We start from the raw sequence: 57,075 nt of genomic DNA on the forward strand, positions 1-57,075 counted from the left end.
CAGGTTGAGCAGGGCGTTCTCGATCACCTCGGGCATGGCCGGGTGGATCCAGTACTGGCCGCGGGCCATGGTCTTCGCGTCCAGGCCGAAGCTCATCGCCTGGATCACCGGCTGGATCACGGTCGAGGCTTGCGGGCCGATCACGTGCGCACCCAGGATCAGGCCCGTCTCCGGGTCGGCCAGCACCTTCGCGAAACCGGTGGTGTCCTCCATCGCCCAGCCGTACGCGATCGACGCGTAGGACTGCGACGCCGCCACGTACCGCACACCGCGCTCGACGGCCTGCTCCTCGGTCAACCCGACCGATGCCACCTGCGGCGACGAGAAGACCGCCGCGGGCACGAAGCGGTGGTCCGACGAGATCGGCGCGTCCGGGTGCAGCAGGTTGTGCTGCACGACCCGCGACTCGTGGTTGGCCACGTGCTTGAGCTGGTACTCCGAGCTGAGGTCGCCCATCGCGTAGATGCCCTCGACGGACGTGCGCTGCTGCTCGTCCACGACCACCCGGCCGTCCGGGTGCACGTCCACGCCGGTGGCGGCGAGGTCCAGCAGGTCGGAGTTCGGCGTCCGGCCGACCGCGACCAGCAGTTCCTCGGACTCCACGACCTCCGCGCCGTCCGGGCCCTCCAGGTGCAGCCGCACCACGCCGTCCACCCGCTCGGCCCGCACCGCCTTGCGGCGCAGCCGCACGTCCCACTTCTCCGACGCGACCTGGGTGAACCGGGTGGCGACCTCAAGGTCCTCGTGGCGCAGGAGCAGGTCCGACCGGCCGATCACGGTCACCGCCACCCCGAACGACGAGAACACGTGCGCGAACTCCGACGCCACGAACCCGCTGCCCAGGATGGTGATCCGGGCGGGCAGGGCGTCGAGCCGCATCACCGTGTCGCTGGTGTGGTAGCCGACCGAGTCCAGGTCCGCCACGTCCGGGATGACCGGGCGGCTGCCCGCGGCCAGCACGAACCGGTCCGCGGTGATCACCTCGCCGGTCCCGGTGTCGAGGGTCTTCGGGCCGGTGAACCGCGCCGTCCCCGCGTAGACGGTGACGTTCGCGTTCTCCTCCGCCCGCCAACGCCGGCCGCCCTCGGAGATGGGGTCGATGCGCCCGAAGATCCGGTCGCGCACGTCCGTCCACCGCACGCCGTCCAAGTGCGCGTCCACGCCCAGCCGCGCGCCCGAACCGGGTGCGGCGGCGACGTCCGCGGTGTGCACGAACATCTTCGTGGGGATGCACCCGACGTTCAGGCACGTGCCGCCGAAGACGCCCTTCTCGACGATCGCGATGTCCCAGTCGGCGAACCGCTCGTCCGCGATGGAGTTGCCGGAACCGGTACCGATGATGACCAGGTCGAAGTGCCTCACGTCGTGCTGCAACCCACGACGTGAGGCGATCATTCCCGATCAGTGCGTGTCAGTGCGCGTAGGTCGGTACGAGGATCGCGCGCGCCAGCGTGTGGAACGCCAGGTTGAAGCTGACGACCGCGGGTGACGCGTCGCCGTCGACGTCCAGTTCCTCCACGTCCACCGCGTGCACCACGAAGTAGTACCGGTGCACCTGGTCACCCGGCGGCGGCGCGGCACCGCCGAACGCGCGCGTGCCGAAGTCGCTGCGCACGTGGAACGCGCCGTCGGGCAGGGTGTCGTCCGAGGCGCCCGCGCCGGTGTCCAGCGACGTCACCGACGCCGGGAGGTTCACCACGACCCAGTGCCAGAAGCCGGACGGCGTCGGCGCGTCCGGGTCGAAGCAGGTCACCACGAAGCTCTTGGTCTCGTCCGGGAACCCGGTCCAGCTCAGCTGCGGCGAGGTGTTGCCGCACTCGAAGAGGTGCGCCTCCGAGAGCGGTTGGCCGTCGGACACGTCGGTCGAGCTGACGGTGAACGACGCCACCTTCGGCAGCAGCGAGTACGGGTCGGGCGCGACAGGGCGCTCGATGCTCATCAGGTCCTCCACACGTGATCTTGCCGGACGCGGCCGACCCTATCGCCGGGGCAAGGGCGGCGCTGAGCAGTGTCCGTGGGGGTCCTCGCCGGTCGTCACGCAACCGTGTGATGCGAGACACGTCTATATGGGTGTACTGGCATTCAGCCGGATGAGCCCTGGAGAGTCCGCCATGAACAGCCGCCTCAAAAAACTCGCACTCCTCGCCCTGACCCTGGTCGCGGTCGGTTCCGTGATCCCGGCCGCCTCGGCGGCGTCGTCGATGACGCAGACGCCGGTGCTGACGAACATCCGCACCGGGAGACACGCCGACTTCGACCGTGTCGTGCTCGACCTGAACGGGCACCGGCCGCAGTTCTTCATCCGGTGCGTCGACCAGTTGATCTACGACGGCTCCGGCTACCCGTCCTCGTTGCCGGGCAACTACTTCCTGGAGGTGCGCTCGACGCCGGCCCAGGCGCACGACGACAACGGCAACCCCACCTACACCGGTCCCCGCAGTTTCGAGACGCCCGCGTTGACCAACGTCCAGGCGGTCGAGATCACGGGTGACTACGAGGCCAACCTCACCGTCGGGATCGGCATGCGCCGCGATTCGTGGCACCGGGTGTTCCTGCTCGACGCGCCGACCCGCGTGGTGATCGACGTCGGCCACTACTGAGTCGGCCACTGCTGGGTTCGGCCACTACTGACAGGTGTCGATTGATGGGTGTCGCTTGCCACGGCGTGAAGTCGTGGTGAACGTCCGGTGATGATCCGATTCTCGGTCGGTCCGCCGACCGAGAATTCGGTGTGCAGGTGCTGCGGTCCGCGTTGGACTTCCTCGGTGGTCCCGGTCCGGTGCTGCTCGCGATCGGCTTGCTGTTCGCGACGCCGGTCATCGACCGGCTCTTCGTGCGCCGCAAGCGGGTCGGGTTCCGCGTGCTCTACAACTCCAAGATCGGGCTCGGGCCGGAGCAGTTGCACGACGGCACCGACCCGAACTCGCCGCAGCTGCGCGAGTTGGTGCGGGTGCTGGACCGGATGAGCATCGTGGTGATCCGGATCCGCAACACCGGCAACTACGACATCGACGGCGAGGACTTCGACAAGCCGCTGACGTTCACCTTCGGCGACCGGGTGGTGTGGAACGCCAGGGTGTCCGAGGCCGGGTCGGAGCAGATGAAGGCCGAGATCCGGCGCAGCCTCCAGTTCTTCGGCACGGAGACCGGCCCGACGGAGGCGGCCCCCGTGCGGGCGTCGTTGCCGACGGTGCGGGAGCGGATGGCGCAGCGCGTGGCCCGGTGGGGCGGGCTGGCGGTGGCCGCGGACCCGCCGGGTGAGCCGGTGTGGCACGGGGTGCGGCTGGAGAAGCTGGCGTTGCGGCGCAAGCAGAAGTTCAAACTGCTGGTGGTGCTGCGTGAGCCCGACAGCAATCCGGCCGGGGAGCTGGGCAAGGACGTCAAGGTCGTCGGCGATCTTGGTGGCGCGGGGATCGTGCACGACGAGCGCCCGGAGCGGCTGATCACGTTGCCGCGGCTCACCGGTGGTCTCGCCGCGCTGCTCGCGGCGGTGTTGGTGCTGGTGTTGGCGTGGCCGCCGAGTTCGAACGACGAGACGGTGGCGTGCGCATCGGGGACGTTGAAGGTCGTGGGGTCGAGCGTGTTCATGCCGACCATGGCCACCATCGCCGGGCAGTACGAGAAGGCGTGCCCCGACGCCACGATCACCACTTCCGCGACCGGCAGCATCCAGGGTGTGCGCGAGGTCGTCGACGGCGGGGAGGACTTGCTGGCGTTGTCCGACGGCAAGCAGGACGTGCAGGGCGTGTTCGCGCAGCAGTTGGCGATCGTGGTGTACCACGTCGTGGTGCACAGCTCGGTCGGGCTGGACAGCATCACGGTGGAGCAGTTGCGCGGTATCTACGCGGGTGTTTACACGGACTGGAGCCAGCTGCGCGGTGGTTCGTCGTTGCCGATCAGAGTTGTCGGGCGGGGTGGCGAGTCGGGGACGCGGGAGCTCTTCGAGCAGCGGGTTCTGGGCGGTAGCGAGAGCGCGTTGTCCTCCAACGACTGCCGGGTGAAGGACCGCGCGCCGGACGCGCCCGTGATCCGGTGTGAGCGGGACAAGAACGCCGACGTGGTGCGGGAGATCGGCGCGGTCGAGGGCGCCATCGGGTACGCGGACGCGCCATCGGTGGCCGAGGCGCGCAAGACGAACGCGTTGGTCGCGTTGTCGTTGGGCGGCAAGGTGTTCGACGCGGCGGCGGGCGTGGAGGCGGGTTACCCGTTCTGGACGGTGGAGTACCTGTACACGCGGTCGCAGCCCGCAGGGGATTCGTTGGCCGGTCGGTTTCTCGCGTACGTGCGTGAGCACGATGCCGCGCGGGTGCGGATGAAGGACGCCGGGTACTTGCCGTGTTTGACGGCTGATGGGGTGCCGTTGGATCTGTGCAACCTGCGTTGAGGTGGTTCGGCCCCGGCCGACACGAGGTCGACCGGGGCCCATCGAACCGCGAGGATCAGGCTGCGACGGTTGTGGTTACTTCCGGGCCGGCTGCCTCGGCGGGCTCCAATGCCAACTCCAGTGCCTCTTGCACGTCGGCGACCAGGTGGACGGTCAGTTCCGCCAGGACCGACTCGGGCACGTCGTCGAGGTCGGGCTCGTTGCGTTGTGGCAGCAGTACCGTCGTGATGCCTGCGCGGTGTGCGGCCAGCAGCTTTTGCTTGACGCCGCCGATCGGCAGCACCCGTCCGGTCAGTGACACCTCGCCGGTCATCGCCACGTCCGCCCGCACGGGACGGCCGGACAGGAGTGATGCCAATGCCGTCGTCATCGTCACGCCGGCCGATGGGCCGTCCTTCGGCACCGCGCCTGCCGGCACGTGGATGTGCACGCCGCGGTCCGCCAGCTTTTCGGCACGGGTGTCGTTTGAGCGCAGGTAGGACAAGGCGATCTGCGCCGACTCCTTCATCACGTCGCCGAGTTGGCCGGTCAGCGTGACGCCGTTGGACCCGGTGCCTGAGGATGCCAGCGACGCCTCGACGAACAGCACGTCGCCGCCTGCGCCGGTGACTGCCAGGCCCGTCGCCACGCCCGGTACTGCCGTGCGTTCCGCGGATTCCGGTGTGTGCTTGGGCGAGCCGAGGTAGCTGCGCAGGTCGGGCACGTCGACCGTGACCGGCAGTTCGGTTTCGCCCAGTGCCACCTTGGCCGTCACCTTGCGCAGGACTCGCGCCAGGGAACGTTCGAGCTGCCGCACGCCCGCCTCTCGGGTGTACTCGCCGGCCAGTTTGCGCAGCGACGCCTCGGTGATCGTGACGTCCTCTGGCGTGAGCCCGGCCCGTTCGACCTGGCGTGGCAGCAGGTGGTCGCGGCCGATGACGACCTTCTCGTCCTCGGTGTAGCCGTCCAGTTGGACCAGTTCCATCCGGTCCAGCAGTGGGCCGGGGATGGAGTCGAGGACGTTCGCCGTGGCCAGGAACACCACGTCGGACAGGTCCAGTTCGACCTCCAGGTAGTGGTCGCGGAACGTGTGGTTCTGCGCCGGGTCCAGGACCTCCAGCAGGGCGGCGGTCGGGTCGCCGCGGTAGTCCGCGCCTACCTTGTCGATCTCGTCCAGTAGGACGACCGGGTTCATCGAGCCGGCTTCGGAGATGGCGCGGACGATCCGACCGGGGAGCGCGCCGACGTAGGTGCGCCGGTGACCGCGGATCTCCGCCTCGTCGCGCACGCCGCCCAAGGCGACTCGGACGAACTTGCGGCCCATGGCTCGGGCGACCGATTCGCCCAGCGAGGTCTTGCCGACGCCGGGCGGGCCGACGAGGGCGAGCACCGCGCCGGAACGCCGTCCGCCGACGACTCCCAGACCGCGATCGGCCCGGCGGCGGCGTACTGCCAGGTACTCGGTGATGCGCTCCTTCACGTCGTCCAGACCGGCGTGGTCCGCGTCCAGGACGGCCCGCGCGCCGGTGATGTCGTACGACTCCTCGGTGCGCTCGTTCCACGGCATCTCCAGCACCGTGTCCAGCCAGGTCCTGATCCAGCCGACTTCGGGCGACTGCTCCGACGTCCGCTCCAGCTTGTCGACCTCGGCCAACGCCGCCTTGCGCACGTTCTCCGGCAGCTCCGCGCCCTCGACCCGGGCCCGGTAGTCCTGCTCCTCGGTGGCCGGCTTGCCGTCCAGCTCGGCCAGTTCCTTGCGGATCGCGGCCAGCTGTTGGCGCAGCAGGAACTCCCGCTGCTGCTTCTCCACGCCCTCCTTGACGTCCTTGCGGATCGTCTCGGCCACGTCCAGCTCGGTCAGGTACTCGCGGCCCCACTCCAGCAGCTTCTCCAGCCGCTGCGTCACGTCGCTGGTCTCCAGCAGCCAGACCTTCTGCTCCTCGCTCAGGTACGACGCGTACCCGGCGAGGTCGGCCAGCGCGGACGGCTCGTCCACCTGCTGCACCGAGTCGACCACCTGCCACGCGCCGCGCTGCTGGAGGATCGTGGTGACCAGCGCGCGGTACTCGCGGGCCAGCTCACGGGTGTGGTCGTCCACCGGCGACTCGTCCGCCACCGTGGCCTCGACCCACAACGCCGCACCGGGCCCGGTCGTGCCGGTGCCGATGCGGACCCGCTCCGTGCCGCGCACCACGGCCGCGCGCTCGCCGCCGGAGAGCCTGCCGACCTGCTCGATCAGCGCCAGCGTGCCGACCTTCGCGTACTTGCCGTCCAGCCGGGGCACCAGCAACACCTTCGACGGTCCACCGGACACCTCGCCCGCGGCCGTCGCGGCCTCGATCGCGGCGCGGGCCTCGGCGGTGGCGTCCGAGCCGGAGAGCCGGATCGGGACGACCATGCCCGGCAGCACGACCACGTCGTCCAGCGGCAGCACCGGCAGCGCCAACGTCTCGCCCATGATCCCTCCAAAGTTGAGTCTGACTGGCTCAACCAAGATGAGTGCGTGATTGTTTCCGGTGTGTGTTCGCCCTGAGCGAGCGGTGTTCTGTGGCTGTTGGGGCTGCGCGGCGGACGTGGAGAAAGACCACAGTGGTGATCATGAGCGACTTGAGTGACCTCATCGTCCGGCTGTCCGCGTCAACGCCTCGGACCGCAGGTCAGCCGTTCGCGCGTGCGCCAGGGCCGGCACGAGCGCCCATTCGGGGGGTTGTGTCCGGTTTGTGACACCGGAACGATCACGCCGTCTACTGACGAGGAGATGTGCGCATGGAGCAGGCGAGCTGGGTCCCGTCCTCGGTGGACCTGGACCGGCCGAGCGCGGCCCGGATGTACGACTACTACCTGGGTGGGTCGCACAACTTCGCGGTCGACCGCGAGGCGGCCAAGTCGGTGGAGCAGATCTTCCCCGGCATGTCCGGCGCGGCGCGGGCGAACCGGTCGTTCCTCCGCCGGGCGGTGCGGTACCTGCTGTCGCAGGGCATCGACCAGTTCCTCGACCTGGGGTCGGGTATCCCGACCGTCGGCAACGTGCACGAGATCGCCCAGCAGACCAACCCGCAGGCGCGCGTCGTGTACGCCGACGTCGAGCCGGTCGCGGTCGCCCACAGCACCGCGCTGCTGGCGGACAACCCGGCCGCCATCGCGATCCAGGCCGACCTGCGCGACCCGGAGTCCGTGCTGGCCGACGCCGAGGTCCGCGCGATGCTCGACTTCGACCGGCCCATCGGCCTGCTGATGGTCGCCGTGCTGCACTTCGTGCCCGACGCCGACGAGCCGCACAAGGCGATCGCCCGGTACCGCGAGGAGATGGCACCCGGCAGTTTCCTGGCCATCTCGCACGGCAGCTGGGACGGCGTGTCGCAGGAAGGGCTGCAGAGCGGCGAGCAGGTCAACGCCATCTACCGCCGCACCGACAGCCCGCTGGTGCTCCGGACGGGCGAGGAGATCGCCGCCTTCTTCACCGGGATGGAGGTCGTGGAACCCGGCGTCGTGCCGCTGGCCGAATGGCGGCCGGACTCCGACGACGCCTTCATCAGCGCCTACGCCGGAGTGGGCCGCAAGGTCTGAATCCGGTACGCGGCACGCCTTTCCCGCTCGACGGTGACCACTATCTCAGTGCGGCGGGTGGTCGATCACGATGACGGGTGGTGTGCCGGCGTTCGTTCCGCCGCGTCATGTCGATCCGGCGCAGCGGCCGAGGCGGAATCTTCTGCACCGACCACCGGTCGGCACAGCGGCCTGAAAGTCGGTACCCGGTCGGTCATTCCGGTGGGATCAGGCGCAGGTCGGGGTCTACGGGTGGCTCGCCGTCGAACGGACCGTCGGGCACGGTGCCCAGCGCGTCCAGGGTGAGACCGATCTCCCTCGCGTGCGGGTCGGTGCTGGTCGGCGATGTGGTGAACCAGTCGTGCAGGTCCGCCGGTATCCGGTAGTGGGCGGTGAGGTCGCGGTACAGGTCGGCGCGTTCGTCGGCTTGGGCGGCGAGTTGTTGGTACTCGCGCATGGCCAGTCGCATCCGGATCCAGCGGTAGCGGTCGGTTTTGGTGGCGTTGTCCTCGGTGAAGCGGGTGCGCAGCAGGCGTCCTGCTTCCGCGCCGCGTTCGGCCAGGGCGAGGATCGTCTCCGGGCGCATGAACAGGTTCGTGCCGCCCTCCAGTGCGCCGACGCGGACGTGCGCGATGCGGCCGCGGTAGCCGGGCAGGGCGGACTGCATGGTGTCGCGCCAGCCGAGCATGGTGTCGAGGATCGCCGACGCGAAGTGCTGCACCAGGCCGATGCCGCGCCACGGTGTGCCGGCGGTGGACGCGTCCTGCTCGGGCAGCCAGACGTCCCGGTCGTCGCCCGGTGGGTAGGACTGGAGGCTCAGGCCGAACGTCGGCCAGCGCGGCAGCAGGTTGTCGAAGAAGTGGATCGGGAAGTTGCTGGTGATGCCGCCGTCGGAGAACCAGTGCACGCGCGGCTCCGGTTCGGCGCGCACCAGCGGCACCGCGGCGATCAGGCCCGGCAACGGCATGCTCATCCGCACAGCCAGCGCGACCGGCAGGTTCTCCGGCAACGCGTGGACGTTCTGATCGGGGTGGAGCGGGCAGCGGTGCTCCGTGGCGTTGTTGCCGAGCTTGTCGACGGTGCGTCGTGGCAGCACGTTCCTCAGGCACGTCGGGCAGAACAGCCACGCGTCGAGCGGTTCGGTGAACGGCAGCCGGTAGGGGCGGCCCTCGGACAGGTCCGTGGTCATCAGGACAAGGTTCGTGGTCAGGTCGGCGAACGTGAGGTCCGCGGTCCCGGACAGGTCGTCCAACCGGTCCGCGATCCAGTCGCTCAACGGCGGCACACCGGTCGACGCGGGCACCCCGCAGCGGCGGTCCCAGAAGCTCGGCTCGAACCCGCCCGTGCCCGGTATGAGTCCGAAGTGGACGGTGGTGGCCATCCGGTCCAGGAAGCGCTTGGCGCCCAGGCCGTACGTGACCGCGACCGCGCTGACGAACGCGAACCCGAGCACCAGCCACCACACCGCCGCGGTGGCCGCGCTCGCCAGGCTCTGCGCCGTCCACCGCGTGCTCGCCGCGACCGGGATGAGCGGGACGACGAGCAGCAGCGCGGTGCCGATCCGCCGCAGCCACGCGTCCCGGCCGTTCGGCAGCACTCTCAGCACGATCCCCGGCACGCCGATCAGCACCACGACCGTGAGCCCGATCAACACCCACGCAGGCGTGGCGCCCCACTCGATCGTGTGAAACCAGAGCGTCGGCCCGACGAGCCACAACGCCGACGCCAGCGCGAGGAACACCCGCGCCCGCCACCCGATCGCACCCAACAAGGCCAGCAACATGCAGGTCAACGCGCTGCGGCCGGTCGAGTCGCGGCGTTGCATCGAGGCCGCCACGATCCGGTACAGCTTGCGGGTGTGCTCGCTGGGTTGGAACAGCTGCGCCATCCGCCAGCCCGGCGCGGCGAACCAGTCGATGATCTCCTTGAGCTTGCGGAAGCCGTCCTGGTCGCGCCCCTTCTCGGCGGCGGCGGTGAACGCGGCGCCGATGGCCCCCACCGAGGAACCACCCAACGACCGGAAGCGGTAGTGCCCGGCCAACTCCACGACCGCCCACGGGTAGACGACACCACTGGTCGTCCCGCCCCGCATGGTCAGGTCGCAGTACCGGTTGAAGTCCTCGGCCATGGCGAACCTCCCGGAGTCCATGATCTCCCCGCGCCGGGTGCATGGCGCTAGACCGATCGGTTGTTCACCGAGGATTCGCGGTGCGTGTCACACGAGGTCCAGGAACTCGTCGACCTCGGCCAGCGCCCGCCTGCGCACCGATTCGGCGGACAGGAACAGGTCGTGCATGCCGCCCTCGACGGTCACGATCGACACCTTCCCGCCGATCTTCGGCGCCCACCGCCGCATGTGCTCCACGTCCAGCACGGTGTCCACGGTCATCGTCTCGGGTGTCCACCGCTTGGCGTGCAGGAGGCTGCGGGCCGAGCGGAGCAGCAGGACGGGCACCCGGACGTCCAGACCGCGGTGCACCCTGGCGTGGCCGCGGCGGATCGCGCGCAGCCACCCGGCGTGCACCGGGAACGCCTCCAGGGGCTTCCACGTCGTGTCGAAATCCCACTCGCCGTGGTGGTCGCGGTGGATGCTCTCGCCGTACACCGGGCCCATACCGGGCTTGAGCACCAGTCGCGGCACGAACCGGCCGACACCGCGGATCACCGCCGTGCCGACGGTCCGCAGCAGCCACGGTTCGGCGAGGTCGAGCCAAGGGCTGTTGAGCACCAACGCGTCCAGCACGTTGTCCGAACGCCGGTCGTGCGCCCACAGACTGGTGATCAGACCACCGGTCGAGTGACCCATCACGATCAGGTGGCGGTGGCCGTCCTCCTCGCGGATCACCCGCACCGCCGCGTCGAGCTCCTCGAAGTGCTCGGCCAGGTCGGTCACGTAGTTGGCGACCTGGCCGGGCTTGAGGGACCGGCCGTACGCGCGCAGGTCGATGGCGTAGAAGTCGAAGCCGCGCGCGGTGAAGTGCTCGGCGACGTGGCGCTGGAAGAAGTAGTCCGCGAAGCCGTGCACGTACAGCACCGCGCCGCGGGTGGCGGGCTGCGCGCGGCGCCGGACCAGGGTGGCGGTGGTGTCCCCGCCACCCAGGGGCAGCGTGCGGGTTGCGTAGTCGGTGCCGAGCACGTCTGCGTTCACCCGGTCAGTGTGCACGCCGATTCGTCCATTAGGGGAGAGGCGGGTGGCGGGTCGTGGCACTGTGGATGTATGAGCAGCGAGGAGATCGAACGGTCGACCGCGCGTGTGCGATTCCCCGGCATCAGCCCGCGGGCGTACGAGCACCCGGTCGACAGGGGGGCGTTGGCGGTCTTGCGCGCGGTGCCGGGGATCGGCCCCGTGTTGCAGGCGGTGGCGGGTGCGTTCACCGAGCGGGGTGAGCGGTTGGGCTACCTGGCGTCGAGCATCAGGGTGGGCCCGAAGCAGTACCCGGAGCTGGATCGGCTCCGGCTGGAGACGGCGGCGACGCTGGACGTGGACCCGGTTCCGGAGCTGTTCGTGCGCCGCGACCCGGTGCCGAACGCCATGACGTTGGGCATCGACAAGCCGTTCATCGTGCTGACCACGGGTCTGATCGACCTGCTGGACGCGGAGGGGCTGCGGTTCGCGATCGGGCACGAGATGGGGCACGTGCTGTCCGGTCACGCGCTCTACCAGACGATCCTGCAACGGCTGATGCAGTTGCAGTACGGCCTGGGCTGGATGCCGGTCGGCTACTGGGCGATCCGCGCGGTCATCGCGGCGCTGTGCGAGTGGTACCGCAAGACGGAGCTGACCTGCGACCGCGCCGGCCTGCTGTGCGTGCAGGACCCGTCCGCCGCGCTGCGCGTGCACGTGGCCATGGCGGGCGGCATGGACCTCACCCAGGTCGACACGACCGAGTTCCTGAAGCAGGCCAAGGAGTACGAGCAGGTCGACGACGTGCGCGACAGCGTGCTCAAGCTCATCAAGACGTGGCCGCTGACGCACCCGCTGGCCGTGGTGCGCGCCGCGGAGCTGCAGAAGTGGGCGGCGAGCGAGGACTACCGCGCCATCCTGACCGGTGAGTACCCGCGGCGCGAAGACGATCGCCCGACCGGGTCGTTCACCGAGGACATCAAGTCGGCGGCCCGCTCCTACAAGGAGTCCGCGTCCCAGTCCGAGGACCCGCTGATGAAGGTGTTCAACGAGTTCGGCGACGTGCTGGCGGGCGCGGCGGGCAAGGTGCGGGAGAAGTTCACCGGGGCGAACTAGGCTGATTGGCTCAGCGGATTCGGCTGTTCTGGCTAACCTCCTCCTGACGCCTTTGATCAGGAGGAGGGGCGATGCGGCTTGCCGCGTTGTTGATGACGTTGTTGATGGCTCTCGCGGGTACCGCCACGGCGGAGCAACGCGTGGACGGCCGTGTGGTGGGTGGTGAACGGGTGTCGATCGAGGAGCACCCGTGGATGGTGTACCTGGCGGACTCCAACGGGTTCCAGTTCTGCGGCGGCACGCTGGTGGCGCCGACCAAGGTGGTCACCGCCGCCCACTGCGCGACCGGTCGGACGCTCAAGAACACACGGGTCGTGGTGGGCCGCGAGGACAAGACGAGCAACGAAGGCCAGGTCGTGCGGCTCGCCGACATCTGGATCCACCCCGAGTTCCTGGCGGCGGACCAGGGCGCGGACGTCGCGGTGCTGACGTTGCGCGACGAGGTGGACGGCAAGCCGCTGCCGCTCGCCGGTCCGGACGACGACGAGCTCTACGTGCCGGGCACGAACGGTCTGGTGCTGGGCTGGGGGCGGACGAGCGAGCAGGGCGCGACGTCCCGGTACCTGATGGGCGCGACCGTGCCGGTGATGGCGGACGCCGACTGCCTCGAGGCCTACCTCCAGTACGACGCGGAGGAGATGACGTGCGCCGGCTTCCCGGAGGGCGGCGTGGACACCTGTCAGGGTGATTCCGGCGGCCCGTTCGTGGCCGGCGGGAAGCTGATCGGTGTCACCTCGTGGGGTGAAGGTTGTGCCCGGAAGGACAAGCCGGGCATCTACAGCAAGATCGCGGTCTACTACGCCGCGCTTGAGGAGCAGGTGGGCAGCTGACTTGAGCGGTGTGCGGACCCTCGGGCCTCGGGGGTCCGCACACCGGGCTTCGGGGCTAGAGCACGAGCCCGATCGACATGGTCAGGAACACCGCCGCGCACACCGCGTCCAACGCCGTGGTCACGCCGGGACGGCGCAGCGACCCGGCGACGCGCGCCGCGGCCACCACGATCGTCAGCTCCCACAGCGCGGCCAGCCCGAGGAACACCGCGGCCAGCATCCCGAGCTGGAACGCCGGGTCGCCGTCGCCGATGAACTGCGGCAGGAACGCCAGCGAGAACAGCAGCATCTTCGGGTTGGTGATGTTGGTCAGGAACCCCTGCCGGAACGGCCGGGGCGCGACCGCCACCGCCTCGCCGGAGGAGCGCCGCAGCAGCCCGCGCGTGATCGACACCGCCAGGTAGAGCAGGTACGCCGCGCCGATCCAGCGCAGGCCGGTCAGCACGGTCGGGTAGCGGGCGATCACCACGCCCAGGCCCGAGATCACCAGCGCCACCTGCACGAAGGCCGCGGTGTGGATACCGGCCAACGCGAGCATTCCGGCTCGGGTGCCGGACCGCATCGAGGTGCGCAGCAGGAGGAAGGCGTCCACGCCCGGCGTCAGCACGACCACCGCGCACGCGATCAGGAACGCCGGGAGCTGGGTGAAGTCCAGGTGCATGGGAACCCCCCTCGTGATCCGGACAGATTGTCGTGATCTGCCTCACTGGCCGTTGAATCTTCGGTACCAAAGCATCGTAACAACAGATTTTACGGTTTCGATACCCCGCTGACACGCGATGCGCCGTTCCGCTACGGTCGGTGCCCGTTCGGCCACACGTCGTAGAAAGGTGCTCCATGCGCATCAGCGCGCCGGTCTTCGCCGTCCTCGTGCTGGTCCTGTCCGCGCTGCCCGCGAACGCGATCGTGGGCGGACGGGAGGCGCCCGTGACGCCGTGGGCGGTGGCGCTGTTCGACGCGGCGGGCAACTTCTTCTGCGGCGGCGCGCTGATCGCCCCGGACAAGGTCGTCACCGCCGCGCACTGCACGGTCGAGCGCACCGCCTTCGGCGTCCGGGACCGGCCGCCGGCCGACCTGACCGCGGTCGCCGGTCGCGCCAGGCTCGACACCGGGGCCGGTCGCGCGGTGCAGGTCGCCGCGATCTGGCGGCACCCGGACTTCACCGACGTGTCCGCCGGGCACGACGTGGCCACGCTGACCCTCGCCGCCGCGCTGCCGTACCGGCCGATCCGGATCGCCGACGCCGGGCCGGGCGCGGCGAAGGTCTACGGCTGGGGCCGGACCGGTGAGCTGCGCGCGCCGAGCCGGACGCTGCACGAGGTCGAGGTGCCGATCCGCACGGACGCCGAGTGCGCCGCCGACATCCCCGACTACCGGCCGGGCGGGATGCTGTGCGCGGGCTACCCGGAGGGCGGCAAGGACGCCTGCGAGGGCGACTCCGGCGGCCCGCTCACCGTGGCCGGCGAGTTGGTGGGCGTCGTCTCCTACGGTCGCGGCTGCGCGCGACCCGACCAGCCCGGCGTCTACACCCGGCTGAGCCGGTACCGGGACCGAATCTGAGACTGTGGTACCAAAGTCGGGTGCGCTCACACCAGTACCCGGCGACGCTGCGCCGGCAGTGGTCGGCCGATTTGACGACCGACCAGCTCTACGCCGTGCTCAAGCTGCGCTGCGAGGTGTTCGTGGTGGAGCAGAACGTCGTCTACCCGGAGCTGGACGGCCGTGACCTGGAGCCGGGCACCCGGCACTTCTGGCTGGAGGGGGATGGTTCCGACCGACCGGAGGCGTACCTGCGGTTGTTGGAGGAGCCCGACGGGACGTTCCGCATCGGCCGGGTCTGCACGGCCCGCGCCGCCCGCGGTCGCGGTTACAGCCGTCGGCTGATGGAGGCGGCGCTGGCCGAGGTGGGCCAGGTGGCGTGCGTGCTGGACGCGCAGACCTACGTGGCCGACTTCTACGCCTCGTTCGGGTTCGAGCCGCAAGGCCCGGAGTTCATGGACGACGGGATACCGCACCTGCCGATGCGCCGGTCTCCGTGATCACCCGCACGGCCCTTTCGACCTCGCCCTCGGACAGGTCGGCGCGGGCGGTGAGCCGCAGCCGGGAGATCCGGTCGGGCACCGACGGCGGCCGGAAGCAGCCGACGAGCACGCCCTGGGCGCGGCACGCCTCGGCCCAGTCGAACGCCGCCTCGGCTGACGGGGCCTGCACCGACACGACCGCCGCGGTCGGCGTGCTGACCCGCAACCCGGCCTCCTTCAACCGGAACGCGAGGTCCTGAGCGACCTCCCGGGCGCGCGCGGGCCGTTCCGGCTCCTCCCGCAGCACCTTCAACGCGGCCAGTGACGCCGCCGTGCTGGCGGGGGAGAGCCCGGTGTCGAAGATGAACGTGCGCGCGGTGTCGATCAGGTGCCTGATCACCCGGCTGGGACCGAGCACCGCGCCGCCCTGCGCGCCGAGCGATTTGGACAGCGTCACCGTGGTCACCACATCGGGTGCCTTCGCCAGGCCCGCCGCGTGCACCGAGCCGCGTCCGCCGTCGCCGAGGACACCGAGGCCGTGCGCGTCGTCCACGATCAGCGCGGCGTCGTGCTCACGGCAGGCGGCGGCCAGTTCGGCCAGCGGCGCGAGGTCGCCGTCCACGGAGAACACCGAGTCGGTGACGACCAGCGCCCGCCGCTTGCCGCGCGTGGACAGGGCGTGCGTGACCTGCGGGACGTCGCAGTGCCCGGCCACCACCACGTCCGCTTTGGACAGCCGGGTGCCGTCGATCAGGGAGGCGTGGATGTGCTGGTCGGCCACGATCGCGGTGCCCGGACCGGACAACGCGGTCAGCGCGCCGAGGTTGGCCGCGTAGCCCGACGAGAACACCAGCGCCGACTGCGCGCCGCAGAAGTTCGCGAGTTCGTACTCCAGTTCGGTGTGCAGGTCGGTGGAGCCGGTGACCAGCCGCGACCCGGTCGATCCCGCGCCCCAGCGCAGGGAGGCGGCCGCGGCGGCGCCGGTCACCCGCTTGTCGCGGGCCAGGCCGAGGTAGTCGTTCGACGCCAGGTCGAGGTTCGTCGAGTCGGCCGGGCGGGGCCGCAGCCGGCGCGCCAGACCGGCTTTCGCGCGGGCTTCGGCACGCGTGTCGATCCAGTCGAACACCGATTCACCTGTGCGCACACTCACGCCGGCAGTGTCGCATCCGGCCGCTACCGTGCCGGCGTGGACCTCTTCCAGCCAGGGCCGGCCGACCTGCGCTCGTTGCGGGAGGACGCGCCGGTCCACCGGGACGAGCGCACCGGGTTGTGGCTGGTCAGCCGCTACGACGACGTGCGCGCCGTGCTGGCCGACCCGCGCCGGTTCCACCCGGACAACGCGTTGACCGCGGTGGTGCCGATTCCCGGCCCGGTGCTGCGGGTGCTGGCCCGCGCGGGGTTCTCGCTGCCGCCGACGTTGGCCAACAACGGCACCGACACGCACGCCGACCTGCGGCGACTGGTCGCCCGGTTCCTCACGCCGGCGCGGGTCGCGGCGATGGCGCCGCGGATCGCGCAGTTGACCGAGGAGCGGCTGGAGCGGCTGAGCGGTGGTGGGGCCGACCTGCACCCGGCGTTGGCCCGCGACCTGCCGGCGATCGTGCTGCTGGAGGTCATGGGGATAAGGGATGTGGACGTCGAGGCTTTGAAGGCGTGGAGCACGGCGTCGTTGGAGCTGTTCTGGGGTGATGTGACGGTGCAGCGGCAGCACGAGCTGGCCGGGCCCGCTGCCGCGTTCCACCAGTGGTTGACCGCCCGGATCAAGGCCGCCGACCCGCGCGGTGACGACCTGTTCGGCGCGTTGCGGGCGCAGGACGTGCCGATCCGGGACGCGGCCGGGCTCTGCTACTTCCTGCTGATCGCGGGGCAGGAGACGACGACCCAGCTGCTGTGCGCGGCGTTCCACGCGGTGCTGCGGCACGGTCTGTGGTCCAGGTTGCGCGAACCCGGTATGGCCGCGGCGTGTGTGGAAGAGGTGCTGCGGCGGGATCCGCCGGTGAACACGTGGCGGCGGATCACCGCCGAGCCGGTCACCCTCTCCGGTGTGGACATCCCGGCGGGCGCGCCGTTGCTGCTGATGCTCGCGGGCAGTGGGTCCGACCCGGAGGTGTTCGGTGAGCCTGAGCGGTTCTGCCCGGCCCGGCCGAACGCCCGCAAGCACCTGGCGTTCGGCTACGGCAGGCACTTCTGCCTCGGTGCGGGCCTGGCCCGGCTGGAGGCGGAGGTGGTGCTGCGGGAGACCGCGCGGCGGTTCCCGAACCTGCGCCTGGCCTCGACCGAACCGCCGCCGATGCTGGGGCTGCTGTCGTTCCGGGCGCCGTTGAGCGTGGTGGTGGAGCTAGGGGACCACCGCGGGCCGCACCCGTCTCGGGACGAGAGGGTGATCACGTTCACCCCAGCGGGCTGACCGAGGACTTGGAGCCTGTCGATCGAAGTGCGACGATGCCCAGGCTGTAGAGGGGGTGCGCGAGGAAGCCGGTGCGAATCCGGCACGGTCCCGCCACTGTGACCGGGCCTTGGGATCCGGGAGTCAGGAACTCGACCCCCGACTCATCGACCGGACACGGGCGTGGACACCCGAGGAAGGACACCGCCGCATGGGCGCGCGTTTCCCCTTTTCCGCTGTCGTCGGACATGACGACCTCCGCACTGCTCTGCTGCTCAACGCCGTGCACCCCGGTATCGGCGGGGTGCTCGTCCGAGGTGAGAAGGGGACCGCGAAGTCGACCGTGGTCCGCGCGCTCGCCGCGCTGCTCCCCGGGCTGGACGTGGTGCCGGGCTGCCGGTTCGGCTGCGACCCGGCGGTGTCGACCGACTGCCCGGACGGGCCGCACGGCCACGGTTCGGAACGGCGCGCGGCCCGGCTGGTGGAGCTGCCGGTCGGCGCGACCGAGGACCGGTTGATCGGCTCGCTCGACCTGGAACGCGCGCTCACCGAAGGCGTCCGCGCCTACCAGCCGGGTCTGCTGGCCGCCGCGCACCGGGGCGTGCTGTACGTGGACGAAGTGAACCTGCTGCACGACCACCTCGTGGACCTGCTGCTCGACGCCGCCGCCATGGGCCGCGCGCACGTCGAGCGTGAAGGCGTATCCGTGTCGCACGCCGCATCGTTCCTCCTGGTGGGCACCATGAACCCGGAGGAGGGCGAGTTGCGCCCCCAGCTGCTGGACCGCTTCGGCCTCACGGTCGCGGTCCGTGCCGCCCGGGACGTGCCGACCCGCGCCGAGGTCGTGCGGCGGCGGTTGGCCTACGAAGCCGACCCCGAGGGGTTCGCCGCCCGCTGGGAGGGCGAGGACGCGGAGCTGGCGCGGCGGATCGTCGCCGCTCGCGACCGGTTGAAGGACGTGGTGCTGCCCGATTCTGAACTGCGCCGCATCGCCGGGATCTGCGCGGCGTTCGAGGTGGACGGGATGCGCGCGGACCTGGTGGTCGCCCGCACCGCCACCGCGCACGCCGCCTGGCGCGGTGTCGCCGAGGTGGCCGAGCAGGACGTGGAGGCGGCGGTCCGGCTGGCGTTGCCGCACCGCAAGCGCCGCGACCCGTTCGACGAGCCGGGGCTGGAGGAGGAGCAGCTCGACGACGCCATGCGGCAGGGCGCGGAAGCCGCTCAGGAACCCGAGGACGGCCCGGAAGGACCGGACGGGCCCGACGGTCCGGAAGGGCCGGAGGGTCCGGACGATGATGGTGGTTCGTCGTTGCCCGGTGAGCCGTCGGAGTCCACTCCGGACGGTAAGGGGTCCGGTTCGGCCGAACGGTCGCACGCGCCGGCGCCCCCGTTCCGCGCCCGGTTGTTGCAGGTCCCAGGGGTCGGCGAGGGTGCGCCGGGCAAGCGGTCGCGCGCCCGTGCCCGCACCGGGCGGGTGGTCCGGTCGTCCACTGTGGACGGCGCGGGCCTGCACCTGATCGGCACGCTGGGCGCGGCGGCGCCGCACCAGACCGCGCGGGGACGCAGCGGTCCCGGCCTGGAGTTGCGCGGGGCGGACCTGCGGCTGTCCGTGCGCGAGGGCAAGGAGGGCAACCTCGTGCTGTTCGTGGTCGACGCGTCCGGCTCCATGGCCGCCCGGCAGCGCATGTCGGCGGTCAGCGGCGCGGTGATCTCCCTGCTGCGCGACGCCTACCAGCGGCGCGACAAGGTCGGCGTGGTGACGTTCCGGGGCCGGGAGGCCCACGTCGCCCTGCCGCCCACGAACTCGGTGGACGCGGCCGCGGCCCGGCTGCGCGACCTGCGCACCGGCGGCCGGACCCCGTTGGCCGACGGTCTGCTCCGCGCCCGCCGCGTGCTGGAGACCGAACGGGTCCGCGACCCGCGCCGCCGTCCGCTGCTGGTGCTGCTCACCGACGGCCGGGCGACGGCCACCGGCACGGGCGGTGACCCGATGCGTGACGCGCTGCGCGCGGCCGGGCTGCTGGCCGCCGACCGGGTGGCGTCGGTCGTGGTCGACTGCGAGCACGGCCCGGTCCGGCTCGGCTTGGCCGCACGGGTGGCCGGCGCGCTGGAAGCGGCGTGCCTGCGCCTGGAAGAACTGTCCGCCGACCAGGTCGCCGGCGTCGTGCGCGCCGCACGAGCCGCGTAGGAGCGTCGAAATGCCCCAAGGTCAACCGGCCGTCGTCCCGAACGACGGCCTGAGCACCAGGCAGCGCCGCAACCGGCCGCTGGTCGTGCTGCACACCGGCGAGATGAAGGGCAAGTCGACCGCCGCGTTCGGTCTCGCCCTGCGCGGCTGGAACCAGGGCTGGTCCATCGGCGTCTTCCAGTTCGTGAAATCGGCGAAGTGGAAGGTCGGCGAGGAGTCGGCGTTCCGCGCGCTGGGCCGGCTGCACGAGCAGACCGGCGAAGGCGGCCCGGTCGAGTGGCACAAGATGGGCGAGGGCTGGTCCTGGACCCGCAAGCAGGGCACCGAGGACGACCACGCCGCCGCTGCGCGCGAGGGCTGGCAGGAGATCTCCCGCCGGCTGGCGAGCGGGCAGCACGGCCTGTACGTGCTGGACGAATTCACCTATCCGATGCACTGGGGTTGGGTGGACGTGGACGAGGTCGTGCAAACTCTGCGCGACCGGCCCGGCCACCAGCACGTGGTGATCACCGGCCGGTACGCGCCGGAGAAGCTCGTCGAGGCCGCCGACCTGGTGGTGGAGATGACCAAGGTCAAGCACCCGATGGACGCGGGCCAGAAGGGGCAGAAGGGGATCGAGTGGTGAACCGGCTGGTGGTCGCCGCGCCCGCGTCGGGCAGCGGCAAGACCACCGTGGCCACCGGCCTGATGGCGGCGCTGCGCCGCGCGGGCGACAAGGTCGCCCCGTTCAAGGTCGGCCCGGACTACATCGACCCCGGCTACCACTCGGTGGCCACCGGCCAGCCGGGCCGCAACCTCGACCCGGTCATGGTCGGCGAGCACCGGGTGGCGAGCCTGTTCGCGCACGGCGCCCGCGGCTGCGACCTGGCCGTGGTGGAAGGCGTGATGGGCCTGTTCGACGGGCGGGTGGACACCGAGGGCATCGGGTCCACCGCGCACGTCGCCAAGCTGCTGTCCGCGCCCGTGCTGTTCGTGGTCGACGCCCGCGGCCAGAGCCGCAGCCTGGCCGCCCTGCTGCACGGGTTCCGCGGCTACGACCCGACCGTGCGGCTCGGCGGGGTGGTGCTCAACCAGGTCGGTTCCGCCCGGCACGAGCACGTGCTGCGCGGCGCGTGCGCCGAGGTCGGCCTGGAAGTGCTCGGCGTGCTGCCGCGCGACGACCGGTTCGCGCTGCCGTCCCGGCACCTCGGCCTGGTCACCGCCGCCGAGCACGGACCGGCCGCCACCGCCGCCGTGGACGCCATCGCCGAAGCGGTCGCCCGGCACGTCGACCTGGACGCGGTGCGCCGGCTCGCCGCCGAGGTGCCCGCCATGGCCGTGCCCACGTGGAACCCGCACGCCGAGGTCGAGGCGGTCACGGGCACGCCGACGATCGCCGTCGCGGGCGGCGCGGCGTTCACCTTCGGCTATGCCGAGCAGGTCGAACTGCTGGAGGCGGCGGGCGCGGACGTCGTCGTGGTCGACCCGCTGCGCGACGAGGCCCTCCCCGACGGCACGGCCGGCCTGGTGCTGCCCGGCGGGTTCCCCGAGCAGCACGCCGCCGAGCTGTCCGCCAACGAGAAGCTGCGCGCCGCCGTCACCGCCCTGGCCCGCGGCGGCGCGCCCGTGCACGCCGAGTGCGGCGGCCTGCTGTACCTGGCGAAATCCCTGGACGGCGCGCCGATGTGCGGCGTGATCGACGCGGACGGCGCGATGACACCCCGCCTCACCCTCGGCTACCGCGACGCCGTCGCACCGCAGGACTCGGTGCTGGCCCGCGCGGGCACCCGGATCACCGGCCACGAGTTCCACCGCACCGCGCTCAGCGTCCCGCACGGCGCGAAACCGGCCTGGCAGTGGCGCGGCCACGACCTGCGCCCGGTGGCCGAGGGTTTCGTGCTCGGCCGCGTGCACGCTTCGTACCTGCACACGCACCCGGCGTCCGCACCGGAGGTCGTCACCCGCTTCGTCCGGGCGTGCGCGACCGGGCCGGTTCGGTGCGAGGCCACTCGTTAGTGGATCGTGCTCGCGCGGTACGGTCCTGGCCCAGCAAGCCGAACACGTCGTGGGGAGCAGTTGTGATGACTGGTCGGGTCTCCTTCGTGGGTGCCGGTCCCGGCGCCGCCGATCTCATCACCGTGCGCGGCGCGAAGCGGATAGCCGAGGCCGACGTCGTGCTGTGGGCGCCCAGCGTCGTGGAGGCCGAGTGCGTGCGTGAGCACGCCCGCCCCGACGCCGAGCTGGTCGACTTCTCCCGGGTCGCCGAGTCCGATGTGGTCGAGGTGTACCGGCGGGCGTCGGCGGGCAAGCTCAAGGTGGTGCGGCTGCTCGCGGGCGACCCGGCGCTGTGGGGCGGCCTGCGCGACCAGCAGGACGCGTGCCAGCGGCTCGGTCTGGAGACCGACGTCGTGCCCGGCGTGTCCCAGCTGTCCGCCGCGGCGGCCTCCGTCGGCCGTGAGCTGACCACTTCGGACGTCGCCCAGTCGCTGCTGCTGGTCGGTCCCGAGACCGCCGAGCACGTCCGGGAGTTCGCCGCGCACGGCACCACGATGGCGATCTCCGCGTCGGCCGCGCGCACCGGCCTGCTGGTCGATCAGCTGCGCGCCGGCGGTTACGCCGACGACACGCCGATCGTGGTGGCCTACAAGGTTTCGCTGCCCGACGAGACGATCGCGCAGACCACGCTGGGCGAGCTGGAGGCCTGCGTCAAGGAGCACAAGCTCTACCGCACCACCCTGTTCCTGGTCGGCAAGGTGCTCGCGCAGCCCGCGTCCCGCCGCCGTTCCCCGGTGGTCGAGGGCGACGAGCCGGTGCGCCGGGTCGCGCGGCCGTCGAAGTGGTCGAAGCGGGCGAGCCGGCCGGTGGTGAAGTCGGTGTCGGGCACGGAGTCGGCGGTGGCCAAGTCGCCGTCGCACGCCGCGTGGTCGGCGGTGCACGACTGGCAGGAGACGGCGCGCACCAAGCGCACCGCGCAGCCGAAGCCGAAGGTCGAACCGGTGGCCGAGCCGGTGCTGGAACTGGTCGCCGACGTGGTGGTCGAGGCGGCAGTGCCGGTCGAGGGGGAAAGGCCGGTCGAACCGGCGCCGGCCGAGGCGGAGACCAAGCCGAAGCCGAAGCCGGTGGTCGCCGCCGCCGCGAAGCGCAAGCCGACCACCGTTCAGGCGAGCACGACGCCGCGCAGGCCGGCCGCCGCGCGGACCAAGAAGAACAAGCGCGTCAACTGACATGGACGTCGTCGCGCTGCACCGGTTCGTCACCGAGGCCGGCCGCTCCTGGGCCGGGGTGACCGTCGTGGACGCCGAGGAGCACGGCTCGCGGCACGCGCTGAACGTGTGCCGCGCACGGCCCGCCGTGGTGGTCTCCGGCGCCGACCCCGCCGAACTGGCCCGCGGCCTGGCCGGGTGGCGGCGCACGCTGGTCGTCGAATCCGCCACCGGTCTGTCCACTGTGGACCCGGCGGACGCGGTGGCGCGACCGTGGACCGAACCGGGCGCGATCCTGTGCCTGGCGGAGCAGAACTTCGCACCCACCCCCGACGGCTGGGCGCTGCCCGACGACGATTTCGCGCACCGCGACGGCATGATCGCCGTCGCCGAGGTGCGGGCGCTGGTGCTGGCCCGGCTCGCCCCCCGCCCCGGCGTGCTGATCTGGGACGTCGGCGCCGGTCCCGGTGCGATCGGGGTGGAGTGCGCCCGGCTCGGCGCGGCGGTCGTCGCGGTGGAACGCGACCCGGTGCAGTGCGTGCGGATCATCGCCAACGCCTCCGCGCACGGCGTGGACGTGCGGGTGGTGGAGGCCGAGCTGAGCGAGGCCGGCGAGCTGCCCCGCCCGGACGCGGTGTTCGTCGGTGGCGGTGGCGTGGACGTCGTGCGCCGGTGCGTGCAGGCGGGCGCCGGGAGGGTCGTGGTGGCGACCGCCGACCTGGACCGCGTGGTGCCCGCGCGGGACGCGCTGCTGGCGGCCGGTTACGAGGTCGAGGGCAGCCAGCTGACCGCCGCGCGGCTGACCGGTGGGACGTTGCTGGCCACCAACCCGGTGACCGTGCTGTGGGGGAGGCGGAAGGCGTGATCGGGGTGTTCGCCGCCGGCGAGCGCGGGCGGCGGGCCGCGGTCGAGTTGGCCGGGTTCCTCGGGCCGGACGCGGTGGTGCCGGACGGGCCGGTCGGACCCGCGTTGCGCGCCCTGTGGCCGCGGCTGGGGTCGGCGGTGTTCTTCCTCGGCACGGAGGCGGCCGTGCGGCTGGTCGCGCCGCTGCTGCGGGACGAGCGTGCCGATCCGGGCGTGGTGTGCGTGGACGGCGGGTTCGCCGTGGCGCTGCTGGGCGGCGCGGACGCGTTGGCCGAACGGATCGCCGACGTGCTCGGCACGCAGGCGGTGACCACGTCGGCGTCGGCGGACTCGCCGCTGGACGAGCTGGTGGAGCTGCTGGACGCCACCGTGGAGGGCGACCTGGCCGCGTGCGGCGAGGCGATGCGGCTGGGTGAGCCGGTGCTGCTGGCCAACCCGCTCGGGTTCCCGCTGCCCGCTCTGCCGGACAACGTGGTCGCAGCGGGCCACGAGACGGCGTGGACCGTGCTGGTGGACGACCGCGTGCCCAAGGGACCGCCGAAGGACCACGTGGTGCGGGTCGTGCCGCGCACGCTCGTCGTCGGCGTCGGGTCCAGCACGGGGGTGTCCTCGTCGGCCGTGTCGGCGGCGTTGGCGCAGCTGGAGGAGGAGCGCGGCCTGGACCTGCGCGCCATCCGGGCGTTCGCCACGCTGGACCGCAAGATCGCCGAGCCCGGTATCGCGGACGCGTTGGAGGACTGGGGTTTCTGGCACGACTCGACCACCGCGCCGCTGATGTCCTACCCCGGCGAGGAGCTGGCGGTGATCCCGGTGCCGAACCCGGCGGATCTCGCCATCGGCATCCCCAGCGTGGCCGAGGCGGCGGCGTTGCGCGGCGCGATGGAGCTGTCCGGCGGCGGGCGGGTGGAGATCGCGGCGGAGAAGGTGAAGGGCGCCGGCGTGACCGTCGCCGCCGCCCGCGTGCTGCCGCGCGGCCGGTTGGCGCTGGTGGGCCTGGGCCCGGGTGACGCCGACGAACGCACGCCGCGCGCCGAGGCCGAGTTGCGGCGGGCGTCGGTCGTGGTCGGCAGCGCCGAGTGCGTGGCGCAGGTGCGGCACCTGCTGCGGCCCGGTACGCGGGTGCGGGCCGACGGCGCGGTCCGGTTGGCCGAGGAAGGCGCGGCGGTGGCGTTCGTGGACGTGGGGGCCGGGCCGGTTGTTGCGGGGCCGATTCGTGCGGATGTCATCCGCGTGACTGGTGTCACTCGTCAACTGTGAAGTCGACCAGGCCCTTCGAAAGGCGGTTGTCGGTTTCGTCGCCGTGGTCCTAGCTGGGAGGTGCGCGCCGCGACACGGCGCGTTCCCTGCCCTGGAAGGATCGACATGGCGAAAACCCTGCATCGCCTGATCACCGCGTTGGCCATGGCCGTGGCCGCGGTCGGTCTGATGACCGTCGCACCCGCCTCGGCCGACACCTCCGACACCGGCGTGTCGCCGTTCATCGTCGGCGGTTCCCGCGTCTCCACCAGCACCTACCCGTGGGTGGTGTACCTGACCAGCAGCTCCGGCAGCCAGTTCTGCGGCGGCACGCTGGTCCGCGCCAACAAGGTCGTCACCGCCGCGCACTGCGTGGTGGGGCGCACCGCGTCCAACACCCGCGTGGTGCACGGCCGCGACGACAAGCAGAGCACCGCGGGCCGCGTGGTCACGGTGTCCTCGATCTGGCGGCACCCCAGCTACAGCACCGCGACCTCCGGCTACGACGTCGCGGTGATCACGCTGGCCAGCAGCATCAGCTCCACCTACCTGCCGCTGGCCACCCCGTCCGACACCGCGCTGTACGCGGCGGGCACGAGTGCCCGGATCTACGGCTGGGGCACCACGTCGTCCGGCGGCTCGGCGTCCCGCTACCTGCTGGGCGCGACCGTGCCGGTGACGTCCGACGCCACCTGCCGGAGCGCGTACTCGCAGTACAGCTCGACCTCGATGGTGTGCGCCGGCTACCCGAACGGTGGCACGGACACCTGCCAGGGTGACTCCGGTGGCCCGCTGGTCGCGGGCGGCAAGCTCATCGGCGCCACCTCGTGGGGCAACGGGTGCGCCCTCGCCGGCTACCCCGGCGTGTACGCCCGGATCTCCACGTACTACAACACGATCACCGCTCAGCTGTAATCACCCGTGACGTGTCCACGACCGGGTGGTTTCCCGGTCGTGGGCACGTGCGGTGTCACCTGTTGGAGCAAGGCCGTGGGCGCGGAGATCGAGGAGGCGTAGCGTCGGCGCCATGTCGGACCAGCAACGTACGGCGGACCTGGAGCCGGTGCCGGAGGACTGGGAGCGGGCGTTGGCGGTGGTGGCCCACCCCGACGACCTGGAGTACGGGGCGTCCGGCGCGATCGCGCGCTGGACGTCGCAGGGCAAGCACGTCGCGTACGTGCTGGCCAGCCAGGGTGAGGCGGGGATCGACACGCTGTCGCCCGAGGAGACCGGGCCGCTGCGGGTGCGCGAGCAGATCGCCAGTGCCGCCGTGGTGGGCGTGGACGTGGTCGAATTCCTCGACCACCCCGACGGGGTGATCGAGTACGGCCTGCCCCTGCGCCGCGATATCGCCGCCGCGATCCGCCGGCACCGCCCCGAGGTGGTGATCACCGGCAACCACCACCCGACGTTCCCCGGCGGGTTCCTCAACATGGCCGACCACCGGGTCGTCGGCCAGGCCGTCATCGACGCCGTCCGGGACGCCGCCAACCGCTGGGTGTTCCGCGACCTCGACCAGGAGCCGTGGGGCGGTGTGCGGTTCGTCGCGGTCAGCGGCTCGCCGCACGCCGGGCACGCGGTGGACCTGACCGACACGTTCGACCTGGGTGTGGCGTCGCTGCGGGAGCACAAGGCGTACCTGGCGGCGTTGAGCGGCGACATGGCCGACCCGGAGGTGTTCCTGCGCGAGGCGGCCGAGCGGACGGGCGCCCGGTTCGGCGGCCGGCTCGCCGCCGCGTTCGAGGTTCTCGTGATGTGAGGCACCCGGGAAGCACCCGGGTTTGACCGGGCATGGCTGGTGTGGATGCTTCTACCCATGCACGGTGAACAGCACTACCTCGTGGGCCTGGACCTGACCGGGCGTCGGGTCGTCGTCGTGGGCGGCGGCACGGTTGCGCAGCGCAGGCTGCCCAGGCTGGTCGCGGCGGGCGCCCGGGTCGAGGTGATCTCGCCCGAGGTGACCCCGTCCGTCCAGGGCATCGTGGACGGCGGTGAAGCGACCTGGCACGCCCGCGAGTACGCCGACGGCGACCTGGACGGCGCCTGGTACGTGCTGGCTTGCACTTCTTCCCCCGAGGTGAACGCCAAGGTCACCGCCGACGCCGAGGAACGCCGCGTGTTCTGCGTGCGCGCCGACGTCGCCGTGAAGGGCACCGCCGTGACGCCCGCCGTCGGCGAGCACGACGGCCTGCTGCTCGGTGTCCTCGCCGGCGGCCAGCACCGCCGTTCGGCGAGCGTGCGGGACGGGCTGCTGTCGGCGCTGCGCGACGGCTCCATCGCCGACCACCACGACCAGCCGGCCGGCGTGGCCCTGGTCGGCGGCGGCCCCGGCGACCCGGACCTGATCACCGTGCGCGGACGCCGGCTGTTGGCCAGGGCGGACGTCGTGGTGGCCGACCGGCTGGCGCCCCGTGAACTGCTGGACGAACTGCCGCCGCACGTCGAGGTCGTGGACGCGGCGAAGATCCCGTACGGGCGGGCCGCGACCCAGGACTTCATCAACACCACGCTCGTCGAGCACGCCAAGTCCGGCAAGTTCGTGGTCCGCCTCAAGGGCGGTGACCCGTACGTGTTCGGCCGGGGCTTCGAGGAGCTGATCGCGTGCGCCGAGGCGGGCGTGCCGGTCACCGTCGTGCCCGGCGTGACCAGCGCGTTCGGTGTGCCCGCGCTGGCGGACGTGCCGGTGACGCACCGGGGCGTGGCGCACGAGGTGGTGGTCGTGTCCGGCCACGTCGCGCCGGACGACCCGAGGTCGCTGGTCGACTGGTCGGCGCTGGCCCGGCTGAGCGGCACGATCGTGATCCTCATGGGTGTGGAGCGGGCGGCGGAGTTCGCGGACGCACTCATGACCGGACGTCCGGGCGACACCCCGGTGTCGGTGATCCAGGAGGGCAGCACGAGGACCCAGAAGGTCGTGCAGTCCACGCTGAGCTCACTGGCCGCCGACATCGCCGAGCACGGCATCCGCCCGCCCGCGATCATCGTTGCGGGACCGGTTGCCGGACTGGCGAAACAACTGCCGTTCCGCTCCTGAGCGCCCACCCCGCCCCGGCGGCGACGACCACGACGAGCCCGCCCAGTGCGGCCCACGTCGTGCCGCCGGGGTGGATCAGCGCCTCACCGCGCAACGCCTGCCAGGTGAGCAGCGCGAGCAGCCCCAGGTACCCGAGGGCGGTCACGCCGACCAGGCGGGTGCGGACCCGTTCGGCCAACCCGAGCGCGGCCAGGCCCAACGCCAGCAGGACCATCACCTGGAGCCCGTGCATCCCGACGAAGTGCGGGACGCGCACGTCACCGCCGGTGGTGCTCCACCCGGTCAGCGGCATCCCGGGGCCGCCGTCGGGCACGCCGACGCTGTGCCCGGTGACCAACTCGACCGACCTGCCCTCGGCGTCCACCGCGGTGGTCCGCTTGCCGGGCTGGAAGACCATCAGGTAGCCGGTGAACATGCCCAGGACCGCCAGCCACAGCCCGCTGCGCACGGCCCACCGGACGTCCCGCGTCCCGAAGCGCTGGAACGACAGCACGAGTGCCAGCACGACGTTGGCCAGGAACATCGCCGGGATCGCGGTGCCGAAGGTGAACTGCAGGACCAGGTTCAGCGGGTCGTCGGAGGTGTTGTAGTGGGTGAACATGCCCCGTGACGCCTGGACCGCGATCAGCCCCACTTCCATGAACATGATCGCCGCGATCGTGGTGGCCGCGCCGGACGTCCACCGCCGCCCCTTGTGCGGCAACGACAGCATCCACGACAGCGTCGCCGAGTAGACCGCCAGCGACACCGCGAACTTCAACGGCTTCGCCCACACCGACGACCCTTGCAGCACCCGCCCGTCCAACAGCAGCGCCACCGCGCACCCCACCGCACCCACCGCCATCACCACGGCCAACCAGAGGGTGGGCCGGTGCCACGTCTTCGTCATGGCACAAGCCTCGGCCGGCGCGCCGTCAAGATCACTGGTGCGGGCACGACACCTCGGGTAGGGCAGGCCCTGCCTCCGGACGCCGTACCGCGTTGCCTGCCGTACCGCCTTGTCTGCCGTGCCGCGTTGTCGCCGGATGACACGATGAGGTGTGGCGGTCTGGGTGAGGCTCGCCGGCGTGGGGCTGGCGAAGGTCCGGTTCGCCTACTCGCCGGTGTTCGAGACGGTGATGGCGGTGGACGGGTTGCGCAACCCCGGCGCGCACGCCGTGCACCTGCCGTGGGTGCGGTGGGCGCGGGAACGGGTGGACGGGATTCCCGGCCTGGACACGTTGTCGGCCCGGCTGGAAGGCCCGGTGAAACCGGCCGACCTGATGCCCGTGCCGGACAGCCGGATACCCGACCTGGACGCCGAACTGCGGCACGTCGCGCAACCGGAGGCGGACGTCATCCGGCGCTGCCACGACCGGCTCATCGCGCCGCACTGGAAGCGGATCGCCGCCGTGCTCGAAGCCGATATCGCGGCGCGGGCGGCGACGTTGGCCGACAAGGGCGTAGAGGCGGTGTTCCACGACCTGCACCCCGAGGTGACGTGGGCGGACGGCGAACTGGTCCTGCACCGCAAGCCCGAGCACCGGGTGGACCTGGCCGAACACGGTCTCGTGCTGTGCCCCAGCGTGTTCTGCTGGCCGAAGGCGTGGATCGCGCTCGACCCCGTCGGCCAAGGCGTGCTGCGCTACCCGGCGCGCGGCATCGGCACGCTGTGGGAAGAACGCGAGACACCGCACGACCTGGCCGCCCTGATCGGCCGCACCCGCGCCCACCTGCTCACGCTGCTCGCGGCACCGAAGAGCACGACCGACCTGGCGGCGGCGCTCGGCGTCACGGCCGGTGCGGTCTCACAGCACATCGGTGTGCTGCGGGCGGCTCGGCTGGTGACCACTCGGCGGGAAGGCCGACACGTCCTGCACATGCGCACGACCCGCGCCGACGCGCTCATGAGCTGAGCCCGGCACAGCGAGCCCAGGACGTCCCGGAACGACAAAGCAGGGGTCCCCGCCAAGGGGACCCCTGCTTTTATCCTGCCAGAAGGGTCTGACAATTCCGGGCGTCAGACCCCTCGGACCGGTGAACTAGTGCTGCGGCACCCGGCGAGGGCGACCCGACGAGCTGCTGCGGTCACGGTCGAAACGGCCGCCGCGGAAACCGCCGGCACCGGTGCTGCCGCTGCCGCCACTGCGCCGCGGACCGCCGCCACCGCCGCCGCGACGAGCGCGGACCGGCACCTCGGGCTCGACCACGGGGATGCCGCTGGGCACCCGCGCGCCGGTGATGCGGACCAGGTCCTCGTCACCGGGACGGACCTTGGTCGACGTCGGACGGATACCCGCCCGCGTGGTCAGACCCACCACGGCACGCCGCTGGTCGTGCGTGACCAGCGTGACGACCGTCCCGGACTGACCGGCCCGCGCGGTGCGCCCGGCCCGGTGCAGGTAGTCCTTCGGGTCGGCCGGCGGGTCGACGTGCACGACGAGGCTCACGTCGTCCACGTGGATACCGCGCGCCGCCACGTCCGTGGCGATCAGCACCGGCATGGTGCCCTCGCGGAACTGGCCGAGCACCCGCGTGCGCGCGCTCTGCGCCTTGCCACCGTGCAACGCGCCGGCGTGCACGCCCATCGACCGCAGCTTCTTGGCCAACCGGTCCACGTGGTGCTTGGTGCGCACGAACATGATCGTGCGGCCCTCGCGCGCGGCGACCTCGGTGACCACGTTCTGCTTGTCCTCGGCGGACACGAACAGCAGGTGGTGTTCCATCGTGGTGACGCTGCCCGTGGGCGGCGAGACCGAGTGGACCACCGGGTCGTGCAGGTACTGGCGGACCAGCTTGTCCACGTCGCCGTCCAGCGTCGCGGAGAACAGCAGCCGCTGGCCGTTCTGCGGGGTCAGGTCGAGGATCGCCCGGACCTGCGGCATGAAGCCCATGTCCGCCATCTGGTCGGCCTCGTCCAACGCGGTGAACATCACCTCGGACAGGTCGGCCGTGCCCTGGCGGACGTGGTCGGACAACCGGCCGGGGGTGGCGATCAGCAGGTCGACACCACGGCGCAGCGCGTCGATCTGACGCGGGAACGACGTGCCGCCGACGACCGTGCGGCACCACAGGCCCAGCGAACGGGCGAACGGGTTGAGGGCTTCCTCGACCTGCATCGCCAGCTCACGGGTGGGCACCAGCACCAGGGCGCGCGGCTTCAACGGCTTGGCGCGACCGCCCGCGAGGCGGGACAGCAGGGCCAGGCCGAACGCCAGCGTCTTGCCGGAGCCGGTCTGACCGCGACCGAGCAGGTCACGGCCGGCCATCGCGTCCGGCAGCGTGGCCGCCTGGATCGGGAACGGCTCGGTGATGCCGGCCGCGGTGAGCGCGCCCAGCAGCTCTTCGGAGAGACCCAGCTCCGCGAACGAGGGCAGCGGGCCCTCGGGCATGGTGCTCTCGACGTGGTCGGGGATGGTGGTCGTCAGCTCCACGCTGGAAGCGGGACGACGGTTGCCCTGGCCTGGGCGCCTGTTACTGCGGGGCTTGCGGAACTGCGGGCGCTCGGAACGGCCTTGGGACATTGTCGGCAAAACAAACCTCCGGGACACGGCACGTCTCGAGGATTGCTCTGCTCAGCAGGCGCGATCGCGGGGACGGGCCCGGCGCGCGGTCGCGCCGATAGTGGTTGGGAAGCACCACCGGCCACTCTGGCGGCCTGGGGCACTCTGTGGCGCCACCGGGCGGTGCACCACTCAGTCTAGCTGATCACGGGGCGGAGTTCGGCATCCTGGCGGTGTTCTCGCGCACACGTGTGGCGAACGGGGCGATCCCGTGCGCCACGCCGATGACCACATGGAACCACAAAAGCGCACGTGACGACGGTTTACGGGACTCCGGCGCGGTCGAGTTGACGAAGTGCGCACGAACCGAACGCCTGGCCACCACGATCCGGACGGGGGTGGCCAGGCGTCCGCGATCAGCAAATTCACCTCGATCGGGTGAACTTCGATCACCGCAGTCCCGCGACGTCCAACAGCATCCCGGTGACCTCCAGCGGCTCGGCCAGCTCCGGCGGCAGACCGCGCCCGGTGAACCAACCGGCGACGTTGCGCACGTCCCGCTCCAGGAACTCCGGCCCGCGCGGGTTCGCCACCAGGTCCACCACCTGCGGCAGGTCGATCACGACCAGCCGCCCGTCGTGCACCATCAGGTTGAACGCCGACAAGTCGCCGTGCGCCAGACCCGCGGACGCCATCACGCTCAGCGCGTCCACCAGCTGCCGCCACAACACCAGCAACTCGTCCGGCTCCGGCCGCAACTGCGCCAACCGCGGCGCCGCCGCACCATCCGTGCCGACGAACTCCAACAGCAACTCGGTGCCGTCACGCTGCACCGGGTACGGCACCGGAGCGCCCATCTGCCAGAGCTTCGCCAACGCGGCGAACTCCGCCACCGCCCACTGCTCGGCGATGAGGTTGCGGCCGAACGCGCTGCGGGTCGCCATCGCGCGCATCTCCCGCGACCGCCGCATCCGACGGCCTTCCAGGTAGCCCGCGTCCCGGTGGAACAGCCGGTGATCGTTGCTGCGGTACCGCTTCGCCGCCATCAGGCACGCCCGATCGGTACCGGGCAACGCGCGTTCCAGCAGGAAGACGTCCGCCTCCTTGCCGGTCTTCACGATGCCCAACTCCCGGTCCACCGCGGCCAGGTCGGTGACCAGCCACGACGGGTGGGGCTTCGGCCCCTGGTCGGCATCGCCCCAGGTGGACCACCGATCACCGTCCGGCGGGACGTCCGCGTCGACCGCGTCCTCCCGCATCTGGGCGAGGCGGTCCTTGGCCTCTTCGGTGAGCCGGCCACGACGGCCCGGATCGACACCGGCGCCACGGCGCGGCTTGGCCTTCTTGGCCTGCCACCGCAAGTCGTCGGCGTGGTCGTAATCGGATTCGAACTCTGCGTACTGATCGTGCTCGCGCACTGGATGGGCTCCAGGTGAAGTGGGGTGATCGCCCCACCCGGCGCGGTGTGGTCCTTCGCGTCAGGCGAGTGGGGCGTGCGGACGGGTCGGTGCCACGTCCCGGACAGCTGTTGCCATCTGGCACCTCCTCGACTCCGCGGTGGTCTGCCACCACCGGCGCTCTGCGCGTTCGGGCACAGGTTGCCCGGCCCCGCGGCACGGGCGCAACCGATTTACCGCCGAGCCGCTACCGGTCCAGCCGGTAGCTGCCGCGTTGCCCCAACCAGGCCGCGGCCAGTTGGCCGATCACCAGCGAGTCGTGCCGCAGCACGCGCTCGTCGTGCCACTGCGCGGCCTGCGGCGCGACGGCCAGCATCCGGCGGCGCGCCGTGGCGCTGAACTCCACCAACGCCGCCACCGCGTCCTCGACCTCGTGCTCCGCCAACGGTTCGGGCGTCGTTTCGCCGGGCAGGGCGAGCACCGTGTCGGCGAACGTCGCCGTGGTGCCGAGATCACGGGTGAGCTGGTGTTCCACCGACTCGGCGTTCACCTGCCGCTGCCGCCACTTCCGGTCCACCAACGCCAGGCGCAGACCGAGCAGCCGGGCCAGGCACAGCCCGGACCACACGCGCTTCAACGCCTCCGGCGCGTCGAGCGCGTCGGTCCGGAGGTCTTCGGTGACTCCGCGCAGCAACGCGGGAGTGACCGGTTCGACGGGTGTGTCGCCAGGTGTGTCGAGGCTCACCCGGACATTCTGGCACTACCGTCACGAGAGGTGATAAGTCGCTGCGCTGGGTCACGGATTTGGCGGCTAGCGGTGCGAAAATGACCGTCGGTAATCCTTGGGCGGCACGCCCACTACCGACGTGAAGTGGTGGCGCAGCAAGGCGGCCGTGCCGAAACCGGACCGGTGGGCCACGTCCTCCACCGTGAGCTGCGTTTCCTCCAGCAGCCGGCGGGCGTGCAGGACCCGTTGGGTGGTGAGCCAGCGGTGCGGGGTCGTGCCGGTCTCGGCGGCGAAGCGGCGGGCGAACGTCCGCTCCGACATGTTCGCCTGCTCGGCCAGGCTGGCGATGGTGTGCTCCTGGTCGAGTCGGTCCTGCAGCCAGGCGAGCAGCGGCTGGAGGCTGTCGCCCCGGTGCGGCGGGGTCGGCAGCTCGACGAACTGGCGCTGGCCGCCGTCGCGTTGCGGCGCGACGACCATGCGGCGCGCGATCGTCGCCGTGACGACCGCGCCGAGTTCACGGCGGACCACGTGCAGGCACGCGTCGATCCCGGCGGCCGTGCCCGCGCTGGTGACGATGTCGCCCTCGTCCACGAACAGGACGTCCGGGTCGATCTTGGCGTTGGGGAAGCGCTCGGTGAACTCGGCGGCGTGGCGCCAGTGGGTGGTGCAGCGGCGGTCGTCCAGCAGGCCGGCGGCGCCGAGGACGAACGCGCCGCTGCACACGGACAGCAGCGTGCTGCCGCGTTCGTGGGCGGCGCGGAGGGCTTCGATGACCAGCGGTGGGTACTCGTCGCGGATCTTCGCGGCCGGGACGGCGACCAGGTCGGCCTGTTCGAGCGCGTCGAGGCCGTGGTCGGGGGTGAGTGAGGCGCCGACGCCGGTCCGGATCGGTTCGCCGGGCCGCTCGCCGCAGACCCGGAAGTCGAACGGAGGCACCCCCTCCTCGGTCCGGTCGATACCGAAGACCTCGCAGATCACGCCGAACTCGAACGGCGCGAGACCGTCGATGACGACGGCGGCAACGGTGCGGAGCATGGAGCTACCGTACTTGGCAGGATTTTGATGCACAACGGCAAGACTGCCAATTGTGGCGGTTTCTTGTGTACCGCACAGTTAGTGCCATGACCGCAATCCTCTTCGCCCTGACCGTCGTCGCCCTCGTCGTCTACGGCCTGGAGCGCAACCACCACCGCCAGATCCGTCTCGGCTCCCCCCTGGCCGGCAGCACCAACATCGACGACCGAGACCTCCCCCGCGTCCAGCGCGAACTACACGCCACCGCCACCCACACCACCACCACCAAGCCCCGCGCCACCCACCACTTCTCGATCAGCACAGCCCGATCCGCCTGACCGATCCGCCTGACCGATCAGTCAACGACCAGATCGGCAGCCCCGGGCCCCGTCAGCTCGATCCGCAGCCCGGCCTTGCCCGCAACCCGAATCAACCCCTTGAGATCACCGGGCTCGGACCGCGACTTGACGATCGCCTGGGCCAGCCGGCCCTTGTGCGCCTTGTTGAAGTGGCTGACCGCATTGCGCCGCCCCTTCGCGTCCTCGGTGACAACCCGAACCACCGCGGCGTCGGGGATGCGCGCCAACGAGTTGTACGGACTGGACCGCAAGTCGACGACGAACTCGTCCGCCGCCGCCAACACCGGCTCCAACACCGGCCGCCACAACCCGCCGAGCGGCCCGACGGACGGCAACACGCTGCCCCCGGACAGCCGGTAAGCCGGAATCGGATCACCGCCACCGACGATCCCGAACAGCGCCGACGCCACCGAGAGCCGGGCAAAGGCACGGCCCTTCTCGACCTTGGTCAACGAACCGAGGCCGAGTGCGTCGTAGAGCACCCCCGTGTACCGCGCGAGGGCGGGCAACGTGGGGGAGCGGCGGAGTTCGGCGTTGCGCTCCACCTCGCCGGCTTGGCGCTCGGACAGCCCGAGCGCGGCCAGGCTCGCGGGAACGTCGGCGGCAAGGTCGACCAAGGCGTCGACCAGCTTCCCCCGCACCGGGGTGAGTTCCGGGTGGGAGAGCTGGTCGAGATCGAGCGGCGTGCCGGAGCCGCCGAGGGCCTTGGTCTCCGACGGAGGGAGCAGTACCAACACGACGGGGACCCTATGCGCTCCCGCGCCCCGGCTCCGCCACCCGCGCCCTTGTCGCTCGTCCGCTCGTCCGCTCGTCGCTGCGTCTGTCCTTGGTCGCGGCGCTTGTCGTGGGCGCTCTCGCCTCTTGCCACGGTGCCCTGCCGTGCCGCCGCCTCCTTCCCTACCGGCAACGTCAATGGTGTGCTGGAAGTTTCCGGATGACGGCCGATTCGCACGTTAGGGTGATCTTGGGATCGTGTTCATCGCTGGTCAGCCGAGTTGGGCGATGCAGAACTGGTTGCCGTCGGGGTCCGCTAGCACGGTCCAGGTCAGGCCCGGCATGGTGTGTTCGGCTACCTCTGTCGCGCCCAGTGCGACCAGGCGTGCCACCTCGGCGGCGCGGTCCTCGACGTGTGAGTCGAAGTGCATGCGGTTCTTTCCCGGGGTCGGGTCGTCTACCCGCTGTAGACCCAGTTGCAGCCCGCCGTCACCGCCGATCGGGCCGAGGACCAGGAAGTCGCCCCAGTCGTGCTGGATCGACGTGTCCAGGGCCTTGGTCCAGAAGTCCGCCAGGCGCCGCGGGTCCGCGGTGTCGATGGTGATCATGGCGATGTCGATGGTCATGCCGGGCAAGCTAGACCAGACCACCGACAATTCCGGCGCCTGAGGCGATCACCTGGGCTGCAACTCCGTCCTCCGCGCGAATGCCCGCTGCACGGCAGAGCTGGCCAGGCGGAACCCGTTGGAACTGATCAGACCCGGTTCACTACCCTTTCTCGGACAACCCGCGCCACGAGGAGCACCCACCGTGATCACGAGGATGTCGTCGCTGTTCCTGCGCACCCTGCGCGAGGACCCGGCCGACGCCGAAGTACCCAGCCACAAGCTGCTGGTCCGCGCCGGCTACGTGCGCCGCGTCGCGCCGGGCGGTTACTCGTGGCTGCCGTTGGGTCTGCGGGTGCTGCGCAACATCGAGCAGGTCGTGCGCGAGGAGATGGACGCCTTCGGCGCGCAGGAGATCCAGTTCCCCGCGCTGCTGCCGAAGGAGCCCTACGAGGCGACGAACCGGTGGACCGAGTACGGCCCCAACATCTTCCGCCTCAAGGACCGCAAGGGCGCCGACTACCTGCTCGGCCCCACCCACGAGGAGCTGTTCGCGCTCACCGTGAAGGGCGAGTACTCCTCGTACAAGGACTACCCGGTCACGCTCTACCAGATCCAGACGAAGTACCGGGACGAGGCGCGCCCCCGCGCGGGCATCCTGCGCGGCCGCGAGTTCGTCATGAAGGACTCCTACTCCTTCGACCTCACCGACGACGGCCTCGCCCACTCCTACCAGCAGCACCGCGACGCCTACATCCGCATCTTCGACCGGCTGGGCATGGACTACGTGATCGTGTCCGCCACGTCGGGCGCGATGGGCGGCTCGGCGTCGGAGGAGTTCCTGGCGGTCGCGCCGAACGGTGAGGACACGTTCGTCCGCAGCACGGAGTCCGGTTACGCGGCGAACGTGGAGGCGGTCACCACGCCCGCGCCCGCCGAGCAGGACCCGGCGACGAAGCCCGAGGCGCAGGTCCACCACACGCCGAACACGCCGACCATCACGTCCTTGGTGGACTTCCTCAACGCCAACACCGACCGCACCTTCACCGCCGCGGACACCCTCAAGAACGTCCTGGTGAAGACGAAGACCCCCGGAGACAAGGACTGGGCGCTGCTCGCGATCGGCCTGCCCGGTGACCGCGAGGTCGACCTGAAGCGGCTGGAGGCGGCGCTGGAGCCGGCCGAGGTGGCGATGCTGGAGGAGGCGGACTTCGCCCGCAACTCCTTCCTGGTCAAGGGCTACATCGGCCCGGCGGCGCTGCAGGCCAACGGGGTCAGGTACCTGGTCGACCCGCGCGTGGTGCGCGGCACGGCGTGGGTGACCGGCGCGGACAAGGCCGACCACCACGTGGTGGACCTGGTCGTCGGCCGCGACTTCACCCCGGACGGCACGATCGACGTGGCCGAGGTCCGCGAGGGCGACCCGTCGCCGGACGGACAGGGTGTGCTGGTGGCCGCGCGCGGCATCGAGATCGGGCACATCTTCCAGTTGGGCCGCAAGTACGCGGACGCGTTCTCGCTGGACGCGCTGGGCCCGGACAGCAAGCCCATCCGGATCACCATGGGCTCGTACGGCATCGGCGTGTCCCGGCTGGTGGCCGCGATCGCCGAGCAGAGCCACGACGAGCGCGGCCTGATCTGGCCCCGCAACGTGGCGCCGGCCGACGTGCACGTGGTCGTCGCGGGCAAGGACGAGACGCTGCTCGCGGGCGGGGCGAAGCTGGCCGGCGAGCTGTCCGCGGCGGGCCTGAAGGTGCTGCTGGACGACCGCAAGGCGAGCCCCGGCGTGAAGTTCGCCGACGCCGAGCTGATCGGCGTGCCGACGATCCTGGTGGTGGGCCGCGGCCTGGTGAACGGCCTGGTCGAGGTCAAGGACCGCCGCACCGGCGAGCGTGAAGAGGTGCCGGTCGACAACGCCGTCCAGCACCTGCTCGACATCGTCCGGGGCTGAGCCGCTAGGCCTGGTCCAGCACGGCGGCCAGTACGGCCGCCGTGTCGGACAGGTCGGTCAGCACGATGTGCGCGCCCGCCTCCCGCAGTTCGTCCGAGCTGCTGCGGCCCGTCGCCACGCCGATCGCGACGGCGCCGTGGTGCAGTGCGGCGTCCACGTCGTGCGGTGTGTCGCCGATGACGACGGACCGGAAGTCGCGGGTGTGCTTGGCCGATGCCAGCCGCACGGCTTCGAGCACCAGTTCCGGCCGGTGCTCGGAGACCGAGCCGTAGCCGCCGATCTCGAAGTCCACGTGCTCGTCCAGGCCGAACGCGGCCAGCTTGAACCGGGCGATCTCCACCAGGTTCCCGGTCACCAGCGACTGCACGACGTTCTCCCGAGCGGCCAACGCCGCCAGTGCCGCCGACGCGCCGGGCAGTGCGTGGCCCCGTGACGGCAGCAGTTCGCGTTCCCGCGTGGCCACGTCGATCAACTCGGCGTGCAGTCGCGTGACCAGCTCCTCGGTGGGCTCCAGGTCGTGCGCGGCCAACAGTTCCAGCGTGATGGCGCGCTCGGTGCGGCCCGGGAAGCTGGGCGTGTGCACGAGGTCCAGGCCCGCCGCCGCGCGCAACGCGGTGCGGTACCACTCGTGCCCCAGACCCCGCGCGTCGATCAACGTGAGGTCGATGTCCCACAGCACCAACGTGTTCACGACAGCCGCACGCTTTCCAGGATGCGCTGCACTTGATCCTCCGACGGCCCTTCGGCCACGTGCGGTCCGCCCTCGGCGACGTTGAGCACGAACACCGACACCTTCGACCCGTTCCGCAGCGCCACCGCGGTGACGGTGGCCTTGGGCGCGTAGCAGGCGCTGGCGGACTTCGGCGTCACCTCGACGCTGACCCGGACCGCGTCGCCGTCCACGGGCTGGACGCGCGGCTCGGCGATCTCGGGCGGCGAGCCGTTGACGGTGTACCCGCCGGCGGCGATCCGGTTCACCAGCTCGGTGCCGACCTTCTCCGGGTCGTTGTCGATGATCGACCCGGACATCGCCTGCGCCTGGATCATGCTGCGCCCCTGGCACTGGAACGGCCGGGACACGTACGACGTGGACAGCCTGATCCGGCCGGACGCGCTGCCGCCGGTGGACTCCCACGACGGCGGCACCTCGTAGACCAGTCCGGCCTGCGAGTCGTCCACCGGCTGCCACTCCTCCTCGGGCGCGGCCGACGTGGTCGACGACGGCCCGGGCGCCGTGGTCGTGGTCTGGCCGGAGTTCAGGAGCACGAAGGCGGTCACGCCGCCGCCGATGACGAGCACGGCCACCACGGCGAGCGCGATCCACAACGGCGCGCGGCTCGGTCGTTTCGGTGGTTGCTGCTGGTAGACACCCAGGCCCGTGTAGCTCACCGGTTCAGCCCCGGCTCAGCGGCTTGACGGAGTCGACCATGCCCTGCAGGTCGGCCTCGGTCAGCGGTTTGGGGTCGGCCGGACCGCCTTCGGTGTCGCCGTTGGCCATGAACACGTGGAACCCCTTGTCGCCCTTCAGGACCAGGACCTTCACCATGCCCTTGGTGGCCAGGCACTGGTCGCCCGAGGTGGTGACGGTGGCGTCCACCTGCACGCCTTGGATGTTGCTCGCCCCGTTGGGGATCGTCACCGGCTTGGGCTCACTGAGCTTGACCTCGAACTTCGGCGCGGAGTTGTAGTACTGGGTGGCGAGCTTGTCGGCGAAGTCCTTGGCCACCGCGGTCAGGTCGGTCTGCGGGACCACGACACCGCCCGCGCCGCCGCGGGTGAACCCGTTGCCGCCGCAGTCGTAGGTGCCGGTGAGGCTGACGCCGATCAGCTTCACGTCCAGCGCGTCGACCGACGCGCTGGACGGCGAGGGTGACCAGCCCTTGGGCACGTCGTAGCTGTACGACAGGGCCGGGACGGCCAGGCAGTTCCAGCCCGGCTTCACCGGCTCGCAGGTGCTGTTCGGCTCGCTCGGGGTGGTCGACTTCGTGGTGCTGGGAGCCGTCGTCGTCGTGGGCGTGCTGCTGCCGGTGCTCTGGGCGACCGGGGTCGAGCTGTCCGGTCGGGTCAGCACGAACGCGGTCACGCCGCCGCCGATGAGCACCACCAGGACGGCGCCGATCACCAGCCACAACTTGGTCTTGTCCTTCTTGGGCGGGGGTTCGTCACCGCCGGAGAACACGCCGAGGCCGCCGTACGAGCCGCCGTAGCCCTGCTGCTGATAGCCCTGCTGCCGGCCGTAGCCGGGATCTTGCGGGCCCCAGTTGCCCTGGCCGGGCTGGGCGCCCCAGCCGGACTGCCCGTCACCTGGGTGAGTCACGGGCCAAACCATAACGCGTCGGATTGCGCCGCCTCCGCGCTCTGAACAATTCACCACCCGTTGACTTCACCGGTCGAGGAGTCGTAGCCTCAAATTCAACAGGTGATGAACTACGGAGGAGGACGACCATGGCCGCACTGCACGACCGGCCGCCGGCGGTCATCGCGGTGGCCGCCGCCGTCGTGGGCGCGTTGATCGCGCTCGTGTTGGGTCTGCTGACGTTCGGCGTCCAGGCGACGGTGCACCCGGACGCGGTGCCGCTCGCGGTCGCCGTCGGACCCAACGCCCCGCCACCACTGCGCGGGGTCGCCGACAAGCTCGCCGGCAGCGCCACGCCGGAGGTCGCGTGGCGCGTGATCACACCGGGAGAAGCACCGGACCTGCTGTCCCGCCAAGAGGTCTACGGCGTGCTCGAACTCGCGCCTGAAGGCGCGACCGTGCTGCTGTCCGGCGCGGTGAACCCGGCCGGCACGCAGGTCGCCCAGCAGGTGCTCGGCGGCGTCGCGCAAGGCGCCGGGATGCAGGCGAAGGTCGTCACGCTCGACCCGGCCTCGGCCGCCGGCCGGACCGCGCCGCTGGCCGCGAGTGCGTTGCTGTGGATCGCGGGCCTGGTCGCCGGGGCGGCGTTCACGGTGTTGGCGCGCAAACCGACCATGGCCGCCAGGCTGGTGGGCACCGTCACCACGACCGTGCTCGGTGTCGCGGTCGTGGCGGGCTTCTTCGCGCTGTGGGACTCGGCCCTGCCGCTCGGCTGGGTCGTGCTGGGCTACCTCGCCCTGGTCGGGCTGGCGTTCGCGCTGGTCCAGGGCGCGCTGTTGAGGCTGCTCGGCATCCGCGCGATGGCCGTGCTCGGGCCGCTGTACCTGATCGCGCCCGCGGTCGCGGGCCAGGTGCCGGAGCTGCTCGACCCCGCCTACCGGGCGCTGCTGTGGTCGTGGACGCCGTTCCGGTTCTCCGCCGAGGGTCTGCGCGCGCTGTTGCAGGGCGGGTCGACGGCGTCCGCCCAGATCTGGGTGTTCGTGGCGCTCGCCGCCGTCGGGCTGGCGGTGCTGCTGCTACCCGGAAGGGCTCTACCCGGCAAGAAAGGTCAGCCGGACCTTGCGGACGGGGTTGTCGACGTTGGTGTCCACCAGGCAGACCGACTGCCAGGTGCCCAGCGCCAGCACACCGCCTAGCACCGGGATCGTCGCGTAGGGCGGCACCAGCGCGGGGAGCACGTGGTCACGGCCGTGACCGGGCGTCCCGTGCTCGTGCCGCCACCGCTTGTCGGCGGGCAGCAGCTCGCGCAACGCGGCCAGCAGGTCGTCGTCGCTGCCCGCGCCGGTCTCCAGCACCGCCAGCCCCGCGGTGGCGTGCGGCACCCAGACGTTCAGCAGTCCGTCGCCGTCCACGCCGGCCAGGAAGTCCTCGCAGGCACGCGTGATGTCGTGGACGACCTCGGTCGAGCCGGTGCGGATCTCGATCTCTTCGCTGCGCATGACCCCAGAGCTTACGAACGGTGAGCTCCGGCCACCGGAAACGCGGTGCGGCGCCGTCCCTTGATCAGGCAGGATGCCGTTCGTGATGCACACCGCGATCGTCACCGGCGCCAACCAGGGCATCGGTGCCGCGACCGCCAAGGCCCTCGCCGCCCAGGGCGTCAACGTCCTCATCACCTACCTGCGCTTCGCGCCCGCGCCGGACCCGAGCCTGCCGAGGGAGTACTTCACCGCCCGCGAGTCGTCCGCGGACGACGTGGTCGCCGCCATCACCGAGGCGGGCGGCAAGGCGCACGCCATCGAGATCGACCTCACCGACCCGGTGGCGCCCACCGTGCTGTTCGACACCGCCGAACGGGTCTTCGGGCCGGTGGACATCCTGGTCAACAACGCCTCCAGCTGGGTCCAGGACACGTTCCTGGCCACCGACACCGACCAGTTCGGCCGGGTGCTGCTGGCCGTCACGCCGCAGACGTTCGACGCGCAGTTCGCGGTGGACGCGCGGGCGGGCGCGCTGCTGATCGCCGAGTTCGCCCGACGGCACATCGCGCGCGGCGGCAACTGGGGCCGCATCGTCGGCCTCACGTCGGGCGGCCCGCTCGGGTTCCCCAGCGAGGTGTCCTACGGCGCGGCGAAGGCGGCGCTGGACAACTACGCCATGTCCGCGGCGGCCGAGCTGTGGCCGCACGGCATCACGTCGAACGTGGTCAAGCCGGGCGTCACCGACACCGGTTGGGTCAACGACGCGGTGCGCGCGCAGCACGACGTGTCGCAGCCCGAGGACGTGGCCGGTGTGGTGGCGTTCCTGTGCTCGGACGCGGCGGGCAAGATCACCAAGAACGTGATCAGCCTGCACTGACATTACCCGCTGGTAACATAGCTGTCGTGAAGGCTTCCCGTCTGCGCCGCGGCATGAACCTGTGGCCCCCGTTCCTGTTCGCGGGCATCCGCGTGGTCGAACTGTCCGACGACTACCGCCACGTCAGGGTCCGGCTGCGGCTGCGCTGGTGGAACCGCAACTACGTGGGCACCCACTTCGGCGGCTCGCTGTTCGCGATGACCGACCCGTTCTGGATGCTGCTCGTGCTGCACCACCTCGGCCGCGATCACATGGTGTGGGACCGGGTGGGCGAGATCGAGTTCGTCAAACCCGGACGCGGCACCGTCTACGCGGACTTCCGGCTGACCGACGAGCAGCTGGACGAGGTCCGCTCGCTGGCCGCGGACGGCGGGAAGGCGCTGGTGTGGTTCTCCACCGACGTGGTGGACGAGAGCGGCGAGATCGTCGCGCGCACCCGCAAGCAGGTCTACGCCCGGCGCAAGAACCGCAATCCGGTGGACGGCGGGGTCGCCGAACCCGTGTGATGATCCCATGCGCTCAGCCTTCGGCACGACCTTCGACGTCCCCCTCGGCTACCTGAACACCGCCAGCATCGGCGTCCCGCCCACACCCGTCGCCTCCGTCGTCGCGGACGCCGTGCGGCGGTGGTCGGTGGGCGGGGACAGCCCCGACGCGGTCGACGCGCAGGTCAGCACGGCGCGCAACGCGTTCGGGCGGCTGGTGGGCGTGCCGGGGGAGCGGGTGGCGATGGGCGCGTCGGTGTCCCAGCTCGTGGCCCTGGTGGCGGCCGGACTGCCCGCCGACGCGTCGGTGCTGGTGGCGCGCGGCGACTTCACCAGCCTGACGTTCCCGTTCGCGGCGCGCGGCTTGCGGGTCACCGAAGTGGAGCTGGACGAGATCGCGTCCGCCGCCGGTGCGCACGACCTCGTCGCGGTGAGCGTCGTGCAGTCCGCGAACGGGCGGATCGTGGACCTGGAGGGGCTGCGGGCGGCCGGCGTGCCGGTGCTGCTGGACGCCTCCCAGGCGGTCGGCTGGCTGCCGTTGGAGCTGGAGTGGGCGGACTGGGTGGTGGCCGCCGGGTACAAGTTCCTGATGGCGCCGCGCGGGTGCGCGTGGTTGGCGTGCTCGCCGTCGGCACTGGAGCGCACGGTGCCCGTGGCGGCGAACTGGTTCGGCAACGAAGACCCCTGGTCCGCGGTGTACGGGCTGCCGCTGCGGCTCGCGTCGGACGCCCGCCGGCTCGACCTGTCACCGGTGTGGCTGTCCCAGTTCGGCGCGGCGGCGTCACTGCCCTACCTGGCCTCGCTCGACATGACGGCCGTCCGCGACCACGGCGTGGCGCTCGCCGACGCCGTGCTGACCGGCCTCGGGCTGCCCGCACGCGGATCGGCGATCGTGTCGCTCGACCTGCCGTCGGCGGGGGAACGGCTGGCGGCCGCAGGAGTGCGGTCCAGCGTGCGGGCCGGACGGGTGCGGCTCGCGTTTCACCTGTACAACACGGTGGAGGATGTCGATCTAGTGCTCAAAGCGCTCGACTGACCTGCTTCCGTTACCGTGGGTCTTTGTGTCGGTTCCTCCCGAATCACCTGAAGAGGTGACGCAGCGGATACCTCCCATCCAGCCGTCGGACACCGCGCCGCTGTGGCGGTCGGAGATCGGCCGGCTGGACTCGCTGCTCAGCTCACCGCCGCCCCCGCGACCCGCGATGCCGCAGGCGCGTCGCGGGATGCTGCTCAAGGGGCTGGGCCTGCTCGGCGTGGCCGTGGTGTCCGGACTGGTGTGGCTGGTCGTGATGCCGAAGAGCGAACCTTCCGGCACACCCGCTACTACGTCCGCGCCGCCCGGTGAGTTCACCTTCGCCAAATCGCCGGACGTCCCGGAGCCGCTGAAGGACAGCAACTGCGCGCCGCACGCGTACGGGCAGACCAAGACGTTCCTGACCAGCACGCCCTGCCAGCAGCTCACCCGCGGCCTGTACACGACCACCACCCCGGACGGGGTGACGGTCTACACCTCGGTGTCGGTGGTGCGGATGAAGACCCTCGCGGACGCCACCAAGCTCAAGGACCTGACCAGCCGCGACGGCACCGGCAACGTCAACGACCTGGTCAAGGACGGTGCCGTGCGGGTGCCCAACATGACCACCCTCGCCAACGGCGGCTTCGCCGCGCAGCAGCAGGAACTCGACGTGATCATCATCGAGTCCGACTCGGCCAAGCACGGCCCTGACGAGACCGCGCACATCACCCTGATGAAGCGGATCAGCAACGACGCCTTCCGACTCGCCGCCGACCTGACCTCCTGACCAGCACCGACCCGAGTTATCCACAGCCCGGCCCGCCGCGACCCGGAATCGTCGGTCCCCGCCGGCAGGATAAAGACAGGGGTCCCCTGGCGGGGACCCCTGCGAAGCGTCGGCCGAACGCCGGCGTCAGCCGACGTCGCCGCCCGGGAACGTGATCGACGCCGGGGTCAGCCCGGCCACCTTGCGCCACCGCGTCGCACGCACCGCCGACACGGTCAACGCGTCCAGCGCCGACTGCCGCAACGCCCCGTCCTCGGTCCGCTCCAACACCCCGCGCCACGCCACGCACGCATCCGTCTCCGCCGTGATCAACGCCGCGATGGCCGAAGTCGCGCTGTCCACCGGCTGCGGTGGCAGGTAGGCGGCCGCGGGCGGGCGGGGAGTGGCCCCCGCGTCGCGCAACCACCGCTCCGTCACGTCCCGCCGAGCCCGGTGCGCGTTCGCGCCGTCCGCCACCGCCACCGCCTGCTGCGGGACCGTGATGAACGCGCTGACCAGCCCGTACGTCCACACCGCCGCGTGCTCGGCACTCAACGCGTCCTGCACCGCACCCACGTTCACGACAACGCCTCCACCAGGCTCGCGCACCCGGCCGCCACCGAGGCGACCAGCCCCACCCGGTACGTCGGCGCCGCCGCCACCAGGTCACCCGCCTGCTTCTGCGCCGCCTGCAACGCCGGTACCAGCGCCTCCCGCGTCGCACCGGCCGGCGGCGCCACCGAAGCCGACGGCGACGGCGGAACCGACGACCCCGGCACCCGGGGCGTGGCCCGGTCCACCTCGGCCCGCAACAGCTTGGCGTGCTCGGCGCGCGCGGCGGCCGTCTCCGGCGCGCCCACCGCCGTGGCCAGCGCGGCGTCCGACAAGGCCGCGTCCACCAACGCGGTCAGCGGATCCGGGGGTGGCGGCGGGGGTGGTGGTGTGGTGCACGCGACTGCCAACGGTGCCGTGGCCGCCGCCAGCAGCACTCCGCGCCTGCTGAGCGCCGTTCTACCGATCACGTGTACCGATCCTGCCAGAGCCGGCCCGTTCGCCCGTGGCACGTGGGAGGTCGCCGAACGAGATAGTCTGAACGACCACGGCCGGCGAAGTGCAGCGTCGGCCGGGGTTGCCGTGCCCTCTGCACTCGAAGAGAACTTGGAGTCACCACGTGTCCAGCCCGCCGCGCGGAGAACTCGCCGCGCAGCTAGCACCCGTCGTGCGGGAGGCGGTCGAGGCCATCGGCTTCGACCTCGAGACGCTCGACGTGAACCAGGCTGGGCGTCGCAGGCTGGTCAAGGTGGTCGTGGACGGCGACGAGGGGATCGGACTGGACGAGGTGGCGCAGGCCAGCCGCGCCGTGTCCGCCGCCCTCGACGCCCACGAGCACCTGATCGCGGGGCCGTACACGCTCGAGGTCACCTCGCCCGGCGCGGACCGCCCGCTCACCAGGCCGCGCCACTGGAAGCGCAGCCGGCTGCGCCTGGTCAAGGTCAAGCAACCGGACCAGGTCGAGTGGTTCGGCCGGGTCGGCGAGGCCGACGACACCGGCGTCGTGCTGCTGGTCAAGGGCGAGCTGCGCCGCGTCGAGTACGAGACGATCGAGCGCGCCGTCGTCGAAGTCGAGTTCAAGCAGCCGCCGGTCGAAGAGCTCGCGCTCCTCGAAGGCAAGCACCTGAAGGAGGAGTCGGAGTGAACGTCGACATCGCCGCTCTCAGGGCGATCGAACGGGACAAAGACATCCCCTTCGACACGGTTCTCGAAGCCATCGAGACCGCCCTGCTGACCGCTTACAAGCACACCGAGGGCCACCACTCGCACTCACGGGTGGAGATCGACCGCAAGACCGGTCTGGTGCGCGTGCTCGCGCAGGAGCTCAACCCCGACGGCACGGTGCTGGAGGAGTGGGACGACACCCCCGAGGGGTTCGGCCGTATCGCCGCCACCACCGCCCGGCAGGTCATCCTGCAACGCCTGCGCGACGCCGAGCACGAGCGCACGTTCGGCGAGTTCTCCGCCAAGGAGGGCGAGATCATCGGCGGTGTCGTGCAGCGCGACGCCCGCGCCAACGCCCGCGGCATGGTCGTCGTGCAGATAGGGGACACCGAGGGCGTGCTGCCGCCCGCCGAGCAGGTGCCCGGCGAGTCCTACGAGCACGGTTCGCGGCTCAAGTGCTACGTCGTGGGCGTGTCCCGCGGCACCCGCGGCCCGCAGATCACGTTGTCGCGCACGCACCCGAACCTGGTGCGCCGGCTGTTCGCGCTGGAGGTGCCCGAGATCGCCGACGGCACCGTGGAGATCCCCGCGGTGGCACGTGAGGCAGGTCACCGTTCGAAGATCGCGGTCCGCACCACGGTGCCCGGCGTCAACGCCAAGGGCGCGTGCATCGGGCCGATGGGCGCCCGTGTGCGCAACGTCATGAGCGAGTTGGCCGGCGAGAAGATCGACATCATCGACCACTCGGACGACCCGGCCACGTTCGTCGGGAATGCCTTGTCACCGGCGAAGGTTGTATCGGTGCGGGTGCTCGACGAGCGCGCCAAGACCGCGCGTGTCGTGGTGCCGGACTTCCAGCTCTCCCTCGCCATCGGCAAGGAGGGCCAGAACGCCCGGTTGGCCGCGCGGCTGACCGGCTGGCGCATCGACATCCGCAGCGATGCCGAAGCCGGCGGGGCCGCTCCGGCGGGCGCATCGGCATCCGGTTCGGCTGAATAGGCAATAGGGGATAGACTTCGCAGTGGTTCAACGTCGGGGATCGGTTCTCACGCACATCGGCCCGGTTCGTACGTGCATAGGATGCCGCGCTCGGACGTTGCCCTCCGAGCTGCTGCGCGTGGTGGTCGTGGACGGGACCGTGGTCCCGGACACACGTCGACGGTTGCCCGGTAGGGGAGCATGGCTGCACCCCGATCCGGACTGCCTCCGCAACGCCGAGAAGCGACGGGCGTTCCCCAGGGCCTTCAGGGTCCAGGGACCGCTCGACGTGGAACGCGTGCGCGGTCATCTCGAGCAGTGTGGGCAGGAGGTCGCGGGATCGCCCCGTGACCAGCAGGAAGCAAGGAAGCAGGTCGACCCGTCATGAGTCAGCCGTGAAGCTGAAGACATGAACGCGCGACGTTAAGACGAGGTCGACGGGACTGCCGTTGACCTCCTTCGCCAGAGGAGTGCAGTGGCAGGTAAGGCCCGCGTGCACGAGCTCGCCAAAGAGCTCGGTGTCACGAGTAAAGAACTACTGACCAAGCTCGCCGATCAGGGCGAATACGTGAAGTCCGCGTCCAGCACCGTCGAGGCCCCCGTGGCCCGGCGGCTCCGTGACGCCTACGCCAAGAACGACGGCAAGTCCAAGCCGGCCGGCGCCCGTCCGGCGCCGCCGAAGCCCGCGCCGTCGTCGGGCGAGACCAGGACCGAGACCACCCCGCGCCCGCCGGCTCCGGCCGGCAAGCCGGGTCCGCGTCCCGTGCCCGGCCCCAAGCCGATGGCTCCGAAGCCCGTCGCTCCGGCGCCCGCGGCTCCGGCCCCGGTCGCGCCCGCCGCGCAGCCCCAGGCACCTGCACCGGCTCCGGCCGCCGCGGCCGCCCAGGCACCGGCACCGGCACCGGCTCCCGCGCAGACCCCCGCTCCGGCCGCAGCCCCCCGGCAGCAGCCCCAGCAGGCGCCTCAGCAGGCGCCGCGGACCAGTGGCCCCGGCCCGCGTCCCGGCCCCCGCGCACCGCAGCAGCAGCCCGCGGCCGCGCAGAACAACCCCCCGTCCGTGGTTCCGCCGCGCCCGCAGTCTCCCAAGCCTGCCGGTCCGCGGCCCCCGCGTCCGGGCAACAACCCCTTCGGTGTCGGCGGTGGCGCTCCCGCGCCGCGTCCGCAGGCGCCGCGTCCGGCCCAGCCCGGTGGCGGCGAGCGGCCGTCCGGCCCCAAGCCCGGTGACTCGCGTCCGGCCGGCCCCCGTCCGGGTGGCTCCGGTGGCGGTCCCGGCGGTCCCCGTCCCAACCCCGGCAACATGCCGCCGCGGCCGAACCCGGGCATGATGCCCGGTCGTCCGGCGCCCCGTCCTGGTGGCGGTGGTGGCGGCGGCGGTCGTGGCCCCGGCGGTCCCGGTGGTGGCGGCGGTGGCCGTGGCCCTGGTGGCGGCGGTGGCGGTGGCGGTCGTCCCGGTGGCGGCGGTGGCGGTGGCGGTGGCTTCCGTCCCGGTGGTGGCGGTGGCGGCGGCGCCGGTGGCGGCTTCCGCCCCGGTGGCGGCGGTGGCGGTGGCGGTGGCTTCCGTCCCGGTGGCGGCGCAGGCGGCGGTGGCGGTGGCGCACCGGCCGGTGGTGGCGGCGGTTTCCGCGGTCGTCCCGGTGGTGGCGGTCCCGGTGGACGCGGCGGTGCCGCGGGCGCCTTCGGCCGTCCCGGTGGTCCGGCGCGTCGTGGCCGCAAGTCGAAGCGGCAGAAGCGCCAGGAATACATGGACAACATGCAGGCGCCTTCGGTCGGCGGCGTCCGTCTGCCCAAGGGCAACGGCGAGTCGATCCGCCTGCCGCGCGGCGCTTCGCTGACCGACTTCGCCGACAAGATCAACGCCAACCCGGCTTCGCTGGTGCAGGTGCTGTTCCACCTCGGCGAGATGGTCACCGCGACGCAGTCGGTGTCCGACGAGATCCTGGAGCTCCTGGGCTCCGAGATGAACTACAACGTGCAGGTCGTGTCCCCCGAGGAGGAGGACCGCGAGCTGCTCGGGACGTTCGACATCACCTACGGCGACGACGCCGGTGGCGAGGACGACCTGCAGATCCGTCCGCCGGTCGTGACCGTCATGGGTCACGTCGACCACGGTAAGACGCGCCTGTTGGACACCATCCGCACGGCGAAGGTGGCCGAGGGCGAGGCGGGTGGCATCACCCAGCACATCGGCGCCTACCAGGTGAACACGGAGCTCGAAGGCAACGAGCGCCTGATCACCTTCATCGACACCCCGGGTCACGAGGCGTTCACCGCCATGCGTGCTCGTGGTGCGAACTCGACCGACATCGCGGTCATCGTGGTGGCGGCCGACGACGGCGTGATGCCGCAGACGGTGGAAGCGATCAACCACGCCCAGGCGGCCAACGCGCCGATCGTGGTCGCGGTCAACAAGATCGACAAGGAGGGGGCCAACCCCGCCAAGATCCGCCAGCAGCTCACCGAGTACGGGCTGGTCGCCGAGGAGTATGGCGGCGACACCATGTTCGTCGACATCTCGGCGAAGCAGGGCATCAACATCGACGGCCTGCTGGAAGCGATCCTGCTGACCGCCGACGCGTCGCTCGACCTGCGGGCCAACCCGGAGATGGAGGCGCAGGGCGTCGCCATCGAGGCTCACCTGGACCGCGGTCGCGGCCCGGTGGCCACGGTGCTGGTGCAGCGCGGTTCGCTCCGCGTGGGTGACTCGATCGTGGCGGGTGCCGCCTACGGTCGCGTGCGCCGCATGGTCGACGAGCACGGCGTGGACGTCACGGTGGCGACGCCGTCGCGTCCGGTGCAGGTCATCGGCCTCACCTCGGTGCCCGGCGCGGGCGACACGTTCCTCGTGGTCGAGGAGGACCGGGTGGCCCGGCAGATCGCCGAGCGCCGCCAGGCCCGCAACCGCAACGCGATGAACGCCGCGAAGCGCAAGCGCGTCAGCCTGGAAGACCTGGACGCCGCGTTGAAGGAGACGAGCGCCCTCACCTTGATCATCAAGGGCGACAACTCCGGTACCGTCGAGGCACTGGAAGACGCGCTGATGAAGATCGAGGTCGGCGACGACGTCGAGCTGCGGGTCATCCACCGGGGCGTCGGTGGCATCACCGAAGGCGACATCAACCTCGCCGTCGCGGGTAGCGCCATCGTCCTGGGCTTCAACGTCCGGGCCGAGGGCAAGGCCACCGAACTCGCCAACCGCGAGGGCGTGGACGTCCGCTACTACACGGTGATCTACCAGGCGATCGACGAGATCGAGCAGGCCCTCAAGGGCATGCTCAAGCCGGAGTACGAAGAGGTCCAGCTGGGCCGCGCGGAGGTCCGCGAGGTCTTCAAGTCCTCCAAGGTCGGCACGATCGCCGGTTGCCTCGTGATGTCGGGCGAGATCCGCCGCAACGCGCGGGCACGTCTGCTGCGTGACAACAACGTCATCCAGGAGAACCTGCCCATCAGCTCGCTGCGCCGGTTCAAGGAGGACGCCACCGAGGTCCGCGAGGGCTTCGAGTGCGGTCTGACGCTCGGCAACTACAGCGACCTGAAGGTCGGCGACATGATCGAGACGTTCGAGATGCGCGAGAAGCCGCGCGCCTGATCGTCTTCAGCGAGGTGCGGGGCCGTCGAAGCCGGCGGCCCCGCACCCTTGAACACCTGGTGATCATCTGTGTTCGTGGGTGCCCTTGAGCTGGACGTGTTGCTCGGTGACGTCCACTCGTTGAAGCAGAAGCGGTCCGTGGTCAAGCCCATCGTGGCCGAGCTGCGCCGCAGGTTCGAGGTGTCCGTCGCCGAGGCGGGTCACCTGGACCTGCACCGCCGCGCGCTCATCGGAGTGGCGGCCGTCGCCGCCGACGCCGAGCATGTCAGGGACGTCATGGCCGCCTGCGAGCGGCTGGTGGCCGGACGGCCCGAACTGGAACTTCTCTCCGCCCGCCACAGGCTGGTCGGGCCGGAGGACGACTAGCAACCGTTGCCGCGAGGCGACGGATTCGGACGAGTAGGAGGGGAGCGCCGTGGCCGACCAGGCACGGGCTCGCAAGCTGGCCAAGCGGATCTCGCAGATCGTGGCTTCCGCGTTGGAGCACGAGGTGAAGGACCCGCGGCTGGCCCGCGTCACCATCACCGACACGAGGGTGACCGGCGACCTGCACGACGCGACGGTCTACTACACCGTGCTCGGCGAGAAGCTGGACTCCGAACCGGACCTCGCGGGTGCCGCGGCGGCGCTGGAGAGCGCCAAGGGCGTGCTGCGCACGATGGTCGGCCAGCAGACCGGTGTCCGGTTCACGCCGACCCTGGCGTTCGTCACCGACAACGTGCCCGAAGAGGCGCGTCGGATGGACGAGCTGCTGGCCAAGGCGCGTGAGTTGGACGCCGAGGTGGCGCGCATCGCGCACGGTGCCGAACCCGCGGGCGAGCCGGACCCGTACAAGCCTCCGCGCGAAGCCGAGGACGCCGACTAGCGTTCCGGTTGTGCACAACGACCCGAGCTTGTCCGACGACATGAGCGCCGACCTCGCCGAGGCGGCCCGCGTCCTGTCCACTGCCACCGACGTCACGCTGCTGGCCCACGTGAACCCCGACGCGGACGCGTTGGGCAGCGCGTTGGCGCTGGGGTTGGCCCTGCACCGCCGAGGGGTGGCGGTCCGGGTGTCGTTCGGCGCGCCGGACGACGTGCCGGAGACGTTGCGGAACCTGGACGTGGCGGGGCTGCTCGTGCCCGCCGCCGAAGTGCCCGCCGCGCCGCCCGTGCTGGTGGCGTTGGACACCGGCAGTGTCGGGCGGCTCGGGCCGTTGGCCGATCGGGTGTCCACCGCCGGTGTGGTGGTGGTGTTGGACCACCACGTGTCGAACCCGCGGTTCGGGCACGTGAACGTGGTGGACGACCGGGCCGAGGCGACCGCGATCGTGGTGCTGCGGCTGCTGGACTCGCTCGGTGTCGAACTGGACGAGCCGGTGGCCCGGTGTATTTATGCCGGTCTGGTGACGGACACCCGGTCGTTCCGGCACGCGTCGGCGTCGACGCACGAGGTGGCCGCCCGGCTGATCGCGGCCGGGGTGGACGCCGAGGCGGTGGCCCGGCCACTGATGGACTCTCACCCGTTCGGGTACCTCGGGATGTTGGCGAAGGTGCTGAGCCGGGCGTGCCTGGATCGTGAGGCCGCGGGCGGGCTGGGGTTCGTGCACGCCGTCGTGACGTTGGAGGACGCCTCCGGGCTGCGGCCCGAGGAGGTGGAGAGCGTGGTCGACCTGGTGCGCACCACGGCTGAGGCCGAGGTGGCGGCGGTGCTCAAGGAACTGCGGCCGTTGACGTGGTCGGTGTCGTTGCGCGCGGTGAGCCGGGTGGACGTGCGCGAGGTGGCGCAACTGCTCGGCGGCGGCGGCCACCGCCTGGCCGCCGGCTTCACCGCCGCCGGACCCGCCGACCAGGTCCTGGCCAAGCTCCACGCCGCCCTCGACACCGTCACCGCATCCTGAACGTAGAACTCAGGGGTCCCGAACGTAGAACTCTCGGGACCTCAGTGTTCGACTCTCGTGACCTGAACGTACGACTCTCGCGTTCTGAGCGTTCAACTCACGCGTTCTGAACGTTGGACACGCGTGTTCTGAACGTTGGACACGCGTGTTCTGAGCGTTGGACACGCGTGTTCTGAGCGTTGGACACGCGTGTTCTGAGTGATGGACACGCGCGTGAGTGTGGATTGAGGGAGTTGGGTGGAGGAGCGGGTGCCGGCGCGGCGGGTGGTGGGGTTGGCGGCGCCGGCGTTGGTGGTGTTGGCGGCGGAGCCGCTGTATGTGCTGGTGGATACGGCGGTGGTGGGGCATCTGGGTGGGCTGCCGTTGGCCGGGTTGGCCTTGGGCGGGGTGCTGTTCACGCAGGTTGCTACGCAGTTGACGTTTCTGTCCTATGGGACGACGGCGCGGACCGCGCGGTTGTTCGGGGCGGGGCGGCGGCGGGAGGCCGTCGAAGAGGGTGTGCAGGCGACTTGGCTGGCGTTGGCGGTCGGTCTGCTGGTGATCGTGTTGGGTCAGTTGCTGGCCGGGCCCGCGGCACGGCTGCTGGGTGGTGAGGGGGCGGTGGCGGACAACGCTGTCGCCTGGTTGCGGATCGCGTTGTTCGGTGCGCCGTTCGTGCTGGTCACGATGGCGGGCAACGGGTGGATGCGCGGTGTGCAGGACACCGGCCGGCCGCTGCGGTACGTGCTGGTGGGCAACGGCATCTCGGCGGTGCTGTGCCCGGTCCTGGTGCACGGCGTGCACTGGGGGCTGGAGGGCTCGGCGATCGCGAACGTGGTCGCGCAGGTGCTGTCGGCCGGGTTGTTCTTCAAGGCGCTGCGCTCCGAGCGGGTGAGCCTGCGGCCGGACCGGCACCGGATGCGGGCGCAGTTGGGCCTCGGGCGTGACCTGGTCCTGCGCAGCCTCGCGTTCCAGGCGTGCTTCCTGTCCGCCGCGTCCGTCGCCGCCCGCACGTCGGTCGGTGCGCTGGGCGCGCACCAAGTGGTGTTGCAGCTGTGGACGTTCCTCGCGCTGGTGCTGGACTCGTTGGCGATCGCGGCGCAGTCGATCGTGGGCGCGGCGCTCGGCGCGGAACGTCGTGAGCAGGCGCGGCGGTTCGCCTGGCAGGTCACCGGGTACGGGCTGTGGTTCGGCGTGCTGCTCGGGGTCGTGTTCGCCGCGCTGTCCGGCCCGCTGCCGCTGGTGTTCACCGACGACCGGGCGGTGCTGGACGAGATCCCGCACGCCTGGTGGTTCTTCGTCGGGTTGCAGCCGGTGGCCGGGGTGGTGTTCGCGCTGGACGGCGTGCTGCTCGGCGCGGGTGACGCGAAGTTCCTGCGCACCGCCACGCTGGCCTCGGCGGCGTTCGGGTTCCTGCCGCTGGTGTGGGCGTCCTACGCGTTCGGCTGGGGGCTGATCGGGATCTGGAGCGGGCTGTCGGCGTTCATGGTGCTGCGGCTGGTCCTGGTGCTCCTGCGGACCCGGTCGGGAGAGTGGGCGCGGGTCGGCGCGGTGTGGTGATGGTGCCTGGTGTGGCGATGAGCACCCTCGGAATCGTTAACAGTAGGCAACTGTTTCTCGATATCGGGAGTGCCGCCGCACGGAAAGCCTAGGAGACCCGCCTTGCCGGTCGATCGTGCCACCAAACAAGCGTGGCTGATCTGGTCAACCGCCGTCGTCGTCTACATCGCAGCTCTCTTCCACCGGACTTCCCTGGGCGTGGCCGGCCTGGAGGCCGGCGACCGCTTCTCCATCGGACCCGCCGCGCTCGGCACGTTCACCGTGCTCCAGATCGGCCTCTACGCGCTGATGCAGATCCCCACCGGCCTGCTGGTGGACCGCTTCGGCCCGCGTCGCGTGCTCACCGCCGCCGCCCTGCTCATGGGCACCGGCCAGGTCCTGTTCGCGATCGCCGACTCCTACCCCCTGGGCCTGGCCGCACGCGCCGTCCTCGGCATCGGTGACGCCATGACGTGGATCAGCGTGCTGCGCCTGGCCGCCGCCCACTTCCCGCCACGCCGGTTCACCGTGGTGATGACGCTGTCCGCCGCACTGGGCGGCGCGGGCAACCTCGTGGCCACGGTGCCGCTGACGCTCCTGCTGGACAACGCGGGCTGGACGGTGACGTTCCTGATCGCGGGCCTGGCGACGGCGCTGTACGCGGGAGTGGTCGTGTGGCGGGTCCGCGAGGTGCCCGCCGGCGTGCCGCAGCCGGTGGTCGAACCCGTGCCGTTTCGCGGCCTGGGCGCCCGGGTGAAGGACGCCTGGTGCGAGCCGAGGACACGGCTCGGGTTCTGGGTGCACTTCACGTCCATGTCCACGCCCGCGCTGCTCGGCCTGCTGTGGGGCTTCCCGTACCTGGTCGAGGCACAGGGCCTGTCCCGTCCGTCGGCGTCGGCGGTGCTGAGCACGTTGGTGCTGGTGGCGATCGTGGCCGGGCCGCTGATGGGCACGGTGATCGCGAGCCGGCCGGAGTGGCGGATGCCGATCGTCGGCTGGTACCTCGCCGCGGCCGTGCTGTGCTGGGCGGTGCTGCTCGGCTGGCCGGGCGGCGTGCTGCCGACTCCGGTGCTGTACCTGCTGTTCGCGGTGCTGGCGGTGGGCAACCCGGTGTCCGGCGTGGCGTTCGCGCTGGTGCGCGACTACAACCCGATGCACCGGGTGAGCACGGCGACCGGTGTGGCGAACGTCGGCGGGTTCGGCGCGGTCACGTTCACCGCGCTGGTCGTGGGCGTGCTGCTGGACGTGGTCGAGCCCGTGGTCGCGGCGCCGCAGGCGTACCGGATCGCGTTCCTTTCCGTGGTGGCGGTGCTGCTGATCGGCGTGTGGCGCACGGTCGTGTGGTGGCGTCGGGCGCGCACCGCGGTGTTCGCCGCCGAGGACCGGGGCGAGGATGTGCCCGTGCAGTTGCGTCGCCGGCGTTGGGATGTGTTCGCCGAGGCCTAGGATGCTCGGTCGTGTCCGCATCTTCTGGTACCCGCTCGTCCAGGCCCGCTGTCCCGCCCGGTCTCGTCGTGATCGACAAGCCCGACGGCATGACCTCGCACGACGTGGTGGCCAAGGTCCGCCGCATCCTCGGCACCCGCAAGGTCGGGCACGCGGGCACACTCGACCCGATGGCGACCGGCGTGCTCGTGCTCGGCATCGAACGGGCCACGAAGCTGCTCGGGCACCTGGCGCTGGACAGCAAGGCCTACCTGTCGACGATCCGCCTGGGCACGTCCACCACCACCGACGACGCCGAGGGCGAAGTGCTGTCCACGTCCGACGCGTCGGACGTGGACGAGGACGCGATCCGGGCCGGGGTGGCCAAGCTGACCGGCCCGATCGAGCAGGTGCCGAGCGCGGTGAGCGCGGTGAAGATCGACGGCAAGCGCGCGTACGCGCGGGTCCGGGCCGGTGAGGTGGTGGACATCCCGGCGCGCCCGGTCACGGTGCACCGCTTCGACGTGCTGTCGATCCGCCGCGAGGACGACGCCACCGAACTCGACGTGATGGTGGAGTGCTCGTCCGGGACCTACGTGCGGGCGCTGGCCCGCGACCTGGGCGCGGACCTCGGCGTCGGCGGCCACCTGGCGGCCCTGCGCCGCACCCGCGTCGGCCCGTTCGACCTGCGCGTGGCCAAGACCCTGGAGCAGTTGGAGAACGCGCCGGGCCTGTCCCTGGACCTCGACGCCGCCGTGTCCACCGCCTTCCCGCGCCGCGAGATCGCGCCCCGCGAGGCGATCGCCCTGTCGCACGGCCAACGCCTGGCCGCGGGCGGGCTGGACGGCACGTACGGCGTGTTCGGCCCGGACGGCCACGTGGTCGCGCTGGCCAAGGACGAGGGCCCGATCGC

The 57,075-nt window shown here is 71.4% G+C and carries 55 protein-coding genes and 1 riboswitch (2 of these 56 running past the window's edge); of the genes, 35 read left to right on the forward strand and 20 right to left on the reverse strand.

The window, feature by feature from the left end; all coding sequences use genetic code 11:
• Together ALI22I_RS18610 and ALI22I_RS18615 are read right to left on the reverse strand one after the other, a co-directional pair.
• Window positions 1-1,362: the 5' portion of a mycothione reductase gene (locus ALI22I_RS18610; RefSeq protein ID WP_077006968.1), read on the reverse strand. The gene continues 12 nt to the left of window position 1, outside the view; 1,362 of the gene's 1,374 nt are visible here — the first part of the coding sequence; the start codon lies at window positions 1,360-1,362; its stop codon lies off the left edge, out of view.
• 49 nt (window positions 1,363-1,411) lie between these two features.
• Window positions 1,412-1,939 (reverse strand): YbhB/YbcL family Raf kinase inhibitor-like protein, encoded by a 528-nt coding sequence (locus ALI22I_RS18615; protein WP_077006969.1) that lies wholly within the window; start codon window positions 1,937-1,939, stop codon window positions 1,412-1,414.
• A 172-nt stretch (window positions 1,940-2,111) separates the two neighbouring features.
• Between ALI22I_RS18615 and ALI22I_RS18620 the strand changes: the two genes are divergently transcribed.
• Together ALI22I_RS18620 and ALI22I_RS18625 are read left to right on the forward strand one after the other, a co-directional pair.
• On the forward strand, window positions 2,112-2,600 hold the full coding sequence (locus ALI22I_RS18620) for an AMIN-like domain-containing (lipo)protein (protein ID WP_077006787.1): 489 nt from the start codon (window positions 2,112-2,114) through the stop codon (window positions 2,598-2,600).
• A 131-nt stretch (window positions 2,601-2,731) separates the two neighbouring features.
• Window positions 2,732-4,384, forward strand: a complete 1,653-nt coding sequence (locus ALI22I_RS18625) for a PstS family phosphate ABC transporter substrate-binding protein (RefSeq protein ID WP_238598440.1) — start codon at window positions 2,732-2,734, stop codon at window positions 4,382-4,384.
• 55 nt (window positions 4,385-4,439) lie between these two features.
• Here ALI22I_RS18625 and lon read toward each other — a convergent pair whose 3' ends face one another.
• On the reverse strand, window positions 4,440-6,821 hold the full coding sequence (gene lon, locus ALI22I_RS18630; RefSeq protein WP_077006788.1) for an endopeptidase La: 2,382 nt from the start codon (window positions 6,819-6,821) through the stop codon (window positions 4,440-4,442).
• A gap of 308 nt (window positions 6,822-7,129) precedes the next feature.
• Between lon and ALI22I_RS18635 the strand changes: the two genes are divergently transcribed.
• Complete coding sequence (locus tag ALI22I_RS18635) at window positions 7,130-7,930, forward strand: SAM-dependent methyltransferase (protein ID WP_077006789.1); 801 nt, start codon at window positions 7,130-7,132, stop codon at window positions 7,928-7,930.
• A 193-nt stretch (window positions 7,931-8,123) separates the two neighbouring features.
• Here the strand turns inward: ALI22I_RS18635 and ALI22I_RS18640 are convergent, their stop codons facing one another.
• The gene (locus ALI22I_RS18640; protein WP_077006790.1) at window positions 8,124-10,058 is read right to left on the reverse strand and encodes a patatin-like phospholipase family protein; all 1,935 of its coding nucleotides are present in this window, start codon (window positions 10,056-10,058) and stop codon (window positions 8,124-8,126) included.
• Between the two features lie 66 nt (window positions 10,059-10,124).
• Entirely contained in the window at window positions 10,125-11,057 is a 933-nt protein-coding gene (locus ALI22I_RS18645) for an alpha/beta hydrolase (protein ID WP_083751846.1), read from the reverse strand.
• Between the two features lie 69 nt (window positions 11,058-11,126).
• On the opposite strand from ALI22I_RS18645, the gene ALI22I_RS18650 reads away from it, so the two are divergent.
• Together ALI22I_RS18650 and ALI22I_RS18655 are read left to right on the forward strand one after the other, a co-directional pair.
• Window positions 11,127-12,149, forward strand: a complete 1,023-nt coding sequence (locus tag ALI22I_RS18650; RefSeq protein WP_077006791.1) for a M48 family metallopeptidase — start codon at window positions 11,127-11,129, stop codon at window positions 12,147-12,149.
• Between the two features lie 71 nt (window positions 12,150-12,220).
• Window positions 12,221-12,979, forward strand: a complete 759-nt coding sequence (locus ALI22I_RS18655) for a S1 family peptidase (protein ID WP_077006792.1) — start codon at window positions 12,221-12,223, stop codon at window positions 12,977-12,979.
• 55 nt (window positions 12,980-13,034) lie between these two features.
• On the opposite strand, the gene ALI22I_RS18660 is transcribed toward ALI22I_RS18655, so the two are convergent.
• Window positions 13,035-13,640, reverse strand: coding sequence for a LysE family translocator (locus ALI22I_RS18660; protein WP_077006793.1), 606 nt, complete (start codon window positions 13,638-13,640; stop codon window positions 13,035-13,037).
• Window positions 13,641-13,816: 176 nt separating this feature from the next.
• On the opposite strand from ALI22I_RS18660, the gene ALI22I_RS18665 reads away from it, so the two are divergent.
• Window positions 13,817-14,539 (forward strand): S1 family peptidase, encoded by a 723-nt coding sequence (locus ALI22I_RS18665; RefSeq protein ID WP_077006794.1) that lies wholly within the window; start codon window positions 13,817-13,819, stop codon window positions 14,537-14,539.
• 20 nt (window positions 14,540-14,559) lie between these two features.
• On the forward strand, window positions 14,560-15,018 hold the full coding sequence (locus ALI22I_RS18670) for a GNAT family N-acetyltransferase (RefSeq protein ID WP_077006795.1): 459 nt from the start codon (window positions 14,560-14,562) through the stop codon (window positions 15,016-15,018).
• Here ALI22I_RS18670 and ALI22I_RS18675 read toward each other — a convergent pair.
• Window positions 14,972-16,150, reverse strand: coding sequence for an 8-amino-7-oxononanoate synthase (locus ALI22I_RS18675; protein WP_077006796.1), 1,179 nt, complete (start codon window positions 16,148-16,150; stop codon window positions 14,972-14,974). The genes ALI22I_RS18670 and ALI22I_RS18675 overlap by 47 nt on opposite strands.
• 36 nt (window positions 16,151-16,186) lie before the next feature.
• Between ALI22I_RS18675 and ALI22I_RS18680 the strand changes: the two genes are divergently transcribed.
• From ALI22I_RS18680 to cobA, 10 genes are all read left to right on the forward strand, one after another.
• Window positions 16,187-17,407 (forward strand): cytochrome P450, encoded by a 1,221-nt coding sequence (locus ALI22I_RS18680; protein WP_077006797.1) that lies wholly within the window; start codon window positions 16,187-16,189, stop codon window positions 17,405-17,407.
• Window positions 17,408-17,443: 36 nt separating this feature from the next.
• Window positions 17,444-17,561, forward strand: a riboswitch (cobalamin riboswitch).
• A 36-nt stretch (window positions 17,562-17,597) separates the two neighbouring features.
• Window positions 17,598-19,574 carry a putative cobaltochelatase gene (locus ALI22I_RS18685; RefSeq protein ID WP_077006798.1) on the forward strand — a complete coding sequence of 659 codons (1,977 nt, stop codon included), beginning with the start codon at window positions 17,598-17,600 and terminating at the stop codon, window positions 19,572-19,574.
• 10 nt (window positions 19,575-19,584) lie between these two features.
• Window positions 19,585-20,199: a cob(I)yrinic acid a,c-diamide adenosyltransferase gene (gene cobO, locus ALI22I_RS18690; protein WP_077006799.1), complete on the forward strand. Its 615-nt coding sequence runs from the start codon at window positions 19,585-19,587 to the stop codon at window positions 20,197-20,199.
• On the forward strand, window positions 20,196-21,569 hold the full coding sequence (locus tag ALI22I_RS18695; protein ID WP_083751848.1) for a cobyrinate a,c-diamide synthase: 1,374 nt from the start codon (window positions 20,196-20,198) through the stop codon (window positions 21,567-21,569). Before cobO ends, ALI22I_RS18695 begins: the two co-directional genes overlap by 4 nt.
• Window positions 21,570-21,634: 65 nt before the next feature.
• Entirely contained in the window at window positions 21,635-22,777 is a 1,143-nt protein-coding gene (locus ALI22I_RS18700) for a cobalt-precorrin-4/precorrin-4 C(11)-methyltransferase (RefSeq protein ID WP_077006801.1), read from the forward strand.
• Window position 22,778: 1 nt separating this feature from the next.
• A complete protein-coding gene (locus tag ALI22I_RS18705; protein WP_077006802.1) occupies window positions 22,779-23,621 on the forward strand; it encodes a hypothetical protein in 843 nt (280 codons plus the stop codon).
• The gene (locus ALI22I_RS18710) at window positions 23,600-24,877 is read left to right on the forward strand and encodes a cobalamin biosynthesis protein (protein ID WP_238598441.1); all 1,278 of its coding nucleotides are present in this window, start codon (window positions 23,600-23,602) and stop codon (window positions 24,875-24,877) included. Before ALI22I_RS18705 ends, ALI22I_RS18710 begins: the two co-directional genes overlap by 22 nt.
• A gap of 105 nt (window positions 24,878-24,982) precedes the next feature.
• Window positions 24,983-25,771: a S1 family peptidase gene (locus ALI22I_RS18715; protein WP_077006803.1), complete on the forward strand. Its 789-nt coding sequence runs from the start codon at window positions 24,983-24,985 to the stop codon at window positions 25,769-25,771.
• Between the two features lie 112 nt (window positions 25,772-25,883).
• Window positions 25,884-26,615: a PIG-L deacetylase family protein gene (locus ALI22I_RS18720; protein ID WP_077006804.1), complete on the forward strand. Its 732-nt coding sequence runs from the start codon at window positions 25,884-25,886 to the stop codon at window positions 26,613-26,615.
• Between the two features lie 57 nt (window positions 26,616-26,672).
• The gene (gene cobA / locus ALI22I_RS18725; protein WP_077006805.1) at window positions 26,673-27,890 is read left to right on the forward strand and encodes a uroporphyrinogen-III C-methyltransferase; all 1,218 of its coding nucleotides are present in this window, start codon (window positions 26,673-26,675) and stop codon (window positions 27,888-27,890) included.
• On the opposite strand, the gene ALI22I_RS18730 is transcribed toward cobA, so the two are convergent.
• A complete protein-coding gene (locus ALI22I_RS18730) occupies window positions 27,835-28,779 on the reverse strand; it encodes a hypothetical protein (RefSeq protein ID WP_077006806.1) in 945 nt (314 codons plus the stop codon). The genes cobA and ALI22I_RS18730 overlap by 56 nt on opposite strands.
• Before the next feature lie 163 nt (window positions 28,780-28,942).
• On the opposite strand from ALI22I_RS18730, the gene ALI22I_RS18735 reads away from it, so the two are divergent.
• Window positions 28,943-29,785, forward strand: coding sequence for an ArsR/SmtB family transcription factor (locus ALI22I_RS18735; protein WP_077006973.1), 843 nt, complete (start codon window positions 28,943-28,945; stop codon window positions 29,783-29,785).
• Between the two features lie 126 nt (window positions 29,786-29,911).
• Here ALI22I_RS18735 and ALI22I_RS18740 read toward each other — a convergent pair whose 3' ends face one another.
• From ALI22I_RS18740 to ALI22I_RS18755, 4 genes are all read right to left on the reverse strand, one after another.
• A complete protein-coding gene (locus ALI22I_RS18740; RefSeq protein WP_083751828.1) occupies window positions 29,912-31,393 on the reverse strand; it encodes a DEAD/DEAH box helicase in 1,482 nt (493 codons plus the stop codon).
• A gap of 428 nt (window positions 31,394-31,821) precedes the next feature.
• A complete protein-coding gene (locus ALI22I_RS18745) occupies window positions 31,822-32,790 on the reverse strand; it encodes a serine protein kinase RIO (protein ID WP_077006808.1) in 969 nt (322 codons plus the stop codon).
• A gap of 226 nt (window positions 32,791-33,016) precedes the next feature.
• On the reverse strand, window positions 33,017-33,514 hold the full coding sequence (locus tag ALI22I_RS49340) for a hypothetical protein (protein WP_077006809.1): 498 nt from the start codon (window positions 33,512-33,514) through the stop codon (window positions 33,017-33,019).
• Window positions 33,515-33,580: 66 nt separating this feature from the next.
• A complete protein-coding gene (locus ALI22I_RS18755) occupies window positions 33,581-34,531 on the reverse strand; it encodes a helix-turn-helix domain-containing protein (protein ID WP_077006810.1) in 951 nt (316 codons plus the stop codon).
• 86 nt (window positions 34,532-34,617) lie between these two features.
• On the opposite strand from ALI22I_RS18755, the gene ALI22I_RS18760 reads away from it, so the two are divergent.
• On the forward strand, window positions 34,618-34,848 hold the full coding sequence (locus ALI22I_RS18760) for a hypothetical protein (protein ID WP_077006811.1): 231 nt from the start codon (window positions 34,618-34,620) through the stop codon (window positions 34,846-34,848).
• 17 nt (window positions 34,849-34,865) lie between these two features.
• On the opposite strand, the gene yaaA is transcribed toward ALI22I_RS18760, so the two are convergent.
• Together yaaA and ALI22I_RS18770 are read right to left on the reverse strand one after the other, a co-directional pair.
• Window positions 34,866-35,606 (reverse strand): peroxide stress protein YaaA, encoded by a 741-nt coding sequence (gene yaaA / locus ALI22I_RS18765; RefSeq protein WP_077006812.1) that lies wholly within the window; start codon window positions 35,604-35,606, stop codon window positions 34,866-34,868.
• A 249-nt stretch (window positions 35,607-35,855) separates the two neighbouring features.
• Window positions 35,856-36,209 carry a VOC family protein gene (locus tag ALI22I_RS18770; protein WP_077006813.1) on the reverse strand — a complete coding sequence of 118 codons (354 nt, stop codon included), beginning with the start codon at window positions 36,207-36,209 and terminating at the stop codon, window positions 35,856-35,858.
• 184 nt (window positions 36,210-36,393) lie between these two features.
• Here ALI22I_RS18770 and ALI22I_RS18775 point away from each other — a divergent pair, with 184 nt between their 5' ends.
• Window positions 36,394-38,139: a proline--tRNA ligase gene (locus tag ALI22I_RS18775; protein WP_077006814.1), complete on the forward strand. Its 1,746-nt coding sequence runs from the start codon at window positions 36,394-36,396 to the stop codon at window positions 38,137-38,139.
• Window positions 38,140-38,143: 4 nt separating this feature from the next.
• Here ALI22I_RS18775 and ALI22I_RS18780 read toward each other — a convergent pair whose 3' ends face one another.
• The 3 genes from ALI22I_RS18780 to ALI22I_RS18790 are packed head-to-tail and all read right to left on the reverse strand — an operon-like array spanning window position 38,144 to window position 40,456.
• On the reverse strand, window positions 38,144-38,830 hold the full coding sequence (locus tag ALI22I_RS18780; protein ID WP_077006815.1) for an HAD family hydrolase: 687 nt from the start codon (window positions 38,828-38,830) through the stop codon (window positions 38,144-38,146).
• Window positions 38,827-39,528 carry a hypothetical protein gene (locus ALI22I_RS18785; RefSeq protein WP_077006816.1) on the reverse strand — a complete coding sequence of 234 codons (702 nt, stop codon included), beginning with the start codon at window positions 39,526-39,528 and terminating at the stop codon, window positions 38,827-38,829. Before ALI22I_RS18785 ends, ALI22I_RS18780 begins: the two co-directional genes overlap by 4 nt.
• A gap of 4 nt (window positions 39,529-39,532) precedes the next feature.
• Window positions 39,533-40,456: a hypothetical protein gene (locus ALI22I_RS18790; protein WP_077006817.1), complete on the reverse strand. Its 924-nt coding sequence runs from the start codon at window positions 40,454-40,456 to the stop codon at window positions 39,533-39,535.
• A gap of 128 nt (window positions 40,457-40,584) precedes the next feature.
• Between ALI22I_RS18790 and ALI22I_RS18795 the strand changes: the two genes are divergently transcribed.
• Entirely contained in the window at window positions 40,585-41,631 is a 1,047-nt protein-coding gene (locus ALI22I_RS18795; RefSeq protein ID WP_077006818.1) for an ABC transporter permease, read from the forward strand.
• Here the strand turns inward: ALI22I_RS18795 and ALI22I_RS18800 are convergent.
• Complete coding sequence (locus ALI22I_RS18800) at window positions 41,527-41,934, reverse strand: YjbQ family protein (RefSeq protein ID WP_077006819.1); 408 nt, start codon at window positions 41,932-41,934, stop codon at window positions 41,527-41,529. The genes ALI22I_RS18795 and ALI22I_RS18800 overlap by 105 nt on opposite strands.
• An 85-nt stretch (window positions 41,935-42,019) precedes the next feature.
• Between ALI22I_RS18800 and ALI22I_RS18805 the strand changes: the two genes are divergently transcribed.
• Genes ALI22I_RS18805 through ALI22I_RS18820 form a run of 4 tightly spaced genes read left to right on the forward strand, consistent with a single transcriptional unit; the run spans window position 42,020 to window position 45,080 of the window.
• The gene (locus ALI22I_RS18805) at window positions 42,020-42,793 is read left to right on the forward strand and encodes an SDR family NAD(P)-dependent oxidoreductase (protein WP_238598455.1); all 774 of its coding nucleotides are present in this window, start codon (window positions 42,020-42,022) and stop codon (window positions 42,791-42,793) included.
• 26 nt (window positions 42,794-42,819) lie between these two features.
• Window positions 42,820-43,299, forward strand: coding sequence for a DUF4442 domain-containing protein (locus ALI22I_RS18810; RefSeq protein WP_077006821.1), 480 nt, complete (start codon window positions 42,820-42,822; stop codon window positions 43,297-43,299).
• A 7-nt stretch (window positions 43,300-43,306) separates the two neighbouring features.
• Window positions 43,307-44,314 (forward strand): aminotransferase class V-fold PLP-dependent enzyme, encoded by a 1,008-nt coding sequence (locus tag ALI22I_RS18815; RefSeq protein WP_077006822.1) that lies wholly within the window; start codon window positions 43,307-43,309, stop codon window positions 44,312-44,314.
• 25 nt (window positions 44,315-44,339) lie between these two features.
• A complete protein-coding gene (locus ALI22I_RS18820) occupies window positions 44,340-45,080 on the forward strand; it encodes a hypothetical protein (protein WP_143532286.1) in 741 nt (246 codons plus the stop codon).
• A gap of 126 nt (window positions 45,081-45,206) precedes the next feature.
• Here ALI22I_RS18820 and ALI22I_RS49345 read toward each other — a convergent pair whose 3' ends face one another.
• Complete coding sequence (locus tag ALI22I_RS49345; RefSeq protein WP_238598442.1) at window positions 45,207-45,641, reverse strand: ferritin-like domain-containing protein; 435 nt, start codon at window positions 45,639-45,641, stop codon at window positions 45,207-45,209.
• Entirely contained in the window at window positions 45,638-46,081 is a 444-nt protein-coding gene (locus tag ALI22I_RS49350; protein WP_238598443.1) for a hypothetical protein, read from the reverse strand. Before ALI22I_RS49350 ends, ALI22I_RS49345 begins: the two co-directional genes overlap by 4 nt.
• A 149-nt stretch (window positions 46,082-46,230) precedes the next feature.
• On the opposite strand from ALI22I_RS49350, the gene rimP reads away from it, so the two are divergent.
• The 10 genes from rimP to truB form a co-directional block, all read left to right on the forward strand.
• Entirely contained in the window at window positions 46,231-46,755 is a 525-nt protein-coding gene (gene rimP / locus ALI22I_RS18830) for a ribosome maturation factor RimP (protein ID WP_077006824.1), read from the forward strand.
• Entirely contained in the window at window positions 46,752-47,774 is a 1,023-nt protein-coding gene (nusA, locus tag ALI22I_RS18835; protein ID WP_077006825.1) for a transcription termination factor NusA, read from the forward strand. The genes rimP and nusA overlap by 4 nt, the downstream gene beginning before the upstream one ends.
• A 22-nt stretch (window positions 47,775-47,796) precedes the next feature.
• The gene (locus tag ALI22I_RS18840; protein ID WP_083751830.1) at window positions 47,797-48,141 is read left to right on the forward strand and encodes a YlxR family protein; all 345 of its coding nucleotides are present in this window, start codon (window positions 47,797-47,799) and stop codon (window positions 48,139-48,141) included.
• A gap of 87 nt (window positions 48,142-48,228) precedes the next feature.
• Window positions 48,229-51,339: a translation initiation factor IF-2 gene (gene infB / locus ALI22I_RS18845; RefSeq protein ID WP_077006827.1), complete on the forward strand. Its 3,111-nt coding sequence runs from the start codon at window positions 48,229-48,231 to the stop codon at window positions 51,337-51,339.
• 69 nt (window positions 51,340-51,408) lie between these two features.
• Entirely contained in the window at window positions 51,409-51,705 is a 297-nt protein-coding gene (locus tag ALI22I_RS18850; RefSeq protein ID WP_077006828.1) for a DUF503 domain-containing protein, read from the forward strand.
• A gap of 49 nt (window positions 51,706-51,754) precedes the next feature.
• Complete coding sequence (gene rbfA / locus ALI22I_RS18855) at window positions 51,755-52,204, forward strand: 30S ribosome-binding factor RbfA (protein ID WP_077006829.1); 450 nt, start codon at window positions 51,755-51,757, stop codon at window positions 52,202-52,204.
• Window positions 52,205-52,244: 40 nt separating this feature from the next.
• Window positions 52,245-53,219: a DHH family phosphoesterase gene (locus ALI22I_RS18860; RefSeq protein ID WP_077006974.1), complete on the forward strand. Its 975-nt coding sequence runs from the start codon at window positions 52,245-52,247 to the stop codon at window positions 53,217-53,219.
• A 237-nt stretch (window positions 53,220-53,456) separates the two neighbouring features.
• Window positions 53,457-54,758 carry an MATE family efflux transporter gene (locus tag ALI22I_RS18865; protein WP_077006830.1) on the forward strand — a complete coding sequence of 434 codons (1,302 nt, stop codon included), beginning with the start codon at window positions 53,457-53,459 and terminating at the stop codon, window positions 54,756-54,758.
• Between the two features lie 102 nt (window positions 54,759-54,860).
• Complete coding sequence (locus ALI22I_RS18870) at window positions 54,861-56,183, forward strand: MFS transporter (RefSeq protein WP_077006831.1); 1,323 nt, start codon at window positions 54,861-54,863, stop codon at window positions 56,181-56,183.
• A gap of 11 nt (window positions 56,184-56,194) precedes the next feature.
• A protein-coding gene (gene truB, locus ALI22I_RS18875; protein ID WP_077006832.1) for a tRNA pseudouridine(55) synthase TruB crosses the window boundary here: on the forward strand, window positions 56,195-57,075 show its 5' portion. The gene runs 34 nt beyond the window's last position; only the first 881 of its 915 coding nucleotides appear in the window; it begins with the start codon at window positions 56,195-56,197; its stop codon lies off the right edge, out of view.

Source organism: Saccharothrix sp. ALI-22-I, assembly GCF_001984175.1.
Taxonomy (GTDB): Bacteria; Actinomycetota; Actinomycetes; order Mycobacteriales; family Pseudonocardiaceae; genus Actinosynnema.

Bases quoted from the DNA above. Each gene is read 5' to 3' on its own strand.
- ALI22I_RS18615 (WP_077006969.1), bottom strand. From the start codon at position 1,939: ATGAGCATCGAGCGCCCTGTCGCGCCCGACCCGTACTCGCTGCTGCCG.
- ALI22I_RS18620 (WP_077006787.1), top strand. From the start codon at position 2,112: ATGAACAGCCGCCTCAAAAAACTCGCACTCCTCGCCCTGACCCTGGTC.
- lon (WP_077006788.1), bottom strand. From the start codon at position 6,821: ATGGGCGAGACGTTGGCGCTGCCGGTGCTGCCGCTGGACGACGTGGTC.
- ALI22I_RS18635 (WP_077006789.1), top strand. From the start codon at position 7,130: ATGGAGCAGGCGAGCTGGGTCCCGTCCTCGGTGGACCTGGACCGGCCG.
- ALI22I_RS18640 (WP_077006790.1), bottom strand. From the start codon at position 10,058: ATGGACTCCGGGAGGTTCGCCATGGCCGAGGACTTCAACCGGTACTGC.
- ALI22I_RS18650 (WP_077006791.1), top strand. From the start codon at position 11,127: ATGAGCAGCGAGGAGATCGAACGGTCGACCGCGCGTGTGCGATTCCCC.
- ALI22I_RS18655 (WP_077006792.1), top strand. From the start codon at position 12,221: ATGCGGCTTGCCGCGTTGTTGATGACGTTGTTGATGGCTCTCGCGGGT.
- ALI22I_RS18660 (WP_077006793.1), bottom strand. From the start codon at position 13,640: ATGCACCTGGACTTCACCCAGCTCCCGGCGTTCCTGATCGCGTGCGCG.
- ALI22I_RS18665 (WP_077006794.1), top strand. From the start codon at position 13,817: ATGCGCATCAGCGCGCCGGTCTTCGCCGTCCTCGTGCTGGTCCTGTCC.
- ALI22I_RS18685 (WP_077006798.1), top strand. From the start codon at position 17,598: ATGGGCGCGCGTTTCCCCTTTTCCGCTGTCGTCGGACATGACGACCTC.
- cobO (WP_077006799.1), top strand. From the start codon at position 19,585: ATGCCCCAAGGTCAACCGGCCGTCGTCCCGAACGACGGCCTGAGCACC.
- ALI22I_RS18700 (WP_077006801.1), top strand. From the start codon at position 21,635: ATGACTGGTCGGGTCTCCTTCGTGGGTGCCGGTCCCGGCGCCGCCGAT.
- ALI22I_RS18705 (WP_077006802.1), top strand. From the start codon at position 22,779: ATGGACGTCGTCGCGCTGCACCGGTTCGTCACCGAGGCCGGCCGCTCC.
- ALI22I_RS18715 (WP_077006803.1), top strand. From the start codon at position 24,983: ATGGCGAAAACCCTGCATCGCCTGATCACCGCGTTGGCCATGGCCGTG.
- ALI22I_RS18720 (WP_077006804.1), top strand. From the start codon at position 25,884: ATGTCGGACCAGCAACGTACGGCGGACCTGGAGCCGGTGCCGGAGGAC.
- cobA (WP_077006805.1), top strand. From the start codon at position 26,673: ATGCACGGTGAACAGCACTACCTCGTGGGCCTGGACCTGACCGGGCGT.
- ALI22I_RS18730 (WP_077006806.1), bottom strand. From the start codon at position 28,779: ATGACGAAGACGTGGCACCGGCCCACCCTCTGGTTGGCCGTGGTGATG.
- ALI22I_RS18740 (WP_083751828.1), bottom strand. From the start codon at position 31,393: ATGTCCCAAGGCCGTTCCGAGCGCCCGCAGTTCCGCAAGCCCCGCAGT.
- ALI22I_RS18755 (WP_077006810.1), bottom strand. From the start codon at position 34,531: ATGCTCCGCACCGTTGCCGCCGTCGTCATCGACGGTCTCGCGCCGTTC.
- ALI22I_RS18760 (WP_077006811.1), top strand. From the start codon at position 34,618: ATGACCGCAATCCTCTTCGCCCTGACCGTCGTCGCCCTCGTCGTCTAC.
- ALI22I_RS18770 (WP_077006813.1), bottom strand. From the start codon at position 36,209: ATGACCATCGACATCGCCATGATCACCATCGACACCGCGGACCCGCGG.
- ALI22I_RS18795 (WP_077006818.1), top strand. From the start codon at position 40,585: ATGGCCGCACTGCACGACCGGCCGCCGGCGGTCATCGCGGTGGCCGCC.
- ALI22I_RS18800 (WP_077006819.1), bottom strand. From the start codon at position 41,934: ATGCGCAGCGAAGAGATCGAGATCCGCACCGGCTCGACCGAGGTCGTC.
- ALI22I_RS18805 (WP_238598455.1), top strand. From the start codon at position 42,020: ATGCACACCGCGATCGTCACCGGCGCCAACCAGGGCATCGGTGCCGCG.
- ALI22I_RS18815 (WP_077006822.1), top strand. From the start codon at position 43,307: ATGCGCTCAGCCTTCGGCACGACCTTCGACGTCCCCCTCGGCTACCTG.
- ALI22I_RS18860 (WP_077006974.1), top strand. From the start codon at position 52,245: ATGAGCGCCGACCTCGCCGAGGCGGCCCGCGTCCTGTCCACTGCCACC.